This window comes from Pseudomonas sp. BW16M2, assembly GCF_014268865.1.
In the GTDB taxonomy this organism is placed as follows: Bacteria; Pseudomonadota; Gammaproteobacteria; order Pseudomonadales; family Pseudomonadaceae; genus Aquipseudomonas; species Aquipseudomonas peradeniyensis.
Genome location: NZ_JABWRI010000007.1, coordinates 1 through 55407, shown reverse-complemented (window position 1 = coordinate 55407; position 55407 = coordinate 1). Strand labels below are relative to the sequence as shown.

55 protein-coding genes and 1 riboswitch (1 of these 56 only partly in view) are annotated in these 55407 nt (G+C 65.3%); of the genes, 23 read left to right on the top strand and 32 right to left on the bottom strand.

All coding sequences use genetic code 11. The annotated features are described in order from the left end of the window. On the top strand, positions 1-137 hold the 3' portion of the coding sequence (locus tag HU735_RS08950; protein ID WP_186713201.1) for a DUF6036 family nucleotidyltransferase. The gene continues 502 nt to the left of window position 1, outside the view; the window shows 137 of its 639 coding nt (coding positions 503-639); its start codon lies beyond the left edge, outside the window; the stop codon is at positions 135-137. After that, positions 121-555 (top strand): hypothetical protein, encoded by a 435-nt coding sequence (locus tag HU735_RS08945; protein WP_186713200.1) that lies wholly within the window; start codon positions 121-123, stop codon positions 553-555. Before HU735_RS08950 ends, HU735_RS08945 begins: the two co-directional genes overlap by 17 nt. A 49-nt stretch (positions 556-604) precedes the next feature. On the opposite strand, the gene HU735_RS08940 is transcribed toward HU735_RS08945, so the two are convergent. From HU735_RS08940 to HU735_RS08925, 4 genes are all read right to left on the bottom strand, one after another. After that, complete coding sequence (locus tag HU735_RS08940) at positions 605-2617, bottom strand: methyl-accepting chemotaxis protein (RefSeq protein WP_186713199.1); 2013 nt, start codon at positions 2615-2617, stop codon at positions 605-607. A gap of 132 nt (positions 2618-2749) precedes the next feature. Further along, the gene (ampE, locus tag HU735_RS08935) at positions 2750-3580 is read right to left on the bottom strand and encodes a regulatory signaling modulator protein AmpE (protein WP_186713198.1); all 831 of its coding nucleotides are present in this window, start codon (positions 3578-3580) and stop codon (positions 2750-2752) included. After that, a complete protein-coding gene (gene ampD / locus HU735_RS08930; protein ID WP_050703776.1) occupies positions 3577-4143 on the bottom strand; it encodes a 1,6-anhydro-N-acetylmuramyl-L-alanine amidase AmpD in 567 nt (188 codons plus the stop codon). Before ampD ends, ampE begins: the two co-directional genes overlap by 4 nt. An 88-nt stretch (positions 4144-4231) precedes the next feature. Beyond that, positions 4232-6382, bottom strand: coding sequence for a DUF1631 domain-containing protein (locus tag HU735_RS08925; RefSeq protein WP_186713197.1), 2151 nt, complete (start codon positions 6380-6382; stop codon positions 4232-4234). A 244-nt stretch (positions 6383-6626) separates the two neighbouring features. Here HU735_RS08925 and nadC point away from each other — a divergent pair, with 244 nt between their 5' ends. Beyond that, on the top strand, positions 6627-7475 hold the full coding sequence (gene nadC / locus HU735_RS08920) for a carboxylating nicotinate-nucleotide diphosphorylase (protein WP_186713196.1): 849 nt from the start codon (positions 6627-6629) through the stop codon (positions 7473-7475). Positions 7476-7582: 107 nt separating this feature from the next. On the opposite strand, the gene trxB is transcribed toward nadC, so the two are convergent. Then, complete coding sequence (trxB, locus tag HU735_RS08915) at positions 7583-8545, bottom strand: thioredoxin-disulfide reductase (protein WP_110736861.1); 963 nt, start codon at positions 8543-8545, stop codon at positions 7583-7585. A 329-nt stretch (positions 8546-8874) separates the two neighbouring features. Between trxB and cysZ the strand changes: the two genes are divergently transcribed. Then, a complete protein-coding gene (gene cysZ / locus HU735_RS08910) occupies positions 8875-9603 on the top strand; it encodes a sulfate transporter CysZ (RefSeq protein WP_186713195.1) in 729 nt (242 codons plus the stop codon). Positions 9604-9681: 78 nt separating this feature from the next. Here cysZ and HU735_RS08905 read toward each other — a convergent pair whose 3' ends face one another. After that, entirely contained in the window at positions 9682-10998 is a 1317-nt protein-coding gene (locus tag HU735_RS08905; RefSeq protein WP_186713194.1) for a PAS domain-containing methyl-accepting chemotaxis protein, read from the bottom strand. Between the two features lie 179 nt (positions 10999-11177). Here HU735_RS08905 and HU735_RS08900 point away from each other — a divergent pair, with 179 nt between their 5' ends. Beyond that, on the top strand, positions 11178-12389 hold the full coding sequence (locus HU735_RS08900; RefSeq protein ID WP_186713193.1) for a glycosyltransferase family 1 protein: 1212 nt from the start codon (positions 11178-11180) through the stop codon (positions 12387-12389). Here HU735_RS08900 and HU735_RS08895 read toward each other — a convergent pair. Next, entirely contained in the window at positions 12358-13461 is a 1104-nt protein-coding gene (locus HU735_RS08895) for an NADH:flavin oxidoreductase (RefSeq protein WP_186713192.1), read from the bottom strand. The genes HU735_RS08900 and HU735_RS08895 overlap by 32 nt on opposite strands. 252 nt (positions 13462-13713) lie before the next feature. On the opposite strand from HU735_RS08895, the gene HU735_RS08890 reads away from it, so the two are divergent. Continuing rightward, positions 13714-14061, top strand: coding sequence for an HPF/RaiA family ribosome-associated protein (locus tag HU735_RS08890; RefSeq protein WP_186713191.1), 348 nt, complete (start codon positions 13714-13716; stop codon positions 14059-14061). Positions 14062-14190: 129 nt separating this feature from the next. After that, positions 14191-14490 (top strand): DUF3509 domain-containing protein, encoded by a 300-nt coding sequence (locus HU735_RS08885; RefSeq protein ID WP_186713190.1) that lies wholly within the window; start codon positions 14191-14193, stop codon positions 14488-14490. 3 nt (positions 14491-14493) lie between these two features. On the opposite strand, the gene HU735_RS08880 is transcribed toward HU735_RS08885, so the two are convergent. After that, positions 14494-14964 (bottom strand): phosphate-starvation-inducible PsiE family protein, encoded by a 471-nt coding sequence (locus HU735_RS08880; RefSeq protein ID WP_110736873.1) that lies wholly within the window; start codon positions 14962-14964, stop codon positions 14494-14496. Between the two features lie 222 nt (positions 14965-15186). Between HU735_RS08880 and HU735_RS08875 the strand changes: the two genes are divergently transcribed. Continuing rightward, positions 15187-15450 (top strand): YebG family protein, encoded by a 264-nt coding sequence (locus tag HU735_RS08875; RefSeq protein WP_186713189.1) that lies wholly within the window; start codon positions 15187-15189, stop codon positions 15448-15450. Positions 15451-15519: 69 nt separating this feature from the next. On the opposite strand, the gene HU735_RS08870 is transcribed toward HU735_RS08875, so the two are convergent. The 6 genes from HU735_RS08870 to HU735_RS08845 all read right to left on the bottom strand — a co-directional run bounded on the left by HU735_RS08870 (position 15520) and on the right by HU735_RS08845 (position 26230). Next, positions 15520-16212 (bottom strand): HAMP domain-containing sensor histidine kinase, encoded by a 693-nt coding sequence (locus tag HU735_RS08870; protein ID WP_186713188.1) that lies wholly within the window; start codon positions 16210-16212, stop codon positions 15520-15522. Further along, the gene (locus tag HU735_RS08865) at positions 16209-17816 is read right to left on the bottom strand and encodes a response regulator (protein ID WP_186713187.1); all 1608 of its coding nucleotides are present in this window, start codon (positions 17814-17816) and stop codon (positions 16209-16211) included. The genes HU735_RS08870 and HU735_RS08865 overlap by 4 nt, the downstream gene beginning before the upstream one ends. A 157-nt stretch (positions 17817-17973) precedes the next feature. Continuing rightward, complete coding sequence (locus tag HU735_RS08860) at positions 17974-20691, bottom strand: LuxR C-terminal-related transcriptional regulator (RefSeq protein ID WP_186713186.1); 2718 nt, start codon at positions 20689-20691, stop codon at positions 17974-17976. 212 nt (positions 20692-20903) lie between these two features. Next, positions 20904-22268 carry a DUF1329 domain-containing protein gene (locus tag HU735_RS08855; protein ID WP_186713185.1) on the bottom strand — a complete coding sequence of 455 codons (1365 nt, stop codon included), beginning with the start codon at positions 22266-22268 and terminating at the stop codon, positions 20904-20906. A gap of 25 nt (positions 22269-22293) precedes the next feature. Further along, a complete protein-coding gene (locus tag HU735_RS08850) occupies positions 22294-24216 on the bottom strand; it encodes a DUF1302 domain-containing protein (protein WP_186713184.1) in 1923 nt (640 codons plus the stop codon). Positions 24217-24547: 331 nt separating this feature from the next. Beyond that, positions 24548-26230: a fatty acid--CoA ligase gene (locus HU735_RS08845; protein ID WP_186713183.1), complete on the bottom strand. Its 1683-nt coding sequence runs from the start codon at positions 26228-26230 to the stop codon at positions 24548-24550. Positions 26231-26420: 190 nt separating this feature from the next. Between HU735_RS08845 and HU735_RS08840 the strand changes: the two genes are divergently transcribed. The 3 genes from HU735_RS08840 (at position 26421) to HU735_RS08830 (ending at position 29271) form a co-directional block, all read left to right on the top strand. Further along, positions 26421-27386: a 2-hydroxyacid dehydrogenase gene (locus HU735_RS08840; protein WP_186713182.1), complete on the top strand. Its 966-nt coding sequence runs from the start codon at positions 26421-26423 to the stop codon at positions 27384-27386. Positions 27387-27437: 51 nt separating this feature from the next. Continuing rightward, complete coding sequence (locus tag HU735_RS08835; RefSeq protein WP_186713181.1) at positions 27438-28436, top strand: class I SAM-dependent methyltransferase; 999 nt, start codon at positions 27438-27440, stop codon at positions 28434-28436. Positions 28437-28475: 39 nt separating this feature from the next. Next, positions 28476-28595: riboswitch (yybP-ykoY riboswitch) on the top strand. 91 nt (positions 28596-28686) lie between these two features. Next, on the top strand, positions 28687-29271 hold the full coding sequence (locus HU735_RS08830) for a TMEM165/GDT1 family protein (protein WP_186713265.1): 585 nt from the start codon (positions 28687-28689) through the stop codon (positions 29269-29271). A gap of 108 nt (positions 29272-29379) precedes the next feature. On the opposite strand, the gene HU735_RS08825 is transcribed toward HU735_RS08830, so the two are convergent. Continuing rightward, complete coding sequence (locus tag HU735_RS08825; protein WP_050703754.1) at positions 29380-30195, bottom strand: M48 family metallopeptidase; 816 nt, start codon at positions 30193-30195, stop codon at positions 29380-29382. A gap of 152 nt (positions 30196-30347) precedes the next feature. On the opposite strand from HU735_RS08825, the gene HU735_RS08820 reads away from it, so the two are divergent. Then, positions 30348-32489: a methyl-accepting chemotaxis protein gene (locus HU735_RS08820; protein ID WP_186713180.1), complete on the top strand. Its 2142-nt coding sequence runs from the start codon at positions 30348-30350 to the stop codon at positions 32487-32489. Here the strand turns inward: HU735_RS08820 and HU735_RS08815 are convergent. From HU735_RS08815 to HU735_RS08800, 4 genes are all read right to left on the bottom strand, one after another. Continuing rightward, positions 32474-32620 (bottom strand): hypothetical protein, encoded by a 147-nt coding sequence (locus HU735_RS08815; RefSeq protein WP_186713179.1) that lies wholly within the window; start codon positions 32618-32620, stop codon positions 32474-32476. The two genes, HU735_RS08820 and HU735_RS08815, sit on opposite strands and share 16 nt — an antisense overlap. A gap of 88 nt (positions 32621-32708) precedes the next feature. Continuing rightward, positions 32709-33329 (bottom strand): SOS response-associated peptidase, encoded by a 621-nt coding sequence (locus HU735_RS08810; protein WP_186713178.1) that lies wholly within the window; start codon positions 33327-33329, stop codon positions 32709-32711. Between the two features lie 15 nt (positions 33330-33344). Next, the gene (locus tag HU735_RS08805) at positions 33345-33605 is read right to left on the bottom strand and encodes a DUF2007 domain-containing protein (RefSeq protein WP_186713177.1); all 261 of its coding nucleotides are present in this window, start codon (positions 33603-33605) and stop codon (positions 33345-33347) included. Continuing rightward, positions 33605-33787 carry a CPXCG motif-containing cysteine-rich protein gene (locus tag HU735_RS08800; RefSeq protein WP_010225771.1) on the bottom strand — a complete coding sequence of 61 codons (183 nt, stop codon included), beginning with the start codon at positions 33785-33787 and terminating at the stop codon, positions 33605-33607. The genes HU735_RS08805 and HU735_RS08800 overlap by 1 nt, the downstream gene beginning before the upstream one ends. A 125-nt stretch (positions 33788-33912) precedes the next feature. Here HU735_RS08800 and HU735_RS08795 point away from each other — a divergent pair, with 125 nt between their 5' ends. Further along, complete coding sequence (locus tag HU735_RS08795) at positions 33913-35079, top strand: 1-acyl-sn-glycerol-3-phosphate acyltransferase (protein WP_186713176.1); 1167 nt, start codon at positions 33913-33915, stop codon at positions 35077-35079. A 116-nt stretch (positions 35080-35195) separates the two neighbouring features. Here HU735_RS08795 and HU735_RS08790 read toward each other — a convergent pair whose 3' ends face one another. Next, the gene (locus tag HU735_RS08790) at positions 35196-35456 is read right to left on the bottom strand and encodes a hypothetical protein (RefSeq protein ID WP_050703749.1); all 261 of its coding nucleotides are present in this window, start codon (positions 35454-35456) and stop codon (positions 35196-35198) included. A gap of 158 nt (positions 35457-35614) precedes the next feature. On the opposite strand from HU735_RS08790, the gene HU735_RS08785 reads away from it, so the two are divergent. Continuing rightward, a complete protein-coding gene (locus HU735_RS08785; RefSeq protein ID WP_050703748.1) occupies positions 35615-35821 on the top strand; it encodes a hypothetical protein in 207 nt (68 codons plus the stop codon). 80 nt (positions 35822-35901) lie between these two features. Here HU735_RS08785 and HU735_RS08780 read toward each other — a convergent pair whose 3' ends face one another. Continuing rightward, positions 35902-36486 carry a YajG family lipoprotein gene (locus tag HU735_RS08780; protein ID WP_011532230.1) on the bottom strand — a complete coding sequence of 195 codons (585 nt, stop codon included), beginning with the start codon at positions 36484-36486 and terminating at the stop codon, positions 35902-35904. 195 nt (positions 36487-36681) lie between these two features. Here HU735_RS08780 and HU735_RS08775 point away from each other — a divergent pair, with 195 nt between their 5' ends. Next, entirely contained in the window at positions 36682-36915 is a 234-nt protein-coding gene (locus tag HU735_RS08775) for a hypothetical protein (RefSeq protein WP_186713175.1), read from the top strand. A 605-nt stretch (positions 36916-37520) separates the two neighbouring features. Next, positions 37521-39026, top strand: a complete 1506-nt coding sequence (gene mqo, locus HU735_RS08770) for a malate dehydrogenase (quinone) (protein ID WP_186713174.1) — start codon at positions 37521-37523, stop codon at positions 39024-39026. Positions 39027-39184: 158 nt separating this feature from the next. Here mqo and HU735_RS08765 read toward each other — a convergent pair whose 3' ends face one another. From HU735_RS08765 to HU735_RS08750, 4 genes are all read right to left on the bottom strand, one after another. After that, positions 39185-39475 carry a PA4642 family protein gene (locus HU735_RS08765; protein WP_028689512.1) on the bottom strand — a complete coding sequence of 97 codons (291 nt, stop codon included), beginning with the start codon at positions 39473-39475 and terminating at the stop codon, positions 39185-39187. A 70-nt stretch (positions 39476-39545) separates the two neighbouring features. Beyond that, the gene (locus HU735_RS08760; protein WP_050703744.1) at positions 39546-40016 is read right to left on the bottom strand and encodes a hypothetical protein; all 471 of its coding nucleotides are present in this window, start codon (positions 40014-40016) and stop codon (positions 39546-39548) included. A 98-nt stretch (positions 40017-40114) separates the two neighbouring features. Continuing rightward, positions 40115-40588 (bottom strand): WbuC family cupin fold metalloprotein, encoded by a 474-nt coding sequence (locus HU735_RS08755; RefSeq protein ID WP_050703743.1) that lies wholly within the window; start codon positions 40586-40588, stop codon positions 40115-40117. Positions 40589-40590: 2 nt separating this feature from the next. Then, positions 40591-41148 carry a hypoxanthine-guanine phosphoribosyltransferase gene (locus HU735_RS08750; protein WP_050703742.1) on the bottom strand — a complete coding sequence of 186 codons (558 nt, stop codon included), beginning with the start codon at positions 41146-41148 and terminating at the stop codon, positions 40591-40593. Between the two features lie 165 nt (positions 41149-41313). Between HU735_RS08750 and upp the strand changes: the two genes are divergently transcribed. Together upp and HU735_RS08740 are read left to right on the top strand one after the other, a co-directional pair. After that, a complete protein-coding gene (gene upp / locus HU735_RS08745) occupies positions 41314-41952 on the top strand; it encodes a uracil phosphoribosyltransferase (RefSeq protein WP_028691132.1) in 639 nt (212 codons plus the stop codon). 2 nt (positions 41953-41954) lie between these two features. After that, complete coding sequence (locus HU735_RS08740) at positions 41955-43229, top strand: uracil-xanthine permease family protein (protein WP_186713173.1); 1275 nt, start codon at positions 41955-41957, stop codon at positions 43227-43229. A 60-nt stretch (positions 43230-43289) separates the two neighbouring features. Here the strand turns inward: HU735_RS08740 and hemH are convergent, their stop codons facing one another. Both hemH and HU735_RS08730 read right to left on the bottom strand, forming a co-directional pair. Further along, positions 43290-44303 carry a ferrochelatase gene (hemH, locus tag HU735_RS08735; RefSeq protein ID WP_186713172.1) on the bottom strand — a complete coding sequence of 338 codons (1014 nt, stop codon included), beginning with the start codon at positions 44301-44303 and terminating at the stop codon, positions 43290-43292. A 13-nt stretch (positions 44304-44316) separates the two neighbouring features. Beyond that, the gene (locus HU735_RS08730) at positions 44317-45222 is read right to left on the bottom strand and encodes a TIGR01777 family oxidoreductase (RefSeq protein WP_186713171.1); all 906 of its coding nucleotides are present in this window, start codon (positions 45220-45222) and stop codon (positions 44317-44319) included. A 186-nt stretch (positions 45223-45408) separates the two neighbouring features. On the opposite strand from HU735_RS08730, the gene HU735_RS08725 reads away from it, so the two are divergent. From HU735_RS08725 to HU735_RS08705, 5 genes are all read left to right on the top strand, one after another. Next, entirely contained in the window at positions 45409-46395 is a 987-nt protein-coding gene (locus HU735_RS08725; protein ID WP_050703738.1) for an NAD(P)/FAD-dependent oxidoreductase, read from the top strand. 106 nt (positions 46396-46501) lie between these two features. Further along, positions 46502-47470, top strand: coding sequence for a DUF523 and DUF1722 domain-containing protein (locus tag HU735_RS08720; RefSeq protein ID WP_186713170.1), 969 nt, complete (start codon positions 46502-46504; stop codon positions 47468-47470). After that, entirely contained in the window at positions 47460-48335 is an 876-nt protein-coding gene (locus HU735_RS08715) for a MerR family transcriptional regulator (RefSeq protein ID WP_186713169.1), read from the top strand. The genes HU735_RS08720 and HU735_RS08715 overlap by 11 nt, the downstream gene beginning before the upstream one ends. A gap of 11 nt (positions 48336-48346) precedes the next feature. Beyond that, the gene (phrB, locus tag HU735_RS08710; protein WP_186713168.1) at positions 48347-49783 is read left to right on the top strand and encodes a deoxyribodipyrimidine photo-lyase; all 1437 of its coding nucleotides are present in this window, start codon (positions 48347-48349) and stop codon (positions 49781-49783) included. A 3-nt stretch (positions 49784-49786) separates the two neighbouring features. Further along, positions 49787-50467 carry an SDR family NAD(P)-dependent oxidoreductase gene (locus HU735_RS08705; protein WP_186713167.1) on the top strand — a complete coding sequence of 227 codons (681 nt, stop codon included), beginning with the start codon at positions 49787-49789 and terminating at the stop codon, positions 50465-50467. 9 nt (positions 50468-50476) lie between these two features. Here HU735_RS08705 and murI read toward each other — a convergent pair whose 3' ends face one another. From murI to hemA, 5 genes are read right to left on the bottom strand one after another with little or no spacing between them, the layout of a single operon-like run. After that, on the bottom strand, positions 50477-51274 hold the full coding sequence (gene murI / locus HU735_RS08700) for a glutamate racemase (protein ID WP_186713166.1): 798 nt from the start codon (positions 51272-51274) through the stop codon (positions 50477-50479). Further along, the gene (locus HU735_RS08695) at positions 51267-52022 is read right to left on the bottom strand and encodes a molybdopterin-synthase adenylyltransferase MoeB (protein WP_186713165.1); all 756 of its coding nucleotides are present in this window, start codon (positions 52020-52022) and stop codon (positions 51267-51269) included. Before HU735_RS08695 ends, murI begins: the two co-directional genes overlap by 8 nt. Then, complete coding sequence (prmC, locus tag HU735_RS08690) at positions 52016-52846, bottom strand: peptide chain release factor N(5)-glutamine methyltransferase (RefSeq protein WP_186713164.1); 831 nt, start codon at positions 52844-52846, stop codon at positions 52016-52018. The genes HU735_RS08695 and prmC overlap by 7 nt, the downstream gene beginning before the upstream one ends. Continuing rightward, positions 52847-53929, bottom strand: a complete 1083-nt coding sequence (gene prfA, locus HU735_RS08685) for a peptide chain release factor 1 (protein ID WP_028691144.1) — start codon at positions 53927-53929, stop codon at positions 52847-52849. Continuing rightward, entirely contained in the window at positions 53926-55203 is a 1278-nt protein-coding gene (gene hemA, locus HU735_RS08680) for a glutamyl-tRNA reductase (RefSeq protein ID WP_186713163.1), read from the bottom strand. The genes prfA and hemA overlap by 4 nt, the downstream gene beginning before the upstream one ends. Positions 55204-55407 lie beyond the last annotated feature (204 nt).

Genomic DNA, 55407 nt, shown 5'->3' with positions numbered 1-55407 from the left:
TGATCCTGACCACTGAGCTACGGCGGCTGGCACTGGAGGCAATCGATGTGTATGTTGGTTCCAAGGAGCCACCGACTACCGTATTGACCCATCTCTTGCGAGACTTCCTGGAGCCCGAAGATGGCGAAGCGTCTTGACGACAACCTCTTCACATCCGCCTTGAACAAACTTGCCAGGTTCCCCCTGAGTCAAGCGGATGACTCTACCCTTGTCCATGTGGCACAGGCTGTCTGGTATTCGGATGTCGACCTGGTCGGCGCTGCCCGAGTATTTCTTAGCCGCCACCCCGATGAGCTTCAGGTCCGTCGAGTGGGTTACTTGCTGGAAAAGTTGACGCGTTTTTCCTGTGCGTCAGTTCACCGAGTCATGGATACCCGCCATGCACTTGAGCTGTTTCCCCACGCCATGCCCATTGCCCAGCCACCGAGTGCTGTACGCAAGCGTCGTGATGAATTGGCAGCATCCTGGGGACTTGATGAAGGGCTCGGTTTGAAAGCGCAAGCCCTGCTGCCTTACCAGACCCGTCATTACGAAGCCCGCCAATCCTCCCCCTGAGACACCCCAAACGAAAAACCGACTTGCGTCGGTTTTTCAATGCCACTGCTTAGACCCGAAACGCCCCGATCAACCGCTTGAGCTCCACCACCTGCGCCGACAACGCCCGGCTGGCGTCTTCGGTCTGGCAGGCGCCCTCGGTGGTGTCCTGTGCCGCGCGGTTGATCGCAACGATGTTCTGGTCGATGTCGTGGGCTACGGCGGTCTGCTGCTCGACGGCGGCGGCGATCTGCTGGTTCTGCTCGACGATACCGCCCACCGCGCCGAGGATATTGCCCAGGGCCTGTTGCACCTGGCGCGCCTCGTCCACGGTACCGGCGGCCATCTGGTGGCTGCTGCCCATCACCCGCACCGCCGCGCCCACGCCATCCTGCAGGCGCTGGATCATCTGCGCGATCTCTTCGGTGGAATCCTGGGTGCGCCTGGCCAGGGTCCGCACTTCGTCGGCGACCACGGCGAAGCCCCTGCCCTGCTCACCGGCCCGGGCTGCCTCGATGGCGGCGTTGAGGGCCAGCAGGTTGGTCTGCTCGGCAATGCTGCGGATCACTTCCAGCACCCGGCCGATGGCCTGGCTGTCGCCTGCCAGTTGGTTCACCGCCGCCACGCTCTGGTCGATCTCGCCCGCCAGGCGGGCGATGCTGCCCTGCTGGCTTTCCACCAGGTCGCGGCCCGAGGCGCTCTCGTGGTTGACCCGCTGCGCGCCTTCGGCGGCCAGGGCGGCACTGCGGGCAACCTCCTGCGCGGTGGCGCTCATCTGGTTCATCGCCGTGGCCACCTGCTCGATCTGCTCGCGCTGGCCACTGACCGCCTGGTTGCTGCGGCTCGACACCGACAGCACCTGCCCGGCCTGCTCCTCGACCGTGGTCACGGTCTTGCCGACCTGCTCGATCAGCCCGCGAATACGCCGCACCGTCTCGTTGAAGCCACGCCCCAGTTCGCCCAGTTCGTCCTGGCTGTTGGCCTTGAAGCTGATGGTCATGTCGCCGGCGGCCACCTTGTCCATGGCGTTGCCCAGGTTGCCGAGGGTTTCCCGGGTGGAGACGTAGAAGCCACCGTAGAGGTAGACGATCAGCGCGAACACCGTGACCAGGGCCGCGACCAGCGCGATCGTGCGCAGGCGGTGCTCGCCCAGGCGCTCTCCCAGCTGGCCGTGCAGGTGGGCGAGGACGGCGTCGTTGAAACGGTAGGTCTGCGCCATCAGGTCGCTGGTCTGCTGGTAGAAACCTGCCCAAGGCGCATCCAGGGTCTCGGCTACCACCACCTGGTCCTCGAACAGGGTCGCGGCCTGCTTGACCGTGGCCTGGCTGGCCTGGGCGTCGCTGTTCAGCGCGGCCTTGAGCCCGGCATCGCTGGCCAGGACGTCATCCAGGCGGATGGCATAGTCGGCGGACAGCCGCTCCAGACGCTGCAGCAAGTCTTCGAAGCGCGCGCTGCCCGAGGAATCCATGAAGCCGCGGCCGAGGGCCACCGCGCCCATCGCCCGGCCCTCGCCCAGGGCCTGGGTGACCTGCGCCGTGGCGTTGCCGACCAGCTCGCTCAGCTGACGCACCGAGGCCTGGCTGTCCTGGTTCAAGCCCGACTGGCTGGCGACTAGCTTGCCCAGCACCTGAGCCTGGGCCAGCAGCTTGTCGAACAGTGCCGCCTTGTTCTGCAGCGAGCTTTCGTCGCGGGCGCGGGCAAAGGCCTCGGCCAGCTCGGCACGCTTGGCCTCGAGCGCCGGATCACTGCCCTTGAGGCCGTCAAGCCGGGCCTGGACCTTGTCCTGCAGGGCACCGATGCGGCTTTCCACATCGCCGGCCTGGCCCGATTGGCCTAATACGGCGTTGATCTGCAGCAGGTTGCCCAGGGTCTCCAGGTCGCCGCGCAGGGCCAGGCTCTCGGACAGCGGCGCCAGCCCCTGCAGCTCGCCACGGGTGGCCTGCAGCTGGTTGTAGGCGTCGCGGACCAGGTAAAAGCTGGTGACCAGCATGGGCAGGAAGAACAGGACGCTGATCAGGCTGAACTTCATGCCGAAGCTCAGCCGGTTCATCAGTGCGATGGCCGGATAGAGCAGACGCTTCACAGGTCACCTCCTTGAATTCTTGTTGTTCTGCGGGGTAGCACAAGGCCATCTAGGGCCAGTGGCTTTGTATAGCGCAGATTGGAATCAAGGTTTGTAACTTATGGTTAAGCAACCAACGCGTTGATGAGCGGCTCAGACCAGCACAGTCCACAGGGCGAAGCAGGCATACCACAACACGGCGCAGCGCAGCAGCAGCTCCCACAGGCTGTCCAGGCGCTCCAGGCCACGCTGGCGGTCCTCCTCCTCGGGAATGTCGTCGGCCACCCGGCCGACCTTGGCCACCAGGTGCCCGGCGCTGACGTGCCAGTCGAGCAACTCGTGCAACATCACCCGGGTCACCGCGACGAAGTTGCCGACCAGGGCGAAGCTCACCGTCATCACCCGCACCGGCAGCCAGTCCATGGCATGACGCAATTGCCCGGCCAGGGTCTGCAGCGCCGGCTGGCGGCTGTGGTCCATGGTCAGCGCCAGCAGGCGGTAGGCCAGCGCCGCACCCGGGCCGAGCAGGAAATACCAGAAGATCACCGCGAAAAAGCCCTGGTAGGCCTGCCACAGCAGATGGCCCTGGACCCGCTTGATCAGGCTCTGGGCATCGTCGGCGGCCAGGCCCAGGTCGCGTTCGGCCACATGCAGCGCGGCCTGGTCGTCACCGCGGCGCCAGGCGTCGCGAAACGGCCCGAGCGCCGCCTTCACATCGCCACGGCCCAGGCTGTAGACCAGCACCAGCAGGTGCACCGGCAACGCCAGCAGGCCGTAGGCCACCGGCTCCAGCACATGCAGCAGCAGCGCGAGCAGCGCCACCGGCGCCAGGACCAGGATGCCCAGCGTCCACCAGGGATGGACCTTGCCGCTGCGCTCCAGGCGCACCAGCTCGCCCAGGTAGAAGCCGTCGCGCTGCAACCGCTGGCGCAGGGCCGAGAACTTCTCGACCCACAGCGCCAGCACCAACACCAGAAAACTCATGCCTTGTCCTCGTTGCGTTGCAGCGCGGCCCGATAGCGCGGCCAGTCGAATGCCGGCCCCGGATCGGTCTTGCGCTGCGGGGCGATATCGCTGTGGCCACAGATGCGCTGGGCGTCGATCACAGGCCATGCCGCGCGGATCTCGCGGGTCAGCCGCTCCAGGGTGGCGTACTGGGCATCGGTGTAGGGCAGCTCGTCGGTGCCTTCCAGTTCGATGCCGATGGAAAAATCGTTGCAGCCCTCACGCTCGCCGAAGCGCGACACGCCGGCATGCCAGGCACGGTCGAGCAACGAAACGAACTGGGTCACCGCGCCATCGCGCTCGACAAACAGGTGCGCCGAGACGGTCAGGTGGTTGATGGTGGCGAAGTAAGGGTGCTCGTTCGGGTCCAGGCGGTTCTGGAAGAACTGCTGCACCTTGCCGGTGCCGAAGCAGGCCGGTGGCAGGCTGATGTTGTGGATGACCAGCAGCGCGATGGCCTCGCCCTCGGGGCGGGCGTTGAAGTTCGGCGAGGGGCAGTGGCTGACGCCGGTGAACCAGCCGGTCGCACGGTCCAATTGCATGGTGCAGATCCTGAAATGACGCCCGAGACAGGTGCCCAGTATGCCGTGGGCGGGCGGTGCTTGCATGTAAATGATTGTGTAGGGAAATTCAGCTCTGTTGGACCTGCTGCCCGCGCAGCTGCTCCAACACCGCTTCCAGCGCCCGCTCGAACAGCAGGCCGTCGTCCAGCAGGCGCACTTCGCCACGGCGCAGTGCCAGGGCCAGGCCCATGCGGTTCCATTCGCGCACCTTCATGCCGGTGCGGTTGGTGAAGACCAGGCGATCATTGCTGTCGATGCGCGCCACCAGCTTGCAGCGCAGCGGCTCGTCGTCATCCATCACTTCGACCCAGTTGCCGACCTGCAGGCGCTGCACCTGGCGCAATGCCGGCTCCTGGTCATCGAGCGGCAGGCCAGGGGCAAGGGCGGACTCGTCGCTGACCGCCAGCACGATAGCCTCCTCCAGCCACACTTCATCCAATGCGGCGTCCGGCTCCGGCGTGCCACCGCAGGCACGCAGGTGCAGTTTCTCCAGTTGCAGGAAGAAATCACGCGTGGCGGCGGAGTCCAGCGCCACCCCCGCCAGGCCGTCGCGCAGCGCCTTGAGCAGGCCCGGCACCTGCTCCAGCAGGCGCTGTGGCTCACGGTACGGGGCAATGCTGACCAGCAGGTCGTCCACCGTCGCCAGGGCGTCGGCCCAGGCCGCCGAGCCCTCGCCCTGCTTCAGCCAGGCCAGCAGCAGCACCTGGCTCCAGGACTGCACCAGCATCTGCACCACCACCTGCGGCAGCACCCGGCCATGCAGGCGGTCGTTCAACTCCTGCTGCACCCGTTGGCGGGCCTGCAGGGTACGGGCACGGCCCTCCTCGGCATCGCGGGTGCGCTGCTCGAGCAGTTCGTTGCGTCGGCGTTCGTCCTGGCTGAAGGCGAGAAACTCATCGAGCAGCTCGTTGAACACCGCGCAGTCGTCGGAAAAGTCATTGAGCAGGCGCTGGACGATACGCTCGACCCGCAGGTGCAGGCTGTCGCGCAGCCCCTCGGCATCGCTCTCCCAGCCGATGGCCACGGCGGCGATCTCGTTGACCAGGCGGCGCGCCGGGTGGCTGGCACGGCTGAACATGCCCTTGTCGACCAGCGCGACCTTGAGCACCGGGATATGCAGGCGGGCAATCAGCGCCCGCAGGCTGGCCGGCAGGTTGTCGTCGCCCTGGATGTAGGCGAACAGCAGGTCGACCAGGTTGATCGTGTCCTCGTCGTCGGTGGCGATTCGCCGCCGCGTGCCGCTGCGCACGCTGACCCGCAGCAACAACTGCTCCAGTTGCTGGCCGAGGTTGAAGTCATCCGGCTCGCCGGGGGCCGGTACATAGTGCTGCAGGTGGGTGAGCAGGCGCAGCAGGTCGCCGGTGCTGGTCGGCTGCGCGGATCCGGCCGCCTGCAACCGTGGCGCGACACGCCCGCGCACCGGCGCCAGCAGCGTCTGCACCGAGGCGAAGAAGGCCTGGCCGGCGGAGTCGGACAAGCCGCCCAAGGCCGGGCTGGCCGGGACGCGCCGGGCGATGCTGCGCCGGTCCTCGGCACGACGCCGCGGGGCGGGCATCAGCTCCGGCAGCACACCGGCGCTGGCGAGCAACTGGCTGGCCTCGCCATACAAAAGGTCGAGGTCACGCAGCACGTAGCGCTCGAACAGCTTGAGCAGCACCATCTTGACGCTGGCGCCGACTCCCAGGTTGCGCCCGGCGTCCAGGAAGTAGCCACACAGGTTGCCGGGGCCCAGGGGATTGCCTGCGCTGGCCAGCGGCAGCTCCAGCAACGTGGTGAAGCGCAGGTTCAGTTGTTCCAGCAGGAAGCCGTCGCGGGACAGCACCCGGTCGACCATGGCCTGCACGGCTACCGAACGCTCCAGCGACGGCTTGTCCTGCGTCTGCGCCCTGACCAGGGACTCGAGCCCGTCGCCCTGGCCGATGCGGGCGAAGGCCTCATAGAAGGTGTCGAGGAAGCCCCGCTCGATGCTCTTGCGCTTGAGGCGCAGATCGCGCATGGCTTCGAAGTAGAGGTTCTGGTCAAGGCGACCACTGGCCTTGTCGGCCATTTCGAACAGGGTGTCGTCGGCATTGTCGAACAGCGCCTGCAAGCCCTGGCGCAATTGCAGCGCAGCCTTGTCGCGCACCTGCAGGAGCAGCACGGGAAGGCATGGCGAGGGCGCGCGCGCACCCCGGTCGATGGCAGCCGCCAGGGGCACCACCTTGCCTTCATCATGCATCCCGGACTCCTTGCTGGATGTTACGTTGTTCGACTGGAAGGGAATCGTCAAAGCTATGACGCCAAATACTGGGCGCTATTATCAGTGAAAACACTGATAGCTGCCAGCACGCCTTTCGCACGCCTCAACTGACAGTGTGTTCGCAAGAATGCTCAAACCGCCTGACCAAAGGTCATCGGCCCGGCAGCTGTACACGAAGCCCCCCTGCCCTATAATCGCCGGCACCTAGCTTGTGGAGCCGACCATGCCGAACCTACGCCTCGCCGACCTGACCGCCGAAATCGAAGCCAACGTGCGCCGCGCGCTGCTCGAGGACATCGGCAGCGGCGACATCACCGCCCAGCTGATCCCGGCCGAGCGCCTGGCCAAGGCGACCATCATCACCCGCGAGGATTGCGTGATCGCCGGCACCGCCTGGGTCGATACGGTATTCCGCCAGCTCGACCCACGGGTGGCGGTGCACTGGCAGGTGGCCGACGGCGAGCGGGCCACGGCCAACCAGGTGCTGTTCCACCTCGAAGGCCCGGCGCGCTCGCTGCTCAGCGGCGAGCGCACGGCGCTGAACTTCCTGCAGATGCTTTCGGGCGTGGCCACCCGCGCGCGCTTCCTGGCCGACCTGGTGGAAGGCACCCAGGTGCGCCTGCTCGACACCCGCAAGACCCTGCCCGGCCTGCGCCTGGCGCAGAAGTACGCGGTCACCTGCGGCGGCTGCCATAACCACCGCATCGGCCTGTACGACGCCTTCCTGATCAAGGAAAACCATATCGCCGCCAGCGGTGGCGTGGCCGAGGCCGTGGCGGCGGCGCACCGCATCGCCCCGGGCAAGCCGGTGGAGATCGAGGTGGAAAGCCTGGACGAACTGCGCCAGGCGCTGGCGGCCGGGGCCGATATCGTCATGCTCGACGAGCTGACCCTGGACGAGATGCGCGAAGCGGTGCGCATCACCGCCGGCAAGGCCAAGCTGGAGGCCAGCGGCGGCGTCAACGAGACCACCCTGCGGGTGATCGCCGAGACCGGCGTCGACTACATCTCCATCGGCGCGATGACCAAGGACGTGAAGGCGGTGGACCTGTCGATGCGCTTGAGCCTCTGAGGTTTTCGCAAGGCATGAAAAAACCGGCCAGATGGCCGGTTTTTTTATCGCGGGGCAAGCCCGCTCCCACGTTCAGAGGGGGAGCGGACCGGCCCGCAAAGGCTGGATCAGTGCGCGGCGTTGGCCAGACCGTCCAGGTAGCGCTCGACGTCCAGGGCCGCCATGCAACCGGCGCCGGCCGAGGTAATGGCCTGGCGGTAGACGTGGTCGGCCACGTCGCCGGCGGCGAACACGCCCTCGACGTTGGTGGCGGTGGCGTTGCCTTCACGGCCGCCGTGAACCACCAGGTAGCCGTCCTTCAGGGTCAGCTGGCCTTCGAACAGCGAGGTGTTCGGGGTGTGACCAATGGCGATGAACACGCCGTCGACCTTGATTTCGTCGAAGCTGCCGTCGTTGTTCTTCAGGCGCGCGCCGGTCACGCCCATGTTGTCACCCAGCACTTCGTCCAGGGTGGCGTTGAGCTTGAGCTCGATCTTGCCTTCGGCGACACGGGCGTGCAGCTTGTCGATCAGGATCTTCTCGGCGCGGAAGGTGTCGCGGCGGTGTACCAAGGTCACCTTGCTGGCGATGTTGGCCAGGTACAGTGCTTCTTCCACGGCGGTGTTGCCGCCACCGACCACGGCGACCGGCTTGTTGCGGTAGAAGAAACCGTCGCAGGTGGCGCAGGCCGACACGCCCTTGCCCATGAAGGTCTCTTCCGACGGCAGGCCCAGGTAGCGGGCGCTGGCGCCGGTGGCGACGATCAGCGCGTCGCAGGTGTAGGTGCCGCTGTCACCTTGCAGGGTGAACGGCTTGTTGGCCAGGTCGACGGCGTTGATGTGGTCGAAGACGATCTCGGTCTCGAAGCGCTCGGCGTGCTCCTGCATGCGCTGCATCAGAGCCGGGCCGGTCAGGCCATGGGGGTCGCCCGGCCAGTTGTCGACTTCGGTGGTGGTGGTCAGCTGGCCGCCGGCCTGCATGCCGGTGATCAGCAGCGGCTTGAGGTTGGCGCGGGCGGCGTACACCGCGGCGCTGTAACCGGCAGGGCCGGAACCGAGAATGATGACGCGCGAATGACGTACTTCAGACATGTCGAACTCCTGTGGAGCGGGCCGCACGGGACCGGCATCCAGGCTTAAAACCCTAGGTGCCGGTTGCGCCAGCTAGAATTAAAAGGGACCCACGCAGCACTTGGGGAAGGCTACAACGCGTTGGTCCAAAACCGAAAAAGTTGAGCGCACTGTAGCGAGGCCGCAGAGATTAAGGAAATATCCTTCGACAATCCACCTTATAGACAGTCTCTATCCGCCAGCCATTGTGCCAATGCTTTGTTACACGCCGTTTCCCAGAGGCGCGGTGCCTTTCGTCGGCGCGCCAAACTCGGTAAGGTCAGCGCGTTTTCCTCAAGCGGAGCATTCCGATGCAAGCCCCCGTCCTGTCCGGCCCCCAGTACCTGCGCGAGGGCCTGAAACTGGTCCTGAGCCCGAACCTGCGCCTGTTCGTGCTGCTGCCCCTGGCGGTCAACCTGCTGCTGTTCGGCGGCCTGATCTACTTCGCCGGCCATCAGTTCAGCCTATGGGTCGATGCGCTGATGCCCACCCTGCCCGACTGGCTGAGTTTCCTCACCTACATCCTATGGCCGCTGTTCGTCGCCCTGGTGCTGTTGATGGTGTTTTTCACCTTCACCCTGCTGGCCAACGTCATCGCCGCGCCGTTCAACGGTTTCCTGGCGGAAAAGGTCGAGGTGGTGGTGCGCGGCCAGGACACCTTCCCGCCCTTCAGCTGGGCCGAGCTGGTGGCCATGGTGCCACGCACCCTCAGCCGCGAGATGCGCAAGCTGGGCTACTTCCTGCCGCGGGCCATCGGCCTGTTCATCCTCTCGTTCATCCCGGTGGTGAACGTGATCGCCGCGCCGCTGTGGCTGGTGTTCGGTATCTGGATGATGGCCATCCAGTACATCGACTACCCGGCGGACAACAACAAGATGAGCTGGCAGGACATGCTCGCCTGGCTGCGGCAGAAGCGCTGGCAGTCGATGGGTTTTGGCGGGATCACTTATCTTGCGCTGATGATTCCGGGAGTCAACGTGCTGATGATGCCGGCGGCGGTGGCCGGGGCGACGCTGTTCTGGGTGCGTGAGCGCACCTGAATGAAGTCATCGCGGGGCAAGCCCGATCCCACGCATTGCGCGTGGGATCGGGCTTGCCCCGCGATGGCTTAAGTTCGATCAGTGGCTCAACTGACTGGAAAACTGCCCCACCGCATCCACCACCTTCTTCGCCCCTTCCTGGATCTCGACGATCACCCCGCCGGTATCGGCGGCCAGGGCCAGGCCCTGCTCGGCCTGGCGCTTGCTGGTGTCGATGATGTCCACCGCGGCCTGGGCCAACTGTTCGTTCTGCTGCACCACCTTGGCGATCTCCTCGGTGGCGCTGCTGGTGCGCGAGGCCAGCTGGCGCACTTCGTCGGCGACCACGGCAAAGCCACGCCCCTGCTCGCCGGCGCGGGCGGCCTCGATGGCGGCGTTGAGCGCCAGCAGGTTGGTCTGCCCGGCGATGTCGCTGATGGTCTTGATGATCGCGCCGATCACCTTCGACTGCTTGTCCAGCGCCTGGATGCCATCGGCGGCGTCCTGCATCGAGCCTTCCAGGCCACGCATCACCTCGACGGTCTGGGTCACCACATCGGTGGCCTTGCGCGCGCTGTCGTCGGTCTCCAGCGAGGTGGTGTAGGCGATGTCGGCGGCCTGGGCCACGGCCAGTTCCTGGTTGACCTGATCGGTGATCACGGTGGCGAACTTGACCACCTTGTACAGCACGTCATGGGCGTCGATGATCGGGTTGTACGAGGCTTCCAGCCAGACCACGCGGCCATGGGCGTCGATGCGCTTGAAACGCTCGGCGACGAACTCGCCACGGCGCAGCCGGTTCCAGAACTCCTGGTAGGCCGCCGAGTTGGCTTCCTCCGGCTCGCAGAATATGCGGTGGTACTTGCCGCGGACCTGCTCCAGGCTGTAGCCCATGGTCTGCAGGAAGCGGTCGTTGGCGGTCAGCACCTGGCCTTCGAGGTTGAACTCGATCACCGCGGTGGAGCGCATCAGCGCCTTGATCAGGCTCTCGTGCTCACGGGAGGTCTCGATGGTACGGGTCAGGTCGCTGGAGTGCAGGGAGAAGTACTTGATACGCCCCTGGCTGTCCTTGACCGGCTGCAGGATCGAACGTAGCCAGGCCTCGTCACCGTTGCCGCGCAGCAGACGGAAGGCGCCGTTGAGGTGCTCGCCACGGGTAATGGCGTGCTTCATGCGCTGGTAGAAATCGAGCTTCTTCACATGCGTCGGCACGATCTCTTCGATGTTGCGACCGATCAGTTGCTCGGCGCGGTAGCCCATCTCGGCCTCGAAGTTGCTGTTGACCGACTCGATGCGCCCCTGGGGGTCGAGCTGGAGCACCAGCATCTCGCTGTCGAGGCTGTTCTTGACCTGCTCGATGGACATCAGCTCTTCGCGCAGTTGCTGGATTTCTTTCTTCAGTTTGCTGTTGAACATGGCCGCTCTCCCGGAGCGAATTCCTGTAGTCGAATGCCTTTGCATCGGCTGCGTGGCGAGAGTTCTTGAGTACGTTGCAAGGAAATATTCAAACGGGTGCAAGTGCCGGAAATCAGGCGTCATGCGCACGTCACAAAGACGTCACATGGGCGCAACGGGGGCGGCCCAGACTTTTTCCCATGAGCACACCGTCCCTGCGTATCACCCTGGTCAGCGAAACCTTCCCACCCGAGATCAATGGCGTGGCCAACACCCTTGGCCGCCTCAGCGAAGGGCTGCGCCTGCGCGGCCACCAGGTGGAACTGATCCGCCCGCGCCAGGCCACCGACAACGGGGCCGGCAACGACGAGACCCTGCTGCTGTGCCGGGGTTGGCCATTGCCGGGCTACCCTGGCCTGCAATGGGGCGAGGTGTCGATGCACAAGCTGTGGCGCCGCTGGCGCCGGCGACGCCCGGACGTGCTGTACATCGCCACCGAAGGCCCGTTGGGCCTGAGCGCCCTGCGCGCCGCCCGACGCCTGGGCGTGGCGGTGGTCAGCGGCTTTCACACCAACTTCCCGCAGTATTCGGGGCAGTATGGCCTGGGCCTGCTGTCACGGCTGCTCACCCACTACCTGCGCTGGTTCCACCGGCGCACCGCCATCACCCTGGTGCCCAGCGCCAGCCAGCGCCTGGAACTGGAGCGCCGCGGCTTCGAACGGCTCGGCCTGATGGCCCGCGGGGTAGACGCCAGCCTGTTCAATCCGGCACGGCGCAGTCAGGCCCTGCGCGAGCAGTGGGGGCTGGGTGTGGATGACATTGCCGTGCTGCATGTCGGGCGCTTGGCCGCGGAGAAGAACCTGGCCCTGCTGCGCCCGTGCATGGAGGCGCTGGGCAAGGCCTATCCGCAGCGGCGGCTGCGCCTGGTGATCGTCGGCGATGGCCCGATGCGCGGCCAGCTCGAACAGCAACTGCCCGATGCCGTGTTCTGTGGCGCGCAACGCGGCGAGGTGCTGGCCGAGCACTACGCCAGCGGCGACCTGTTCCTGTTCCCGAGCCTGACCGAAACCTTCGGCAACGTCGTGCTCGAGGCGCTCGCCTCGGGACTGGCCGTGGTCGCCTACGACGAGGCCGCCGCCGCCCAGCATATCCGCCACGGCCACAGCGGCGCCCTGGCCATGCCGGGGGACCAGGCGGCGTTCATCGACGCCGCCTGCTGGTTGCTGGAAGAAGGCGAAACCCTACGCCGGGTGCGCCTCAATGCCCGCCAGCACGCCAGCCGACAGGGCTGGCCGGCGATCATCGAGCAGTTCGAGGGCTACCTGTACGGTGCCTGCCGCGAGCTGCAGGCCGCCCGCGAACAGGCCCCGTCGCTGGTGATCAAGCCAGGGTCGTCAGCGCCTCACGGCTGAACGGCAGCACGGCGTCCTCACGCCCGTCCCGCACTTTGCGCGCCCATTCGGCATCCACCAGCAGGGCGCGGCCCACGGCCACCAGGTCGAACTCCTGGTCCTGCAAGCGGCGCAGCAGCCCTTCGAGGCTGGCGGGCTTGGCCACCTTGTCGGTGGCGACCATGAACTGCAGGAACTCGCCGTCCAGGCCGACACTGCCCACGGTGATGGTCGGCTTGCCGGTGAGCTGGCGGGTCCAGCCGGCGAGGTTCAGTTCGCTGCCCTCGAACTCCGGCTCCCAGAAGCGCCGGGTGGAGCAGTGGAAGATATCCACGCCCGCCTCGGACAGGGGCTTGAGGAAGGCCGCCAGGGCCTCGGGGGTTTGCACCAGGCGCGCGCTGTAGTCCTGCTGCTTCCATTGCGAGAAACGCAGGATGATCGGGAAGTCCAGGCCGACGGCTGCGCGCACGGCCTGGATCAGTTCGATGGCGAAACGCGAGCGCCCGGCCAGGTCACCACCGTATTCGTCATCGCGACGGTTGCTGGTTTCCCAGAAGAACTGGTCGATCAGGTAGCCGTGGGCGCCATGGATCTCCACGCCGTCCATGCCGATGGCCTGGGCATCGCGCGCCGCCTGGGCGAAGGCGGCGATCACCTCGCGGATATCCTCCCGGCTCATGCCGTGGACCAGCACCTGGCCGTCCTTTTCCTTGCCGCTCGGGCCATAGCCCGAAACGCTGGCGTCCGGCTCGGTGCCCAGGCGGCGCACACTGCCCACATGCCACAGCTGCGGCACGATGCGCCCGCCCTCGGCATGCACGGCCTCGACCACGCGCTTCCAGCCGGCCAGGGCGTCCTCACCGTGAAAGCGCGGCACGTTAGGGTAGCCGTTGGCGGCCTTGTGCCCGACCGTGGTGCCCTCGGTGATGATCAGGCCGACACCGGCAGCGGCGCGGCGGCGGTAGTACTCGACCACGCCGTCGTGGGGCACGCCGCCGGGGCAGAAGGTACGGGTCATCGGCGCCATGACCACGCGGGTCGGCAGGTCGAGGGAGCCGAGGGTGAAGGGCTGGAACAGAGGGTTGCTGGACATGCGGCGCTCCCGAGGGATGAAATGGATGCGCCCGAGCTTAGGGGCCGCCAGGTGCGTGTCACAGCATCATTGATTGCAGTGATCGGCAGGTATCGCTGCGAGCGGGCCGATTTGCAACAGGAAATTTATTTTGCAAAAGGGCTTGAATTCGTCCGGCGGTTGCCTGACTTTAGAGTCAAGAGGCGCAGAAAACCCAACGCCCTCAGTGGCCTAGGCACGCCTCTCGCGAGCAAGCTGAATAAGGATTGAATCATGCAAATCCAGGTCAACAGCAGCAATCAGATCCAAGGCAACGTCCGCTTGAACGAGTGGGTCCGCAGCACACTGCAGAGCAGCCTCGAACGCTACGAGGACGACCTCACCCGCATCGAAGTCCACTTGCGCGACGACAATGGCGCCAAGCCCGGACCGCACGACAAACGCTGCCAGATGGAGGCTCGCCCCAAAGGCCACCAGCCGATTTCCGTGACCCATACCGCTACCTCGCTGGACCAGGCCGTCGATGGCGCCGCCAGCAAGCTGAACCACGCGCTGGAGCACTTCTACGGCAAGCTGCGCAGCAAGCGCGCTACCCTGGAGCAGAGCGATCCAGACGCCTGACACTCGAATGTGTCCAATGAAAACGCCCGGCCTTGCGCCGGGCGTTTTCATTGCGTGCCGATCAGCGGGCCTGAACCAACCCACCCTTGCCCCGGTCAACCCTGGCAGTCATTCAGTGTAGGACCGACCATGAACAACCCTTTCGATCACATCAGCGCCGCCTTCGCCCCCGAATACCGGGTCAACCTGAGCATCGAGCGCCTGGACGGCAGCATCATGCTGACCCTTTCCGACGACAGCGGCGTGGTCGCCAGGCGCCTGATCAGCCAGGCCCAGCGCAACGACCCGGTGCGCCTGCAGCGGGTCATCGACAGCATCCGCCTGGGCCTGGCCATCGAGCTGGGGCAGAACCCGCTGGAAGTACTGGCGGCCCTGACCCGCACGTGGCATGGCGAACAGCGCTTTCCCGCCGCCAGCATTGCCAACTGAGGGCTACTTGCCCTCGTCCACTTCCTTGCCGCTGGCATCCAGCGCCTTGGTCGACGGGTAGCGGTAGGAGGCGTAGCGCACCACCAGGATGGCGAAGGCCAGCAGCAGGATGCCGCCACACACGTACAGCAGCCCGACATCCGGCGCCTTGTGGTGCGAGACATCGCCGATCAGCAGGCGGGTCAATGCGGTGATCGCCACGTAGAGCAGGAAGCGGATCGGCATGTGGTTGGTCTTGAAGTAGATCCCCACCATCGCCCCCAGCTCCAGGTAGATGAACAGCAGCAGGATGTCATCGACGCTGACCCCGCCCTTGCCCAGCATGTCCAGGAAGGTCACCACCGCCGCATAGGCGGTGATCGCGCCGATGCCGAACAGCGCCAGGTAGTGGAAGGCTTCCACGCACAGGTTGCCCAGCGAGTCGGCGGAGCCGTGCAGGCCCTTGCGCAGTCTTTCTGCCCATTTGATGTTCACGATGTTCGATTCCTAGATACGGCTGAAGGTCTTATGCCATGCAGTTAAAGGGCCACGGCCCCTGTCTTGGAAGGCGGCCGATTGCCGCAGGGCACCTGTGGGCTACGCTGATTTTCAGTTTGCCGGGCCATCATTGCGGTTGCAGGATGATGGCCTGGCGATGTACTGTATAAAAATACAGTTATCCGCAACCCCATCAGCAAAAAGGCACAGAGGTGATGAATGGCCGTCGAAGTGGTGTACCGCAGCAGCCGCGACCCGGAGCGCTTGTTCATGGATAAGGCCGAAGCAGACCGTCACGACAAGATGCTCGAGCTGGCCGAACGCCTGGCCGAGGTACTGCACAAAGCCGTACCGTCGCTGAGCGAACAGCAAGTCGAGGAAGCCGGTATCTACATGGCCAAGAACCGCGACGTGTTCGCCCGGGCGTTCAAGAGCCAGCCGGATGCGCTGGCCGAACTGCTCGAAGGCGCGGCAGCCGAATGATGGCTGCTCCGGCCATTTCGCGGCCCCTTCGCGCCTGAGGCGGCACGGCGGCCAACGCCGTGCCGCTGCTCAAGGCAGGTACAAGCGGAACAAGCCGCCCCCCAGCGTACCGCCATTGGCGATCTCGATCCGCCCGCGCACGCCGTTGCGCTCATGCAGCGCGGCAATTCGCGCGGCAAAGTACAACCCCAACCCAGTACTGCCGCTCTGCGAATCGATGCCCTGCACGTAGTCGTGCTGGCGCTCGAGCATGCGCTGTGGATAACCGGCACCGTCGTCGTTGACGCTGATCACCAGTTGCTCGCCCTCCTCCTCGATGCTGATCAGCAGGGCGTGGCCGGCGTAACGGATGGCGTTGGTAAGCACGTTGGCCACCACCGAGGCGACCAGCTCACGGTCGAAGAAACCCAGCGGGCTTTCGGTCTCGATACGCCAGGTGGCAAGGATGTCGCGGTGCTTGATCACGTCTTCCTGGGCCGCCAGTTGGGCCTCGATGAAGTCGTCCAGTTCGTGGTAGTCGGGGCAAATGGGTAGCTGGTTGACGCCCAGCTTGTACAGCCCCAGCAACTGCACGAGCATGCCGTTCAAGTGGCTGAGCTCATGCTCCACCACGCCCTGCTCGATACCGCCGCGCAGCTCTTCGGGCAGGCGTGCCAGCCACTGGCTGTGAGCGTGGGTGAGCGCCGAAAGGGAGTTTTTCAGGTCGTGCACGGTGGAGGCGATCACCGTGGAGAAGTCCAGCCCCTGGTTGTCCTGGTTCATGCGCCGAAGACCCGGATGTGCAGTTTGCGGTAACGGTCATAGCGACTGTCGCTGGCGGGAATACCGGCCACGCTGGTGAGGCAGTCGCGACACTCCTGCATCAGCGCCGGCGGTGGTGTCTCGCCGCCGATGCGAAGCAGTGCCTGGGCGGTGTTCAGGGCGATGCTGATGTTCTTCGGCTGCAGCGACAACGCCTTGCGGAACATGCCCAGCGCTTCGTTGAGCTGGCCGCCCTGGTAGCTGCGCACGCCCTGGCGGTTGAGGTCCACGGCTTCGGTCACCGCCCCCAGCACCAGCGGGTCGTCGGTAAGCTTGGCGACGCTCTGCATGACCTTGGGGTCGTCGCCGTAGGTTTCCACGCAGCCCTTGAGAATCGAGGTACCCGCCGCGTCCTGGCCAAGTTGCTGCAACTGCTTGGCCACCGTCAGCGCCGCCTCCACGGAGAAGAACTGGTCCATCTTCTCCAGGCGCTGCATGGCCTGCTCGGTGAGCTTGGCGGCGGTCTCCGGATCGCCGGCCTGTTGCAGGCTGGCAGCCTTCATCAACCGCGCGCGTACTTGCAGGCCCTGGTCCTCGACGTTTTCCTTGGCCACCTCGCTGAGCACGGTGTTGATCTCGACCCGGGTGCGGGCATCGAGACCGTTGCCGCTGTTCTTGTTCATCAACGCCTGGACCAGCCCCAGGTTGCTCTCGGCATCCTTGTAGCGCGAACTCTGCCCCTGGTTCACCGCATGGCGAAAGGCCTTGGAGGCACTCTCGAAGTCGGCGTTGTCCAGCGCCAGCTTGCCCAGCGCGGCCTGACGGCGCACGGCGAGCGGCGACAGGCGCACCGCCTCCTCGAGCATGTGCTGGGCACGCCGGGTCTCGCCCTGGGCCACCAGCACCTCGGCCATGCCATCGTACAGGTTGGGCATGATTGGGAAGGCCTTGAGGGCCTGCTCGTAGACCCCCTGGGCCTGGGCATTCTGCCCGCGCTTGTGCAACAGGCTGCCGAGCGCGGCGTACACCCAGGGCTGCGGGCGGCTGGCGAGGATGTTCTTGAGGAACTTCTCCAGCTCCTCGAAACGGTTGAGGTCGCGCAGGGCGTCGGCGCGATAGCGCAGGCACAGCGGGGCGAAGCGCGGGTCCTTCTTGCACAGCTCGGCGCAAGCAGCGAGCACTTCGGCCTGGCGCCCGCGATCAAGGGCTTGGAGAATGGGCTTGAGCAGCGTCTTGCGCTGGGTCAGCTTCTCCAGGCGCTGGGCCAGGCCGACCCGGTTGAAGGGCTTGGTCAGGTAAGCATCGGGCTCGTGTTCGATGGCACTGAGCACGATCGACTGGCTGCTTTCGGCGGTAACCATGATGAACACGCATTCATGGCTGATCAGCTTGTCGAGGATCAGGTCCTCGAGCACCTGCTGGCCGTTCTTCTTGCCGTCGCCCAGGTGGAAGTCCTGGAGAATGAAGTCATAGCGCTTCTGCCCGCACATGCGCAGCGCCTGTTCGCCACTGTCGGCGGTGTCGACGTCGCGCACGCCCAGCTCGCGAAGCATCGAGCGGGTCGAGGTGCGGAAGTCGGTGAAGTCGTCGACGATCAGAAAGCTTTTTTGCCCATACTGCAGCATCAACACGACCTGTATTGAAAAAGTGGGGAAGTGGCGCGTGGCGATGCATACCGCCGAGGTCTGTATCGGCAGCGGTTCAGAAAAGATGAGCCCGGAAAGGTAACGCCGAATGATGGCCTAAAGCCGTTATCTTAACGATCGACCTCGCCCCAAGCCACTAGACCAGCAAGCCAAGGGACTTGGCCCTGGCCACCGCCTGGGTGCGGCGCTCGACACCGAGCTTGCTGTTGATATGGCTGGCGTGGGTCTTGACCGTGTGCAGGGAGATGAACAGGCGCTCGCTGATCTGCTGGTTTGAACAGCCTTGGGCGATCAGTTCCAGCACGGCGAACTCACGACTGCTCAGGGCCTCGGTGGCACCGCCGCCGATAGCCAGGGCCTGCGGCAGATGGGCCAGCAGATCGCTCTGCGCCGGGCAGGCCGCACGCCCCGTCAACTGCTCGCGCAGCCAGTGTGGCTGCTCTTCGATCAAGCGTTGGAAGGCCTGCAGGGCACCACCCTGCGCCGCCTGCAGAGCAGGTGTGAGCAACCTGGCCGCTTCGGCGTCACGCCCCTCGGCCAGCAGCAGGGCAATCAATTGACACTGCGCGCTGACCACCAGCGTCATGCCACCGCTGGCCTGGCCCCGCTCGACCAGCGTGCGCAACCGCGCTTCGGCATCGCCGGGACGGGTCAGCACCCGTTCCAGCAAGGCCTGCTGCAATTCGATGTGCAGCGGCAACAGCGGGTGGAACTCCGGCGCGGCCGCAGGCTGCTCGCCACCGTAGGTCTGCCCCAGGCGCAGCAGCCAGGACTCGGCCAGGTCCGTTCGGCCCTGGGCCAACCAGAGTTCGCACTTCACCAGGGTAATCATGGCCAGGTAGAAGATCGGCGGCACGTCCCAGATATGCATCAGCCGCTCCGCCTCGGCCAGTTCCGAGAACGCCTCGGCAAAACGCCCTTCGCGACCGTCCAGCGAGGCGATCACGCAATGCCCGATCAGGACGCTGATGTCGCGGCAGCTGCGCGCCTCGCTGAGCCCGGCGCGCAAGCGCGCACGGCCCTGGGCGCAGTGCAGTCGGGCCGCCAGCAAGTAGCCTTCGTACAGGGTCAGGCGCGCGCGCACGGCATACAGGCGCTGCCCCGAAAGGCCCTGCAACCGCTGCAATCCCTGGCGCACTTCGTCCAGGGCGCGCAGCACTTCGCCGCGGGCGTGCAGCACCCTCGCCCGATCGTAATGGGCCAGGGCCTCGAACAGCGGGTTGCCGACCCGTTGCGCCAGCTCGAGGGCCTCGCGGTTCCAGCCCCGCGCCCGCCAGAAATCGCCATCGGCGATGGCCAGGTTCGAGAGCGTCGACAGGCACACCAGACGCTGGCCGTAACGCTTGTTCGGCAAGCTCTGCAGCGCCTCGCCACAGTAGGCGAGTGTCCGCTCGCGATCGCCGCGGCCACGGGCGATGACCCCGCTCAGGGCCAGCCACTGGGCCAGCATCGACTTCTGCGCCGTGGCCGACGGTGCGGGCAGGAAGCGGCTCAGGTAGGCCGCAAGCTCCTCGGCGGCGTCCAGTTGGCAGGCCAACCCCAGGGCCCAGCTGTACAGGACGATCAGCCTGGGCGTGCTGATCAACAGGCTGTCGGGCAGGTCCATCTTCCAGCGCAGCAACATGCCGACATTCTGCTCCGCCAGCAGTTGCTCCTCGGACAGGCTCTGCACCAGGTCCGCCGCCACGTCCAGATGGCCCGCGCGCAGGGCCTGCTCCACCGCCTCGTCCAGCAGGCCCTGCCCTTCGAACCAACGGCAGGCGCGCAGGTGCAGCCCCGCCAGCGGCTCGCTGGCCTGCCGGCTGCGCAGCAGGTCGGAGAACAGGTGGTGATAGCGGAACCACAGTCCATGCTCGTCGAGCGGCACCAGGAACACCTGGTGGGCCTGCAGGTAGCTCAGGATTTCGCCGCTGTCATGGCGCTCGCGCAGGGCGTCGCATAATTCGGCGCAGAAACGCTCCTGACAGGCAGTCTCGTAGAGAAACGCCTGCACGGGGGCCGGCAGGATGTCGATGACTTCCTCCAGCAGGTAATCGCGGATAAGCCCTTCACCGCCATGCAGCGCCTGGGGCAAGGCGTGGTCCTCGCCGGACTCGCTGGCCGCCAGCTGCCAGAAGCGCAGCCCGGCCACCCAGCCGTCGCTGCGCTGGATCAGGTTGTCCAGGGCCTGGCCACGCAGACCGGTGGGCTGACGGCCGATCACCGCCAGCGCTTCATCAGCAGTCAGGCGCAAGTCCTGTTCGTTGAGCTCGACCAGCTGGCGCGACAGGCGCAGGCGTGCCAAATGCCAGTCGGGACGCTGACGGCTGGTGACCAGCAGGACCAGCCCGGCAGGCAGGTGATTGAGGAAGAACTGCAGGCATCGATCGAGCACCGGGCCCTGGGCCAGATGGTAGTCATCTAGGACCAGCAGCAGGGGAGTGTCCGGTTGCAGATAGAGCGCGAGCTCATCAAGGAGCCCATCGAGCCATTCCTCGAAGGCGAAGGGCTGATGACGCTGGCGCATCTTCAACAGGCCCATGGCCTGCCCGCCGAGCGCCGGGCAGAACTGCTGCAGCCCTTCGAGCAGGCGCTCGAGAAAGCGGCCCGGGTCGGCATCGCGCTGGCTCAACCCAAGCCAGAGGCTGCGCCAATGGCTGGGCAGCTCCTGGCAGAACTCGATGGCGAGCGAGCTCTTGCCGAACCCGGCCGGGGCGTTCACCAACAGCAGACGCCCGCCCAGCCCGCCTTGCAAGCGCTGGCACAAGCGCGCTCGGGGGACGTGAGCCTCCGGCAGGGGTGGACGGAAGAAACGCCCGTCCAGCAGGCCCAAGGCCTGGCTGGCGACTCCATGCGTACGGGACAAATCTGTCATGGCCGGCTCGTTCTGATTGGAGTAATGCGGCAGTACGGATGGTTGCGAGACTAGCGGCAAACGCGGCGCATTTGAAGATGATGGAAACGCATCGAGCGAAAAAGACTACAACAAAAAGAAACAATGCTGATGGACGGGCGCCTCTGGAACAGAAACGCCCCGGCAAGCCGGGGCGTTCTGGGAGATCAAACGGAGTTGTAACGACTGTCAGCTCAACGCACACCTGCCTGACGCAGGGCTGCCGGCTGGAAGTCGGCCTTGCTGGCGCTGAAGCCGAAGTTGTAGGCACTCTTCTCTTCGTTCTTCATGCCCAGGGCCAGGTAGCGGCCCGACTGCAGGTCGTAGATGGCCTCAAGGGTGTACCACGGCACCTGCACGTTGTAGTACGGCTGGGCGTGGGCCTCGGAAATACGCCACAGCTGGTTGCGACCGTCGTACTGGTCGATCACCGCGGCTTGCCAGGTGTCCTCGTCGATGTAGAAGTCACGCTTGGCATAGATGTGGCGCTGGCCCGGCTTGAGGGTGGCGACCACGTGCCAGACGCGGCGCAGCTCGTAGCGCGACAGGTCCTGGTTGATGTGCCCGGCCTTGATGATGTCGCTGTACTTGAGCTTAGGATCGTCCAGCTTGTAGGCGTTGGAGGCGATATACATCTCCTTCTTGCCTTCGAGCTTCCAGTCGTAACGGTCCGGCGCGCCGTTGTACATGTCCAGGTTGTCGGAGGTGCGCAGGCCGTCGGCGGCGGTACCCGGGCCGTCGTACGACACTTGCGGCGCCTGGCGCACGCGGCGCTGGCCGGCGTTGTAGATCCACGCCTTGCGCGGTTCCTTGACCTGGTCGAGGGTCTCGTGGACCAGCAGCACGGTCCCGGCCAGTCGCGCCGGGGCGGTCACTTCCTGCTTGAAGTAGAACAGGATGTTACCCGGGTTGGCCGGATCGTAGTCCTTCATCTTGTCGCGGAACACGAACTGGTCCTGGAAGTACACCAGGCTGTACGAGCCGTTCTGCTGCGGGGTGGCCTGGGTGACCAGGCGGGTCACGCTGCCGCCACGGTAGCGGGTGATGTGGTTCCAGATCACCTCCAGGCCGTCCTTGGGAATCGGGAACGGCACGGCGGTGCGGAAGTTTTCCAGGCCGTTGCCGCCCGCGACCAGGGTGGTCTTGGTGGCGTTTTCCTTGATCGCGGCGAACACATCGTCCGGTACCGTGGAGCCGCGGTGGGTCTTGTACACCGGGATCTTGTAGCTGTCCGGATAGCGCTTGAGCATCGCCAGTTGGCCAGGCGAGAGCTTGTCCTTGTACTGGTCGGCGTTCTGCGCGGTGATGGTGAACAGCGGTTTCTCACTGGCGAAGGGGTCGGACAGGAAGCCCTTGGCGTCGGCACTGCCGGCGCTCTTGGACAGCGGCTCCCACGGGCCGATCGAGCCATCGGCGTTACCGGCCTTCTCCGCGCCCATCGGGGTCAGCGTGGAACCCAGCTTGGCCGCTTCGGTGGCGGAAACCGCAGCCATGACGCTGGTTGCCAGCAGGGACATGCCCAGTACACCGGCTTGCAGCAGACGTGTGGTCATTTTCATTGTGTGTCGTCCTGGATCAGATTTCTTAGAAGTTCACGCCGAAGCTGAGGGCGACGAAGTCGCGATCATCCACGGTGGTGTACTTGCCATCGAAGAAGTTGGTGTACGACAGGCTCGCCGTGTAGGTGTTCTGGTACTCGGCGTCCAGGCCAAGGCTGACCGCCTTGCGGCCTTCCTCGAAGTTGCCGCCTGGGCCTGGGGAGTAACCGTCGACGTCATGGGACCAGGCCACGCTCGGACGCAGGTTCACACCGGCGAAGACGTTGTTGTAGTCCCAGATGGCGCGGACGCGATAACCCCAGGAGTCGGAGGTGGTGAAGCCGTCGTTTTCGCAGTAGCGCGACAGGTTGTTCTGCTCGACGCCAGCCAGCGTGGTGGCGTTGAGGCTCTGGCAGCGGCCATTGGGCAGCGGGCCTGGCCCGTAGACCGGGTCGCGGCCGTAGCGCATCTTCGAGGTGCTTTCCAGGCCACCGACATGCGTCCAGCCAACTTCGCCCACCATGGTCAGACGCTCGGCGCCCATGACCTGGTCGAAGAAGTGGGTGAACGTGGTCTGCAGCTGGGTGATCTCCTTGCGGCGATAGCCTGGCTGATCGGTATCCGGCGTGCCTCGCAGGACCGAGGCATTGGGGTCAAGCGGCGTCAGCCCCGAGTACAGGATATCGGTGGTGTTCAACTGCACCGGCGCATTCGGGCGGTAGCTGATCTCACCGCTCCAGGCCGTGCCGGTAGGCAAGGTGGTGGAGAAGCTCAGGCCGTAGAGACGGATGTCCTCGGGGTACTCCACGTAGTAGCTGGAATTGCCCGCCACATACAGCGGCATGAGTTGCTGGAGCAAGGCAGGGCTGATCGCGCCGCCCGGTACGCCAGCCCCCACCAGTGCGGCGGCCAGGTTGTTCGGGTTGTAGAAACGGGCATTGGCCCCACGGCCGCTGAAGATCGGCGCACGGCTGTGGTAGTTCATGAAGTAGCCACCGAACTCGGTGTTCAACGGCTCGTACATGTAGCGCAGTGCCAGGCCGAACTGACCGCCGTCACGGGCGTCGCGATCGGGGCCGCGGCGCACGATCACACCTTCATCAGGCGAGCCCCAGGAGACGCCCTGGGCGGCAAGGGCACGCATGGTCGGCGCGGCAATCGGCCCCAACCGCCCCGCCACGTTGGCCTGCTTGGCCAGCACCGCCAGGTTGTTGTTGCAACCATCGGCGATCACGTCGGGCTGGGAGAAGAAGGTGCCGCAGTTGTCGACGACGGTCTGGTCCCACTCGATCTGGTAGAAGCCTTCGGCGGTCAGGTTGTCGGTCACGCTCTGCGACAGGTAGAACATGTTGACCGGGATCAGGCCTTCCTTAATTTCCGCACCCGGGCGGCGGAACGCCGAGACGTCGATGGGGTTGATGGCATTGATGCCCCCCCCGATGAAGGTACTCTCACCCCAGCTCACCACCTGCTTGCCCAGGCGCACGGTGCCCGGCAGGTCGGCGATGCTGTAGTTGTGGTAGACGAAGGCGTCGAGCAGCTCCGCGCCCGAGGACTTGGCGCCCTCCTTGCGGTTGGAATCGCTGATGTCCTTGAACTCGCGGTTTTCATCCTTGAGCTCGAAGTCGTACCAGTACTTGCCGCGGACGAACACGCCGGTGTCGCCGTACTTGAGCTCCAGGTCGTGGATACCCTTGAAGATCTTCGAGAAGGTCTCGCCTTTCTTGAAGTTCAGGTGGCCATCGTCGGAGGTCTGCGACAGCCCCCTGCCGCCGTTGTTGGCCCCGATGAGGTTCTTGTTGGGGTTGGCAGTCGACCAGCTGGCGCCAACGGAGAGCGAGGAGTCGAACTGGCCTTCGATTTCACCGATGTTGAAGCTGACAGCGAAAGCAGGACTTGCGAGCGTGGAAGCGAGGCTGACGGCCAGGGGCAGTTTCGCCCGGCGCCAGAACAGGTTTGCAGATGTCATCGACGCTACTCCATGTACTTTTTTGTTATGGCAGTGAGTCCTTTCAGAAACGGCTCGAGCGCCTGGTGAAGCAGGCTCCTGCCCGTGGCGCCGCGCGTTGCCGCGTGGTGCCCTCCCCCATTCCTGAAAATCCCCTGACCCGACTATAGCCAGCGGTCACAGGTGCTTGATCCCTCTAAAGTGTGATTTGCGCGTCCTGCTTGCGGCCCACCCCGATCGGCCGGCCTGCGCGCTGGCAGTGCTCAAGCATGGCTCAATTCTGCCGTTTGACAAGGCGGGATCCTGTCTAGCCTGCGGGGTCGCGCTTGAAAAAGCGCGACCCGCGCCCGGGTTACAGGGTGGAAAGGAAAGCACTGTTACTGGCCTGCCACTGGCTGATGTCCACGCGGATGCGCTTCTTGTCGAGCTTGCCAACGCTGGTCTTGGGAATTTCAGTAACAAGGGCGATCTGGCTGGGAATCGCCCACTTGTTGATGTGCCCTTGCTCGACGAAAGGCTTGAGGTGTTCCTTGAGCGCACGCGCATCGATACTTTGCCCCTCGCGCACCACCAGCAATGCGAACGGGCGCTCGCCCCACTGCGGATCGGGCACCCCGACCACCGCGACCTCGCGCACCGCCGGATGGCGGCTGACCAGGTCTTCGAGGTCGAGCGAGGAGATCCATTCGCCACCGGTCTTGATCACATCCTTGATGCGGTCGCGGATGTCGATGAAGCCCATGCCGTCCAGCGTGGCGACATCGCCGGTATGCAGCCAGCCGCCCTGCCAGAGTTCCTCGCCTTTCTCCGGTTCACGGAAGTAGCCCATGGTCAGCCAGGGCGCGCGCAGCACCAGTTCGCCCTGGGTTTCGCCATCGGCGGGCAGGAAGTTGCCATTGCCATCGACGATGGCGGCCTCGACCAATGGCACCGGCACGCCGGCCTTGATCCGGTAGCTGGTGCGCTCATCCTCGCTGCCGGCCTGCAACTCGTCGTTCAGGTGCGCCGCGCTGATCAGCGGGCAAGTCTCGGACATGCCGTAGGCGGCGGTGAGCTGGATGCCGCGAGCCAGCGCCGCCTGGTACAGGGCCCGGTTGAGCGCGCTGCCGCCGATGATGATCTTCCAGCCGCCGAAATCCTGCCCGGCCGCCGACGGGCAGTTGAGCAGCATCTGCAGGATGGTCGGCACGCAGTGGGAGAAGGTGACCTTTTCCTCGCGCCACAGCCTGATCAGCATGTCCGGCTCGTAGCGCCCCGGGTAGACCTGCTTGATGCCCATCATGGTCGCCGCGTAGGGGATGCCCCAGGCGTGCACGTGAAACATGGGCGTGATCGGCATGTAGACGTCGTTGCTGCTCAGCAGCCTCACGCTGTCCAGGCTGCCCAGTACCGAGGTTTCGGCCAGGGTGTGCAGCACCAGCTGGCGATGGGTGAAGTACACCCCCTTGGGGTTGCCGGTGGTGCCGGTGGTATAGAAGGTGGTGGCCACCGAGTTCTCGTCGAAATCGGGGAAGTCGTACTGCGGGCTGGCCGCGGCCAGCAGTTGCTCGTACTCGCCCATCAGGTTCGGCAGGTCGGCAGTCTTGTCCGGGCCGTCGGTCAGCAGCAGGGTCTTGTCGACCGTGGTCAGCTGCCCGGCAATGGCCTGGTAGAGGCCGATGAAATCGCTGTTGACCAGCACGAAGCGGTCTTCGGCGTGGTTCATGGTGTAGAGGATCTGCTCGGGCGACAGGCGCACGTTGATGGTGTGCACCACCGCGCCGATCATCGGGATGGCGAACATGCACTCCAGGTAACGGTGGCTGTCCCAGTCCATCACCGCCACGGTGTCACCGGCCTTCACACCGGCTGCGGTCAACACGTTGGCCAGGCGGGCGATGCGCTCGTTGAGCTGCGGGTAGGTGAGGCGGATCTGGTCGCGGTAGACGATCTCGCGGGTCTTCTCGTAGCGGCTGCCGGACATCAGCAGGCGCTTGATCAGCAACGGGTATTCGTAGGCGCCCTCGGCGGGCTTGATGATGCGAGTCTGCAACATGGGTATCCCTTTTCTTCAATACGGGCAGAACGGTTCAGTAATCCACTGTAGTTCGGTGACGCACCGGTCAAATCAGCCGAAGGAATGATTTGCGCCCTCGAGGTATGAGTGCGGACCGCACCGTTGACGAATGGCGCCGGCGGACCAGACACTGCGTCGATGCCCTGCCGCCCAACCACCGGAGCCCCTGATGCCCAGCCCACGTCGCGCCGTGTTTCTCGATCACCAGTCACTGGACCTGGGTGACCTCGACCTTTCACCGCTGCAGGCGCAGTTCGATGAACTGCAGCTGCACGCCGCCACCGCTGCCGATCAAGTCGCCGAACGCCTGCAAGGCGCCACAGCGGTGATCAGCAACAAGGTGATGCTCGATGCCGCCACGCTGGCCGCCGCCACCGACCTCAAGCTGATCCTGGTGGCCGCCACCGGCACCAACAATGTCGACCTGGCCGCCGCCCGCGCCCAGGGCATCACCGTGTGCAACTGCCAAGGTTACGGCACGCCGTCGGTGGCCCAGCACACCCTGGCCCTGCTGCTGGCCCTGGCCACGCGCCTGTGCGACTACAACCAGGCGGTGAAGGCCGGACAATGGGCCAAGGCCAGCCAGTTCTGCCTGCTGGACTTCCCCATCGTCGAGCTGGAAGGCAAGACCCTCGGCCTGCTCGGTCACGGCGAGCTGGGTGGCGCGGTGGCGCACCTGGCCGAGGCGTTCGGCATGCGCGTGCTGAGCGGGCAGATCCCCGGCCGGCCGCCGCGGGCCGATCGCCTGCCGCTGGACGAGCTGCTGCCGCAGGTCGATGCCCTGACCCTGCACTGCCCGCTCAACGAGCAGACCCGGCACATGATCGGCGCCAACGAGCTGGCCCTGCTCAAGCCGGGGGCGCTGGTGGTCAACACCGCCCGCGGCGGACTGATCGACGAACAGGCCCTGGCCGACGCCCTGCGCAGTGGCCACCTGGGCGGCGCCGCCACCGATGTGCTGAGCATCGAGCCGCCGGTCAACGGTAATTCGCTGCTGGCCGCGGACATCCCGCGCCTGATCATCACTCCGCACAGCGCCTGGGGCGCGGTGGAGTCGCGCCAGCGCATCGTCGGCCAACTGGCCGAAAACGCCCAGGCCTACTTCGCCGGCCAGCCGCGGCGAGTGGTCGGCTGATCCGCCGACGCCTCTGCTACACTGCGCCACTTTTTTCAGGAGGCGTCGTCCATGGACCCGCGCAGTGAAGTGTTGCTCCGCCAGGCGGAACTGTTCCAAGGCCCACTGCTGATCGCCGGCGCCCAGGCCGACGGCCTGCTCGGCCAACTGCCCGGCGCCCACGCCTGGACCTGGCATGCCGGCGACCAGGCGCTGCTCGAGAGCCGTTTCGCCGGACGCAGCCACTACGGTGTCGAGGTGCCCGAGGTGGACTTCGACGCCGCCGTGCTGTTTTTGCCCAAGTCCCGCGAGCTGGCTGCCTACCTGCTCAACGCCCTGGCCTCGCGCCTGGGCGGTCGCGAGCTGTACCTGGTGGGGGAAAAGCGCGGCGGCATCGAAGGCGCGGCCAAGCTTCTGCAGGCGTTCGGCAAACCGCGCAAGCTCGACAGCGCCAGGCACTGCCAGCTGTGGCAGGTGACCGTGGACAACGCCCCCGTGGCCACGCCGCTGGAAAGCCTGGCCGAACGCTTCGAACTGCCGCTGGAAGATGGTCCGTTGCAGGTCATCAGCCTGCCCGGAGTATTCAGCCATGGGCGCCTGGACAAGGGCACCGCACTGCTGCTGGAACACCTCGACGGCCTGCCCGGCGGCCATGTCCTGGACTTCGGCTGCGGCGCAGGCGTGCTCGGCGCCACGATCAAGCGACGTTATCCGCAGAGCCGGGTCACCTTGCTTGATGTCGATGCCTTCGCGGTCGCGGCCAGCCGCCTGACCCTGGCGGCCAACGGCCTGGAAGGCGAGGTGATCAGCGGCGACGGCATCGATGCCGCGCCGTCCGATCTTGACCTGATCCTGAGCAATCCGCCGTTCCACACCGGTGTGCACACCGACTACCAGGCATCGGAAAACCTGCTGAAAAAATCAGGCGAACATCTGCGAAAAGGTGGCGAAATGCGGCTGGTTGCCAACAGCTTCCTGCGCTACCAACCGCTGATCGAAGGCGCCCTGGGCAACTGCGAAATCCGCGCCGAGGCACAAGGCTTTCGCATCTACCGGGCGACCCGCGGCTAAAAACAGGGCTTGCCGAAAGCGTTTCGCCTAGGCAGAATCCGCTCCGTCCTAGGGGAGTAGTCTCCCGCGAGCGCCCTGCTCGCCCGGCACGCGTCAACACACTTGGCCCACAGGCCATGGCGCGTGCGACCCACGATCTGCGCAGACAGGTCCAGGGTTTGACAAGACCTATGACACGCACACCTTACCCGGGGCGGGAAGGCTGTACGTGTCATAGCCGTGTCGACCCGCCCCCGTAGGAATCCTGATGCTGGAATCGTTACTCGTCCCCACCGCCATCGTTGCCCTCGCCGAAATCGGCGACAAGACGCAATTGCTTGCGCTCATCCTCGCGGCACGCTTTCGCAAGCCCTGGCCGATCATTGCCGGGATCGTCGCCGCGACCCTGGCCAACCATGCCGCCGCCGGCGCCGTGGGCGCCTGGGTCAGCGGTTTCTTCAGCGAGTCGGTGCTGCACTGGATTCTTGCCGCGAGCTTTACCGCCACCGCGCTGTGGACGCTGGTACCGGACAAGATGGACGATGATGAAACCAGCAATGCGCGCCGCTTCGGGCCGTTCGTCACCACGCTGATCGCGTTCTTCCTCGCCGAGATCGGCGACAAGACCCAGGTGGCCACGGTGATGCTGGCCGCCCAGTATCCGCACCTGGTCATGGTCATCATCGGCACTACCCTGGGCATGCTGATCGCCAACGTGCCGGTGGTCCTGGCGGGCAACTTCGCGGCGGAGAAACTGCCGCTGACGCTGATCCGTCGCCTGGCGGCGACCGCGTTCATCGTGCTGGCCATCGTCGCGGTGTATTCGGCGATGAAGACCAGTGGCTGGATAGGGTGAAGCAGCGGCAAGTGGCAAGCTACAAGCGGCAAGAAAGAGCAGATGCGTCCTTACTTGCCGCTTGAAGCTTGAAGCTTGAAGCTTGAAGCTTGAAGCTTGAAGCTGCTTTTACTTCTTGGCCGCCTGATACAACGGCATCACCTTCGGAATTGCCGCCTGCAACGAAGCGATCCGGCTGCTCGACGCCGGGTGGGTGCTCATGAACTCCGGCGGCGCGCCTTCGGACGCCTGGCTCATCTTGTTCCACAGGGTGATCGCGGCGTTCGGGTCGTAGCCGGCGCGGGCCGACAGTTCGAGGCCGATCAGGTCGGCTTCGTTCTCGTTGGCCCGGCTGTTGGGCAGGGTCATGGCGTAGTTCACCACGGTGTCGGCCATGGCCATGCTGTCCTGGCCCAGGCCGAAGATCGCGCCGGCGCCCTGGCGGGCCATTTCCACGCCATAGGCCTTGGACATCGCTTCTCGGCTGTGCTCGCGCAGGGCGTGGGCGATCTCGTGACCCACCACCGCGGCGATCTCGGCGTCGGTCAGCTTGAGCTGATCGATCAGGCCGGTATAAACGATGATCTTGCCGCCCGGGCCGCAGTTGGCGTTGAGCTCGTCGCTCTTGATCACGTTGACTTCCCAATTCCACTGCGCGGCATCCGGCCGGAACTGTGGTGCCTGGGCAATCAGGCGCTTGGCGATGGCCTGCACGCGCTTGGCATCATTGCTGCTCTTGTCCAGCACGCCCTTGCTCGACGCCTCGCCGAGGGTCTGCTGGTAGGACTGGGCGTACATCTGGTTGACCTCATCGGTCGAGAGCATGCTGAACATGTACTGCTGGCGCTGGACGCCCACGGCACCACCACTGGTGGTATTGACCGCCTGGCAGCCGCCGAGCAGGACGCTGGCCGTCAGCATGCTGACAACGAATGACTTACGCATGAAAACACTCCCTATTTACGTGCCGCGTATCCTAGGCCCTGACGCCCGTGCCTGCCAGAGCCACAGGTAAGATTTCTGACAAGCCCCTCATGCTTTGGTATTAGCCCGCCGATAACCCTCGGTAACGACCTCCTTGCGCGCGGAGCTTTGCCATGAAGTTCAAGTCGATCCAGTTTTCCGTGGCCGCCCTGGCCGGTGCCATCGTGCTGAGTATTGTCGCGGCCCTGGTGCTGTACGCCGTGTATTCCGGGCAGCGGACCCAGACGCTGGTGCAACAGCGCACGCAACAGCAGTTCGAGACCGTCATCGAGCAGCGCCTCTCGGCCCTGGCCCGCACCCAGGTCAGCGAGATCCAGCGTGGCCTGGAAGCGCCCCTGGCGATCGCCCGTGGCCTGGCCACCGGCAACGCCATGCTCGGCATGCAGGGCGCCGACGGCCAGCCACTGATGCGCGTCGATCGCGAACACCTGATCAACCAGCTCAAGCGCACCGTGGAGGTCAATCCGAGCGTGCTGGGCGCCTACCTGGGCTGGGAGCCGAACGCCCTCGACCATGCCGATGGCCGTTACGTCGGCAGCCACCTGGTGGGCATCGACAGCGCCAGCGGGCGCTTCCTGCCCTGGTGGTTCCGCAATGGCGACGGCAGCCTCGGCCAGGACAAGCTGGCCGATGTCGACGACCGCACGGTGCTCGCCACCGGTGTGCGCGCCAGCGAGTACTACCTGTGCCCCAAGGAGTCGAAGAAGGCCTGCGTGATCGATCCCGCGCCATATAAGGTGGGCGACAAGATGGTCATGCTCGCCTCGTTCGTCGAACCGATCATGGTCGACGGCCAGTTCCAGGGCATGGCCGGTGCCGACCTGTCGGTGAACTTCATCCAGGACCTGCTCAATGCCGCCGACCGCCAGCTCTACGACGGCGCCGGCGAACTGGCGCTGGTCTCCAGCAACGGCCGCCTGGTGGCCTACACCCGCGATCCGGCCAAGTTCGGCGAAAAGGCCGGCGACGTGCTGGACAGCGACGAAGCCAACACCCTCAAGAACCTGAGCGGCGAGGCCCTGCACTATGAAGTGGACGCCGCCAAGGACCGCATCGAGCTGTACCTGCCGTTCAAGATCGCCGGCACCGACGCACGCTGGACCTTGCTGCTGGAACTGCCGCTGAGCACGGTCATGGCCGACGTCAACCGCCTGCAGCAGGACCTGGCCGAACAGCGCCGCACCGATATCGCCGGCATGACCGTGGTCGGCCTGGGCATCGCCGCCCTCGGCCTGCTGGTGATCTGGCTGCTGGCCCTGGGCATCGCCCGCCCGCTCAAGCAGATGGTGAGCATGCTCGACGACATCGCCCAGGGCGAAGGCGACCTGACCCGGCGCCTGCAGAGCGACCGGGCCGACGAGCTGGGCGCCATCGCCAAGGGCTTCAACACCTTCCTGGCCAAGTTGCAGGCGATGATCAGCCAGGTGGTCAGCTCGGTACAGAAAGTCAGTGACTCGTCCGAGCACACCGCCGACATCGCCATCCGCACCAACCAGGGCGTGCACAAGCAGATGGCCGAGATCGACCAGGTGGCCACCGCCGTGCATGAAATGACCGCCACCGCCCAGGATGTGGCGCGCAACGCCACGCAAGCGGCCCAGGCCGCCAGTGAAGCCGACCGCGCCGCCAACCAGGGCCTGGACATCGTCCGCGATACGTCGCACTCGATCAGCGAGCTGGCCGCCGAGATCGGTCGCGCCGTGACCGTGGTCCAGGACCTGGCCCGCGACAGCGAGAACATCAACGCCATCCTGGTGACCATCCGCGCCATTGCCGAGCAGACCAACCTGCTGGCGCTCAACGCCGCCATCGAGGCGGCCCGGGCCGGCGAGCAGGGCCGCGGTTTCGCGGTGGTCGCCGACGAGGTGCGCAACCTGGCGCAGAAGACCCAGCAGGCCACCCAGGAAATCCAGCAGATGATCCAGCAACTGCAGCTGGGCACCCGCGAGGTGGTCAAGGTGATGGAAGACAGCCAGGGCAAGACCGATATCAGTGTGCAGCAGGCCAGCCGCGCGGCCGAGTCGCTGGCGAGCATCACCCAGGCAGTGTCGGTGATCAACGACATGAACACGCAGATCGCCAGCGCCGCCGAGGAGCAGAGCGCGGTGGCCGAGGACATCAACCGCAACGTGATCAACATCGGCCAGGTGGCCGGCGAGGTGGCCGGTGGCGCCGACGAGTCGAGCCAGGCCAGCGCCGAGCTGACCAAGCTGGCCGAGCAGCAGCGGCGGTTGATCAATCAGTTCAGGGTGTAGGCCAGGTCGATCTCATGGAACAAAACATAATTCTTTGATTTGACTGGGTCAGCGTGGGAGCGGGCTTGCCCCGCGATGCGGCGTTTGGCACCGGTTTTGCCGGTGATCCGGGCGGTGCGGCGTTCCGACAAGCCCGCTCCCACGCTGGAATTCTGTTACCTGCGCGACAGCGTAGCCCGAAGGGCTGGGCGATCTCCTACAGGGAGTCGCATGCGCCACCTAGGCGGGCGTCAGGCACTCCGGCCCATTGAGCTTCGGATCGTTGACGAAGTTCGCCAGCGCCCGCTCACGCAATGCCGCCGGCGGCTTGGCCAACAACTCGTGCAATCTGGCCATCGGTGTTTCAGGATCCAGCCACAGCGCCTGCTCGGCCTCGTCGAGGATCAGCGGCCGACGCTGGTTCATCGCCGCTTGCGTCACCACCGCGCAACTCAGCCATTGCTGTTCCTGCACCGGGTAGACCTCCCACAGCGCGGCGAAGAACAGCGACGCGCCCTCCCCCGGCGTCACCCAGTACGGGCGCTTGCGCGCCGTGCCGCGCCATTCGTAGAAGCCGTTGGCCGGCATCAGGCAGCGCCGCTGGCGCAAGGGCTCGCGGAACATCGGCTGCTCGGCGAGGGTCTCGGCGCGAGCCTGGGCCGGGGTGCGGGACAGGTCGGTGAGCCAGGCCGGGGTCAGCCCCCAGCGTGCAGCGGCGAGCTGCAGCTGGCCGTCGAGCTGGCGCTGGATCAGCACCGTGGCACCGGGCGAGATGTTCCATTGGGCCTGCTGGCCCGGGGGGAAGCCCGGCAGGCCGGCGAAGCTCTGGGACCAGCGAAACAGGGCGTAGCGTCCACACATGGGCGAAATCAAAACCTAGCAGATCAGGGTTCCGGGATAACTTTCCGGTTCGTCGCCGGCAAGCGGCTGGGCAGCATTGTACGCATCGATCAACTGCCGTGCGTACCCAGCCTGCTCGTCCGGTACCGCCAGGCCGAGCAACCCGTGCATCGGCAACTCGCCCACGGCGCCCATCAGGTCACGCCCGACCAGGTGCACCTCGATGCCCTCGCTGGCCAGCATGCCCACCAGCATCTGCGCCTCCAGCAGGCTTTCCGGCTCATAGATCCGTTGCATCAATCGTTCTCGCCGTAGACATCGAGCATCCACTCCTCGCCATGCACCTGCAGCACGAAGCGGATAGGCTTGCAGCACACCTGGCAGTCCTCGATGTACTCCTGGTCGCCGCCGGACAGGTCCACCGTGGTTTCGACTTCTTCGCCACAATAGGGGCAATCGTAGATCGCAGTTTCCAGCATCGCGGCCTCCGGAGTGACTTGTGCGTATAATTGCCGGTCTGTTTACAGGGCCTGAGTGCGTCCGAGCCGTTTTTCGGAGCCCGCCCCTACCTAATTACCCTAGCCGTTTCCAACAAGAGAGCATGATGGGCGAATTCGATGCCATCCGACCGTACGACGACGCTGAGGTCCCTGCCGTTCTGGCACGCCTGCTCAGCGACCCGGCATTCCTCGATATCCTCACCCACTTCCGCTTCCCGCGCGCGGCTGGCGCCTTCGGCTGGCTGCTCAAACCGCTGATCGCCCGGCGCCTGCGCAAGGAATTCGCCGGCGTGAGCTGCGTGTCCACGCTGCAGGACAAGGTCGAGTACTACGTCGACCGCACCATCGACCGCGCCACCGACGGCGTCACCTATACCGGCGTCGAACAGCTCAAGTCGGGTACCGCCTACCTGTTCCTGGCCAACCACCGCGATATCGTGATGGACCCGGCCTTCGTCAACTACGCGGTGTACCACGCCGGCCTGCCGACGCCACGCATCGCCATCGGCGACAACCTGCTGCAAAAGCCGTTCGTCAGCGACATGATGCGCCTGAACAAGAGCTTCATCGTGCACCGCTCGATCAGCGGCCGCCGCGAGAAGCTGGCCGCCTACCAGTTGCTCTCGGCCTACATCAACCACTCGATCCGCAACGATTGCGTGTCGATCTGGATCGCCCAGGCCGAAGGCCGCGCCAAGGACGGTGACGACCGTACCGACTCGGCAATCCTCAAGATGTTCCACATGAGCCGCAAGGACGAGCCGTTCGGCGCGGTGGTCCAGAGCCTGAACCTGACCCCGGTGTCGATCAGCTACGAATATGACCCTTGCGACCAGGCCAAGGCCCGCGAGCTGTACATCCGCGCCACCACCGGCAGCTACACCAAGGCTCCAGGCGAGGACGACAACAGCATCGCCCAGGGCATCACCGGCTACAAAGGGCGGGTGCACATCAACTTCGCGCCACCGGTGACCGACTACCACGAGGACACCAAGCAACTGGCGCAGGCCATCGATCGGCAGATCCTCGGCGGCTACCGGCTGTTCCCGGTGCACTACCTGGCCTATGCGATGTGGGCGGAAAAAGACGCGGCGCTCGAGGTGCCAAGCGCGGAGAAACTGTTCCCGGCCGACGAGCTGGCCAAGGCGAAGGAAGAGTGGCAGCGCCGCCTGGACGCGTGCCCGGTCGAGCATCAGCCGTACCTGGTGCAGCAGTATGCGACGCCGGTGCGTAACCAGTATCAGGTCAAGCGTCAGCCGGCATCGGCCTGACAATACGTTTCGTGGGAGCGGGCTTGCCCCGCGATGGGCTCAGTTCAGGCGGCAGCGTCGCCCGAAAAGATGCAATCGCGGGTCAAGCCCGCTCCCACGCAGCAGGCAAAACACCTTCAGATCCAGGTACTGAACCAGGACAGCAGCAAGGCCATAGCCAGGCAGCAGAAGCCCAGGATGTAGTAATAGCGCGGTATCCGCTGCTCCAGCGCATCCACCACGCCTTCATCCACCGCCAGGCTTTCCCGCCTCAGCGCCTCGCGACGCCGGGCGCTGTGCAGCAGCAGCCCGCCAGGGCAGGTAATGAGCAGGGCCAGCAGGTTGATCAGCTTGGCCGGATGGGCGGCCAGGAAGCCCCAGAACACTTGCAACGACATTGCGCGACCTCGGTATCACGTGCGGCAAAGCCCGGCATTCTACCCAAGCTCGGGGTTGGTACCGCCACTTTGCGACCAGCTGTCATTTAATTTCATCTGTCACACGCTCGTCATCCAGGCAGGCCACCCTGTCGGCCTCTACCGAACCGGAGCTTGTCATGCTGCACGCCGAAAACCAGGACCGCCTCTACCTTGTTGCCCAGAGCGACGAGCAGCAGGCGCTGATCGATGGCTTCGCGATCAATGTCCAGGACCGCCAGTGGCTGGTGTACTGCGCGCTGGGTGGGCATGCCCACCAGGACCTGCCGGAAGTCGACCCGCACACCGGGATCAGCCTGCTGGACTTCAATGTGCAGGCTGCCTGATCCGCGAATACGTCCGCGCAGACAATAAAAAACCCGCCGCCTGGCTGACCAGGCGGCGGGTTTTCTTCATCGCAAACGCCTTACTCGCCCAGCACCTGACCGACGGTCGGGTCCTTGAACAGACGGGTCAAGGCATCGCTGAGCACATCGCTCACCAGCTTGGTGTTGGTTTCCTGGTTCGGCGCCATGCCGAAGCGCTGGTCCAGCGAGGCGCCGTAGCGGCCGCTGTAGCGGCGGTTGGCATTGGACACGTCGGCACGGAAGGTGGCGCCGATGGTCGCCTCGGTCACGTACATCTTGTCCTTGGGCGACTGGTACTTGAGCTCGGCCAGGGTCACGGTCAGCTGCGGCGCGTTGTAGGCGTTGGGCGTCGGGGTGAAGCCGAGCAGGCGCACCGCCGCCTCGGCCTGGGCCTGCAGCTTGGGCACGACATCGTTGCCATTGACGGTGATGGTGCTGGTCTCGGGGTACATGCCACCGCGGGTACCGAGCGATTGCGAGGCGCGCCCGTCGACGACCTTGACCACCACCGGCTGGCCGTGGCCGACCGGGGCCAGTTGCTGGGTAAGCTTGGGTTGCGGGCTGAGTTGCTGCGGGCTGTGGGCACAACCGGCCAGGCTCAGGCTGGCCACCGCGAACAAACCGACCAACAGACGTTGCAACATGCGCGTTTCTCCAGAAAAAGCGGCAAAGGCCCACAGTATACCTAGCGGCAAGCTTCCAGCGGCAAGCTGCAAGCAAAAGCACTTACGCTTTTCCTTGCCGCTTGCCGCTGGAAGCTTGCAACTGCCCTTCTGTCACAATCGTTTCATGCCCCCCGGCTATTCTGGCGCCAGCCCTCACACACAGGACTGACCACCATGGCCTCGCTCTGGACCCTGCTCTTCCACCGCCCGCGCCACGCCACCTACGCCCGCCTCGACAGCGACGGCATCTGCCTCGGTTTCAAGCACTGCGCCACGCCGCCAGGCAACGGCGCCTGGGTGCAGGTGAACGAGGCGCAACTGGCCTGGCTCGGTCGCCCGCTGCCGGCCAGCGCCCGGATTTGCGCCCGTGCAACGCAGCGTTGGCAGCAACGCACCCTGTCCGCCTGACAAACGCTGCAATAAAAACCCAACAAGTACGCCCTTTCCGCCCGCGACATCGTTATAATCTCCCCCCGATTATAAGGACGTCTCCTGATCGGGCCCCGCATTCGCCGCTTCACCCCGGCACCCTCGACGCTTCGCCCACAGAGAGCCTTCCACTCAGGTCTTGCATTGGCTGTCGTGCCTGCTGTTTCCGGCCTTCTGCTTCGCATGAACCTGCGGGTTGCCATCGCGCAGTCCACTTTTGAGGTTCACGACTCCAAAAGAGCGTGAAAAAACGGTTTTTCACAACTTCACGAGAGTGTGGCGAGCAAATGAACAGTCTGGCATGTGCAAGAGCGGCAGATGTGTCCCGAACAGCCCTGAACAGACGGCAAAAGCGCTCATCCCCGATGAGCCTCTGAGGCCGGTCCATAACGCACGACGGAGCACTTGACCATAAGTCGAATTGCCGCACCCGTGGCAAAGGGCGTTCAATAGCCGAACACCCAAGACTGATTGGCGGTATCCGCGGAAGTTGCAAGAACTGCGAAGAGTCGGACATGGCGATCCGGGCCACCCCACGGATCCTATGCTGTCAATTAGGTGCTGTAGATTGTGGAGACGCGTTAATGGCGCAGAACGAATCGGTTGATGTGGTACTGGTAGGCGCGGGCATCATGAGTGCCACCCTGGCCGTACTGCTCAAGGAGCTCGACCCGACCCTGAAGCTTGAGGTCGTCGAGGCGATGGACTCCGGAGCCGCGGAGAGTTCCAACCCCTGGAACAACGCCGGTACCGGCCATGCTGGCCTGTGCGAGCTCAATTACACCCCGCAGGCCGCCGATGGCAGCATCGACATCAAGAAGGCCGTGCACATCAACACCCAGTTCGAGGTCTCGCGCCAGTTCTGGGCCTACCTGAGCCGCAAGAGCGGCTTCGGCTCGCCGCGCGCCTTCATCAACCCGGTACCGCACCTGAGCTACGTCGAGGGTGACAAGGGTATTGCCTTCCTCAAGAAGCGCTTCGAGCTGCTCAAGCAGCACCACGCCTTCGCCGAGATGGAATACACCGAAGACCAGGCGGTGATGAAGGAGTGGATGCCGCTGATGATGCCAGGCCGTCCGGCCGACCAGCGCATCGCCGCCACCCGAGTGATGAAGGGCACCGACGTCAACTTCGGCGCCCTGACCAACAAGCTGCTCAAGCAACTGGGCAACAGCCCGGACGCCCAGGTCAAGTACAGCAAGAAGGTCGTCGGCCTGCGTCGCAACGGCAGCGGCTGGACCGTGAGCATCAAGGACGTCAACAGCGGCGGCAGCCGTGAAGTCGACGCCCGCTTCGTCTTCCTCGGCGCCGGCGGGGCGGCCCTGCCGTTGCTGCAGATGTCCGGCATCCCGGAGAGCAAGGGCTTCGGCGGCTTCCCGGTCAGCGGCCAGTGGCTGCGCTGCGACAACCCGGAAATCGTCAAGCAGCATCAGGCCAAGGTCTACAGCCAGGCCGCGGTCGGTGCCCCACCGATGTCGGTACCGCACCTGGACACCCGCGTGGTCGATGGCAAGACGTCGCTGCTGTTCGGCCCGTACGCCGGCTTCACCACCAAGTTCCTCAAGCACGGCTCGCTCATGGATCTGCCGCTGTCGGTGCGCATGGGCAACCTCGGCCCAATGCTGGCCGTGGCCCGTGACAACATGGACCTGACCAAGTACCTGGTCAGCGAAGTGATGCAGTCGATGGAACAGCGCCTGGAATCGCTGCGCCGCTTCTACCCCGAGGCGAAAGCCGAGGACTGGCGCCTGGAAGTGGCCGGTCAGCGCGTGCAGATCATCAAGAAGGATCCGAAGAAAGGCGGCATCCTGCAGTTCGGCACCGAGCTGGTCTCGGCCCAGGACGGCAGCCTCGCCGCGCTGCTCGGCGCCTCGCCGGGCGCCTCGGTGACCGTGTCGATCATGCTCGAGCTGATCGAGCGCTGCTTCCCCGAGCAGGCCAAGGGCGCCTGGGCCGCCAAGCTCAAGGAGATCTTCCCGGCTCGCGAGAAGGTCCTGGCTACCGATGCCGCGCTGTACCACAAGATCAGCGCCGACAACGATGTGGCGCTGGAGCTGGTGGAAAGCAGCCCGGCCAAGCATTACGCCTGATCCGGCCGAAACGAAAAAACGCCCCTCGGGGCGTTTTTTTGTGCCTGTCTCTTTGCCAGCCTGTACTGGCCTCTTCGCGGGTAAACCCGCTCCCACAGGTATTGGGTAGCTCCTGTGGGAGCGGGTTTACCCGCGAAGAGGCCAGTACAGGTCGTGGATCAGCCTCGGGCGTTGTCGATGATCTCGATGTACTCCGGCGCATTGCGCTGGTCGGCGATCACCTCGACGAAGGTCTTGCCGTGCTCGTCCTTGCCATCGAGGTCGTAGCCGGCCGCGACAAAGAAGCCCACATAGCGTTCGAAATCATCGATGCGCAGGCCGCGGTAGCCCTTGATCAGCTTGTGATGGGACGGCGAGGTCAGGCCATCGGCCGGCTCGAACTGCAGGAACGTCTTGATGTACTCGTCGCTGATCTCGTCACCAATCACTTGTTTCTTGTCTTTACGCATCGCCGACTCCAACTGGACCATCACGGGCATTTTCGAAGGCCGGCAGTTTACCCCCCGAAACCCACGGCCCTCAACGCGTACGTACGGTACCGGTGTGCAGGTCGGCCCAGATGTGGCCATTGGCGTAGGTGAGGAACTGCACGTACAGGGTTTCGTTGCGCAGCAAGTCCATGATCACCCGGTAGTCGGCCATCGGGTAGTTGAGAGTCAGGGTCCGGCTCTTGTCGTCATAGGCCGGCTTTTTCAAGCTCTTGCCGCCCTCGCCATCGAAGTTGAGCAGCACCTGGGCGATGGTCGAGCCCTTGCTCAACGGCTTGCCCTTAAGGCGCATCTGCAGGGACGAGGTGATCGGAATCGGTTGCTGGTCGGACTGGCGCTGGGTGCCCACCACCACACTGTAGTCGGTGACCTGCAGCAACTGCTGGCTGGCCGGTGCCTCCTGGCGCAGGGACAGGTCGTCAGGCGGGAGGAACTGGCTGTGCAGCGGGGCGGCCGAGAGTGGCAGGCTCACCGCCAGCAGGAGGGGGACGATCGCACGCATGTGGGGCTCCTTGGCATGAGCTGGCACTCTACGCACAGGCCCTGTCGCGGGGCAAGTCGCAGCGGCGAACCGCCACCCCCACGACAAGGGGCGCAGGCTCAATCGAACTGCGCGCGCATCCAGGCGTGATACTCGGCAACGCCCGCTTCACCCTCGCGTGGCGCCCACTCGGCCAGCTCACCCTCGCCCACCGCACGGTACGGCCCGGCCTTGCACTCGAACATGATGCTGTCGTCCTCCAGCACCACCAGGCCATGGTAGACCCCCGGCACCAGGTCGACGCCCAGGCAGTCGCCACCGGCCTCGAGCACACGCTTGTCGGTCAGCGCGCCCTGGTCATCGAAAATCAGCAGGCCAAGGCGCCCCTTGAGCACGATCAGCGTTTCGGCCTTGTCGTCGCTCAGATGACGGTGCGGCTGGATGTAGGTCCGCGGCTGCAGCCCCACGGCCATGCGGTGGCACGGCTCCTCCATCTCGTGGAAGTTGTGGTTCTGCCGACCGCGCGGGCTGGCGGTGGCCCGCTCTGCCAGCCCGGCGAACAACGACTGATCGAGGAATCCGGGCTGGCGCATGATTACAGCCCCTTGACCGCGAAGATGCCGTTGGCGTTGCGCCAGTAGCCCTTGTAGTCCATGCCGTAGCCGAAGATGTAGCGGTCGATGCATGGCAGGCCGGTGTAGGTGGCCTTCAGGTCCGGGCTGGCCTTGCGGTCGTGGTCCTTGTCGATCAGCACGGCGGTGTGCACCGCGCGGGCGCCGGCGTGCTTGCAGAACTCGATGATGGCGCTGAGGGTGTGGCCCTCGTCGAGGATGTCGTCGACGATCAGCACGTCACGGTCGATGAACGACACTTCCGGCTTGGCCTTCCAGAACAGCTCGCCGCCGCTGGTGGTATTGCGGTAGCGGGTGGCGTGCAGGTACGAAGCCTCCAGCGGGAACTGCAGGTGGGTGAGCAGCTTGCCGGAGAAGATCAGGCCGCCGTTCATCACGCAGAAGACCACCGGGTTCTTGTCGTGCAGGTCCTGGCAGATCTGTTTGCCGACCTCGGCGATGGCGGCCTCGACCTCGGCTTCGTTGTACAGGCAATCAGCCTCGTGCATCACTTGACGGATATGCTCGAGATCGGCGGACATGGCGCTCTCCAGGGGGTGCGTTTTGGAAAAGCGGGCAAAGGTACGCATCCGCTCGTCCCAGATCAAGCCTTTATGGACTAACGTGCACAATGACTGCACGACATCAAGGACTGAATAGATTAATCTAGCGCGGTTTTTTTGCCCGCCTCCCGGAGCCCTCCCCCTATGCCTACTCGTGAGATCCGCCATCCGCTGATCCGCCACAAGCTCGGCCTGATGCGCCGTGCCGATATCAGCACCAAGAATTTTCGCGAACTCGCCCAGGAAGTCGGTGCACTGCTGACCTATGAAGCCACCCAGGACCTGCCGCTCGAAACCTACGAGATCGACGGCTGGTGCGGCAAGGTGCAAGTCGAGAAGATCGCCGGCAAGAAGATCACCGTCGTGCCGATCCTGCGCGCCGGCATCGGCATGCTCGACGGCGTGCTCAGCCTGGTCCCCGGGGCCAAGGTGAGTGCCGTGGGCGTTGCCCGCAACGAGGAAACCCTCGAGGCCCACACCTACCTCGAGAAACTCGCGCCGGACATCAACCAGCGCCTGGCCCTGATCATCGACCCGATGCTGGCCACCGGCGGCTCGATGGTCGCCACCATCGACCTGCTGAAAAAGGCCGGCTGCAAGGAAATCCGCGCCATGGTCCTGGTCGCGGCGCCCGAAGGCATCGCCGTGGTGGAGAAAGCCCACCCCGACGTGCAGATCTACACCGCCTCGATCGACCAACGCCTGAACGAACACGGCTACATCGTCCCAGGCCTGGGTGATGCCGGCGACAAGATCTTCGGCACCAAGCAGAAGGACGCCTGATCATGCAGGACGGCTTCAACGACCCGCTCTGGCGCCAGGTCGTCTCGGGCGCGCAGATGCTCTTCGTGGCATTCGGCGCGCTGGTGCTGATGCCGCTGATCACCGGCCTCGATCCGAACGTGGCGCTGTTCACCGCCGGCATCGGCACCCTGCTGTTCCAGCTGGTCACGGGCCGTCAGGTCCCGGTATTCCTGGCTTCGAGCTTCGCCTTCATCACCCCGATCATCCTCGCCAAGGGCCAGTTCGGCCTAGCCGAGACCATGGGCGGCGTGATGGCCGCAGGCTTCGTGTACACCTTCATGGGCCTGATGGTGAAGATCAAGGGCACCGGTTTCATCGACCGCATGCTGCCGCCGGTGGTGATCGGCCCGGTGATCATCTCCATCGGCCTGGCCATGGCGCCGATCGCCGCCAACATGGCGATGGGCAAGGGTGGTGATGGTGCCGCGCTGATGCCGTACAAGACCGCCATGCTGATCTCCATGCCGGCACTGCTGACCACGCTGATCGTCGCCGTGTTCGGCAAGGGCATCTTCCGCCTGGTGCCGATCATCGCCGGCGTGCTGGTGGGCTTCGCCCTGTCGTTCGCCTTTGGCGTGGTCGACACCGCCAAGATCGCCGCGGCCCCTTGGCTGGAACTGCCGAACTTCACCGCGCCGGCCTTCAACTGGCAGGCCATTCTGTTCATCGTGCCGGTGGCCCTGGCCCCGGCGATCGAACACATCGGCGGGGTGATTGCGGTGGGCAGCGTGACCGGCCGCGACTACCTGAAAAAGCCCGGCCTGCACCGCACGCTGCTGGGTGATGGCCTGGCCACCACCGCCGCCGGCCTGTTCGGCGGCCCGCCCAACACCACCTACGCCGAAGTGACCGGCGCGGTGATGCTGACCAAGAACTACAACCCGAAGATCATGACCTGGGCGGCGGTATTCGCCATCACCCTGGCCTTCATCGGCAAGTTCGGCGCGCTGCTGCAGAGCATTCCGGTACCGGTGATGGGCGGTATTCTCTGCCTGCTGTTCGGCTCGATCGCGGCGGTGGGCATGAACACCATGATCCGCCACAAGATCGACCTGGCCGAGGCGCGCAACCTGGTGATCGTTTCGGTAACCCTGGTGTTCGGCATCGGCGGCGTGCTGATCGGCAGCGGTGACGGCCCGGACGACTGGGGCCTGAAGGGCATTGCCCTGTGCGCCGTGGTGGCCATTGCCCTGAACCTGATCCTGCCGGGCAACGATGGCTGGAAGAACAAGAAGCTGGATGATCAGTTGCCTTGAGTCTTTCTTGAAATCCTGGGGCCGCCTTGCGGCCCCTAGATTCAAAGCCAGGCGAGTTTCTCAAGCCTTCTCGCACATCCCCGCCAACACCCTCACCCACTCCGGGTGATCATTCAGGCACGGCACCAACACCAACTCCTTCCCGCCGGCCTCGACGAACTGCTCGCTGCCGCGCATGCCGATCTCCTCCAGCGTCTCGATGCAATCGGCGACGAACGCCGGGCACATCACCAGCAGCTTCTTCACCCCCGCCTTGCCCAGCTCGTCCAGGCGTGTCTCAGTGTAGGGCTCGATCCATTTGGCCCGGCCCAGACGCGACTGGAACGACACCGACCACTTGCCGTCCGGGATGCCCATCTTCTCGGCGAATGCCCTGGCCGTGGCCAGGCACTGGCCGCGATAGCACACCGCAAGCATCTCGGCGCTGGCGTCCTTGCAACAGTCGGCGGCCTGGAAGTCGTGGTTGCCGGTGGGGTCGAGCTTCTTCAGGTGCCGCTCGGGCAAACCATGGAAGCTCAGCAGCAGGTGATCGTAATCCTGCTCCAGGTACGGGCGGGCGCTGGCCACCAATGCATCGATGTACTCAGGGTGATCGTAGAACGGCTGCAGAATGCGGGTCTGCAAGGGCAGCTTGCGCTCGGTGATCGTCTGTTTCGCCAACTCCACGACCGTGGTCACGGTGCTGTCGGCGAACTGTGGATAAAGCGGCGCCAGCGTCACCTTGCGCACCCCTTGCGCGGCCAGGCGCTCCAGGACCTCAGGCAAAGCCGGCTCGCCATAGCGCATGGCGATCTCCACCGGTCCATGGGGCCAATGGGCGGCCATCGCCTGCTGCAGACGGCGGGTCAGCACCACCAGCGGCGAGCCTTCGTCCCACCAGATCGAGGCGTAGGCATGGGCCGACTGCTCGGGGCGCTTGATCAGGATCAGCGACACCAGCAACCGCCGCACCGGCCAGGGCAGATCGATCACGTACGGGTCCATGAGGAACTGGTTGAGGTAACGGCGCACGTCGGCAACCGAGGTGGAGGCCGGCGAACCCAGGTTGACCAGCAGCAGGGCGTGATCGGTCATGCAGCGTCCTATGTCAGAGGCGGCTGGACAGGTTGTCCAGGGCCGATTGCAGATCGTTGAAGCGGAACGTGAAGCCCGCCGCCAGCAGGCGCACCGGGCGCGCGCGCTGGCCGCCGAGCAGCAACGTCGACAGCTCGCCGAGCCCGGCCTTGAGCAACAGCGCCGGCATCGGCATGAACGCCGGGCGATGCAGGGCGCGGCCCAGGCGCTTGGCGAACTCGCGGTTGCGCACCGGCTCCGGCGCGCAGGCATTATAGGGACCGCTGGCTTCGTTGTGCCGCAAGAGAAAATCAATCAGGGCAATTTGGTCGTCGATATGCACCCAGGGCATCCACTGCCGACCATCGCCCAACGGCCCACCCAGGCCCAGCTTGTACGGCAGGCGCAGGCGCGACAAAAAACCGCCATCGGCGGCCAGTACCAGGCCGGTGCGCACCAGCACCACGCGGATCCCCAGGGCCTCGGCACGCTGGGCGGTTTCCTCCCAGGCGATGCACAGCTGGCTGGCGAAGTCCTCCTTCACCGGCTGCGAAGCCTCGGTGAGCTCACGCTCGCCACCGTCGCCGTACCAGCCAACCGCCGAGCCGGAAATCAGCACTTGCGGGCGGCGCTCAAGGCGCTCCAGCCAGGCCAGCAACTGCTCGGTGAGGGTCACCCGGCTGGCCCAGAGCAGGTTGCGCCGCGCCGCGGTCCAGGGCCGGTCGGCGATCGGCGCACCGGCCAGGTTGACCACCGCGTCGACCTCGTCGTCATCGGCAATGTCCTCCAGCCGGGCCACGCCCCGCACGCCGGTACCGCAGATTTTCGCCACCTGTTCGGGGCGGCGGCTCCAGACCGTCAGGCGATGCCCTTGCTGGCGCCACATCTGGCAGAGGTGTTGGCCGATCAGGCCGGTACCGCCGGTCAGCAATATATGCATGGCTGTGTCCTCACACTGGGCGACCGTGGTCTATTTTTAAGATCAAGGCACTTTTTTGACCGAACGCTCTCGGATAAACATAGGCCAACCTGCCTATCGAGCGGAATAACCTTATACAAACATTGTGCATTGTACAGGTTTGCCTGGCAGCGTAGGCTGCGTATAGCTAGGTTCGAAGAGGCCATCATGACAGTACCTATTGCCATCATCGGTGCCGGAATCGCCGGCCTGTCCGCCGCCCAGGCCTTGCAGAAGGCCGGGCAGACCGTCCACCTGTTCGACAAGGGCCACGGCAGCGGCGGACGCATGGCCAGCAAGCGCAGCGATGCCGGCGCCCTAGACCTCGGCGCCCAGTACTTCACCGCCCGCGACCGGCGCTTCGTCGAGCAGGTTCAGCACTGGGTGGCCAACGGCTGGGCCGCACAGTGGAAGCCGCAGCTGTACAACTACCGCGATGGCGAACTGACCCCCTCCCCCGACGAACAGACCCGCTGGGTCGGCGTGCCGCGCATGAGTGCCATCACCCGCGGCCTGCTCAAGGATGTCACGGTGAACTTCGGCTGTCGCATCACCGAGGTATTCCGCGGCAAGCAGTACTGGCACCTGCAGGACACCGAAGGCTGCAGCCATGGGCCGTTCAGCCAGGTGGTGATCGCCGTGCCGGCGCCCCAGGCCACCCCGTTGCTGGCCGCCGCGCCCAAGCTCGCGGCGGTCGCCGCCGGGGTGCAGATGGAACCGACCTGGGCCATTGCCCTGGGCTTCCAGGCACCGCTGGAAACCCCGATGCAGGGCTGCTTCGTGCAGGACAACCCGCTCGACTGGCTGGCCCGCAACCGCAGCAAGCCGGGCCGCGACGAACACCTCGACACCTGGGTGCTGCATGCCACCTCCAGCTGGAGCAAACAGCACATCGACCTGCCCAAGGAGGAAGTGATCGAGCAGCTGTGGGGGGAATTTGCCGAACTGGTCGGCTGCGTCGTTCCCGCACCGACCTTCGCCCTCGCCCACCGCTGGCTGTACGCGCGCCCTGCCGTCAATCACGAGTGGGGCACGCTGGCCGATGCCGACCTGGGCCTGTACGCCTGCGGCGACTGGTGCCTGTCTGGCCGGGTCGAAGGGGCCTGGCTCAGCGGCCAGGAAGCCGCCCGGCGCCTGCTGGAGCATCTGGAATAATCGACGGAAAACTTATACAAAAAAATATTATTGTATAAGTTTTCATCTGTGCTGGAATAGACTTGTACAAACCGTGCAGCCTGTACAAGTCATTCCGGAGACCGCGATGAACGCTTCCCCGCCCAGTGGCAAGCCACGCCTGGCCATCAGCGCCTGCCTGACCGGCCGCAATGTGCGCTACAACGCCGGCCACAAAGCCTCCAGCCTGTGCCTCGAGCTGCTCGGCAAGCATTTCGACTGGGTCCCCCTGTGCCCCGAGGTCGCCATCGGCCTGGGCACGCCCCGTGAACCCATCCGCCTGGTAGGCGACCCCGAGCATCCGGCCGTCACCGGCACACGCAACAGCGCCACCGATTTCGCCGGCCCGCTGCGTGCCTACGGCGCACAGATGGCCGACGAACTCGACGATATCTGCGGCTACATCTTCATGCAGAAGTCACCGTCCTGCGGCCTCGAACGGGTCAAGGTCTACCAGGAAGACGGCCACCCGGCCCACCAGGGTGGCCGGGGCGCCTACGCCGCAGCGTTCTGCGAGCGACGCCCGGACCTGCCGGTCGAGGAGGAAGGCCGCCTGCACGATCCGGTGCTGCGGGAAAACTTCATCGCCCGCGTCTACGCCTACGCCGACTGGCGACAACTGCTGCGCCAGGGCCTGAGCCGCGGCGCGCTGATCCGCTTCCATGCCCGCTACAAGTACCTGCTGATGGCTCACAACCCCCAGGCCTATCGCAGCCTTGGCCGCCTGCTCGGCAACATGAGCCGCGACGACGACCCGATGCAACTCGGCCCGCGCTACTTCAGCCAGCTGATGCAGGCCCTGCGCCGCTGCGCCAGCCGCGGCACCCACGGCAACGTGCTGCAGCACCTGAGCGGCTACCTGCGCAACGACCTGGGCCAGGCGGACAAGGCCGAGTTGCAGCAGGTCATCGGCCAGTACCAGAAAGGCGTGGTGCCACTGGTGGTGCCCTTGACCCTGCTCAAGCACCACCTGCGCCGCCATCCCGATCCCTACCTGCTGCAACAGGCCTACCTGCAACCCCATCCGGAAGACCTCGGACTGCGCAATGCCATCTGACCCATTGCTGCCCATCGGCGAAGTCGCCCGCCTGACCGGTGTCAACCCAGTCACCCTGCGCGCCTGGGAACGCCGCTACGGGCTTATCAAGCCGCAACGCACACCCAAGGGCCATCGCCTTTATCCACAGGACCAGGTGCAGCGGGTCCAGGCCGTGCTGCGCTGGCTGGAGCGTGGCGCCGCAGTGAGCCAGGTGCGCGAACTGCTGGACAATACCGCGCACGCCACGGTGCCGATCCAGGGCGAATGGGGTGAACGCATCGAACAGCTGATCGCGGCCATCGCCCGCCTTGCTCAACGCCCGCTGGACCAACTGATCAACCAGGTGATGGCCCTCTACCCCGCCGTGACCGTCTGCGAACGCCTGCTACTGCCGTTGCTCGAGGCCCTCGAACAGCGCTGGCAAACGCATTTCGACGCCCGACTGGAACAGGTGTTCTTTCAGGGCTGGCTGCGCAGCAAGCTGGGGGCGCGGGTCTATCACGACAGCCACTCGCTCGGCGGCCCCTGCGTATTGCTTGCCCGCATCGACGATGCACCTTTCGACCCGGAGTTCTGGCTCTGCGCCTGGCTGCTGAGCAGCAACGGCTACCCACTGGAGATCCTCGAGTGGTCGGTCGAGCCCCGTCAACTGCGCCTGGCCGTGGAGCACCTGCAGCCACGCGCGCTGTTGCTGCAGCTCGGTCGTCGCCCTGACCTCCCTGTGCTGGGACGAACCTTAAAGGACGTAAACACAATGAAACTCCTGGGTGGTAGCACAGTCAGTCTCCATGAGACGGAATTGCACGCACTGTCGCTACCTGACCTGCACCTGTTCGACAGCCCGCAAGCCGCCTTGCGCTGCCTTCAGCAACCCCGACCTTGAGCCTGCAACCCATGCAACTGATCTGGCTGCGCAGCGACCTGCGCATTGACGACAACACCGCCCTCACGGCCGCCTGCCAGCGCGGCCCGACCGTGGCCCTGTGGATTGCCAGCCCCGGCCAGTGGCAGGCCCACGACGATGCGCCCTGCAAGGTCGACTTCTGGCTGCGCAACCTGCGACTGTTGCAACAGTCGCTGGCGGCATTGAACATTCCGCTGCTGATTCGCACCACCGACACCTGGGCCGACGTCCCTGAATGCATGCTCGAGGTCTGCCGCCAACACCGCATCGAAGCCGTGCACTGGAACGATGAATACGGCATCAACGAGGCCCGGCGGGACCAAGCAACTCGCGAATCACTGCAACAAGCCGGGATCACCGCCACCAGCCATCTCGACCAGCTGCTGTTCAGGCCCGGTAGCGTACTGACCCGCACCGGCCAGTACTTTCAAGTATTCAGCCAGTTCAAGCGGGTCTGCCTGGAGCACCTGCACCGCAGCCTCCCGTCGCTGGCTCAACCGGTACAGGCCCAACAGACCCTCCGGATCGGCAGCGACGCCGTCCCCCAGCAGATCGAAGGCTTCGAGCCCCCTTCCGATACCCTGCGCCAGCACTGGCCGGCAGGCGAGGACGAAGGCCGGCGGCGGCTACAGCGCTTCGTCGACGAAACCATCGACGACTATGCACAACTGCGCGACCTGCCTGCCAGGGCCGGCACCAGCCAGCTCTCTCCCTACCTCGCCGCCGGCGTGGTCTCGCCGCGCCAGTGCCTGCACGCGGCACTGGCCAGCAACCGCGGCGAGCTCGACAGTGGCAGCGTCGGCGTGCAGACCTGGATCAACGAGCTGTTGTGGCGCGAGTTTTACAAGCACACGCTGGTGGGCTACCCCCGGGTCTCCCGGCACCGCGCCTTCCGCCCGCAGACCGAAGCGCTGCCCTGGCGCGACGCGCCCGCCGACCTGCAGGCCTGGAAGGAGGGCCGCACCGGATTCCCCCTCATCGATGCCGCCATGCGCCAACTGCTGCACACCGGCTGGATGCATAACCGCCTGCGCATGATCGTCGCCATGTTCCTCAGCAAGAACCTGCTGATCGACTGGCGGCACGGCGAACGGCATTTCATGCGTCACCTGATAGACGGTGACCTGGCCGCCAACAACGGTGGCTGGCAATGGAGCGCTTCGACCGGTACCGATGCGGTGCCCTATTTTCGGATCTTCAATCCCATCACTCAGTCGCAGCGCTTCGATCCGAACGGGGTGTTCATCCGCCAGTGGTTGCCGGAACTGGAGGGAAAAGACGATAAATCGATTCACTACCCGGTGAAATCCGCCGACCTATTTGCTACTAATAATTACTCGGGCCCGATAGTCGATCTCGATAGTAGTCGCCAACGCGCATTGGAAGCCTTCAAAAGCTTGACCAGCTGGCAGGATCAGGGGGCATAGAGCATGACACGTCGTTTCTGGGTTACAGGAGCCAGCCACGGACTCGGCCTGACCTTGGTGGAACAGTTGCTCGCACAAGGGCACACGGTGGCCGCCAGTGGCAGGGATAGCCAGGAACTCGACACCCTGGGGGAATTTCATGGAGCACGCTTGCTGCAGCTTTTCGGTCCCCTGCAGGATGCCGGCCAGCGGCTTCAGGCCGCCTGGGGGACGCTGGATTGTCTGCTGGTAAATGCCGGGAGCTGCGACTATCTGCCGGACAATTTGGCAAACGCAGACCTGTTCGAACAGATCGTCAGCAGCAACCTTCAAGCCACGTACCAGAGTCTGAACGCCGCGCTGCCGTTATTGGCCAAGGGCCAGAGGCCGCAGGTCATGGCCATTCTCAGCCGCTACTCGGCATTGCAGCTGTTCGAGCCGAACCAGCCGCTCAATGGCGGCAACAGCCTGCCGACGTGGCTGCAAGAGCAGCGCAATGTCCTGCACACGCTGGGTATCGATCTGACGGTGGTGGCGCCTCAATCGCTGAAGGCCCCGGTGACCTCGGTGCAGGCCATTCCGGAGCCCTGGACGGCGCAAAGCGCGGCGCAGGAGTTGCTGGCGCGCCTGGAGGAGCGCCAAGCCGATCTGGTGCTGGAGGTGCTCAACCCAAGCGAACTGTGGCCGCTGCCAAAGAACAGCTGACCCTACGTTTCAAGGCAGGAAGCGCTGCACGCTGCCGGATTGGTTCCACAACAGCGGCAGCACCTTGCGCAAGCACTCCGGCTCGCCACTGCTCCAGAACGCCGTTGGCTGCGCCGGTCCGTCACTGAGCAGCCCACGGGCGCCCAGCAGACGTTGCAGTTGGCGCGCCACGGCAGCGCCGGTGTCGATGATCGCCACATCCGCCGGCACCATTTCGGCCAGCATGGGCCGCAGGAACGGGTAGTGGGTGCAGCCCAGGATCAGGGTGTCGCAACCGGCCGCGAGCAGCGGCTTGACATAGCCCGACAGCAACTGGCGCAGTTGCTCGCTGACCAGGTCACCCGCCTCGATACGCTCGACCAGCCCAGGACACGGCTGGGTGATCACCCGCACATCACTGGCGAAGCGGTCGAGCAAGGCAGCGAACTTGGCGCTCTGCAGGGTACCGGTGGTGGCCAGCACGCCGACCACGCCGGAGCGGGTTGCCGCAGCCGCTGGCTTGACCGCAGGCTCCATCCCCACCAGCGGCCAGTCCGGGTAGAGCACGCGCAAGTCGGCCACCGCGGCCACCGTGGCCGTGTTGCAGGCCAGGACCAATGCCTTGGCGCCCTGGTCATGGTAGAACCTGGCGATCAGCCGCAGACGCTGGCGAATGTAGTCCGGGGACTTCTCGCCATAGGGCACATGGCCGCTGTCGGCCAGGTAGAGCAAGGATTCGTTGGGCAGCAGGCGCTGGATCTCGGCCAGCACCGACAACCCGCCGACGCCGGAATCCATCACGCCCACTGGCGCCGAACGCTCAGCCATGGCGATTGCCACACACGGTGCAGGCAGGGTCGCGCTTGACCCGCAGCTCGCGCATGCGGGTGCCCAGGGCGTCGATCAGCAGCAGGCGGCCGACCAGCGGCTCGCCGAAACCGGCCAGCAACTTCAGCGCTTCCAGCGCCTGCAGGCTGCCGACCAGCCCCACCAGCGGGCCGATCACCCCGGCCTCGCTGCAGGTCAGCTCGGCCTCGCTGCCATGGCCATACAGGCAGTGGTAGCAGGGGCTGGTGTCGCGGCGGGTGTCGAACACCGACAACTGACCTTCGAGGCGGATCGCCGCGCCGCTGACCAACGGTTTGCCCGCAGCCACGCAAGCGGCATTGACCGCCTCGCGGGTACCGAAGTTGTCGGAGCAGTCGAGCACCACATCGACCGCCGCCACCGCCGCGGCCAGCGAGTCCTCGTCCAGCGCCTGGCGATGGGCAACCAGGCCGATTTCCGGGTTGATCGCCCGCAAACGCTTGATGGCCGAATCAACCTTGCTCAGGCCGACGCTGTCGCTGTCATGGATCACCTGGCGTTGCAGATTGGTCAGGTCGACGGTGTCGAAATCGGCCAAGTGCAGCTCACCGACACCCGCCGCGGCGAGGTACAGCGCCACTGGCGAGCCCAGCCCGCCGAGGCCGATGACCAGGGCCTTGCCGTGTTTCAAGCGCAACTGGCCGTCGATATCCACCTGCGGCAGGAGGATCTGCCGGCTGTAGCGCAACAGCTCCTGGTCGCTCAGCATGGCAGGCGCCCCAGGCTGATACGTTCGTGGCCGCCCAGGTCGACGCGGCTGGCGACGTCGATGAAGCCGGCCGCCGTCAGCAGGTCGCGTACGGCGGGCGCCTGGTCATAGCCGTGCTCGAGCAGCAGCCAACCTCCGGGCAGCAGGTGTGCCGGGGCCTGGGCGACGATCACCCGCAGGTCGTCCAGCCCGTCCTCGCCGGCCACCAGGGCGCTGCTGGGTTCGAAGCGCACGTCACCGACCACCAGGTGCGGATCGGCGGCGCGGATATAGGGCGGGTTGCTGAGAATCAGGTTGAAACGCTCACCCACAAGGGCATCGAACCAGTGGCTGGCGCGCACCTGGACATTGCCCAGGCCCAGGCGCTGGCGGTTGCGCTCGGCCAGGGCCACGGCCTCGTCGATGCGGTCCACCGCCGTGACCTGCCACCCCGGGCACTCATTGGCCAGGGCCAGGGCAATGGCCCCGGTGCCGGTGCCCAGGTCGAGGACCCGGGCAGGCGTGGGCGACACGAGCTCGAGCGCGGTTTCCACCAGCAGCTCGGTGTCCGGGCGCGGAATCAACGTATGTGGCGCGACTTCCAGGTCCAGCTTCCAGAACCCCTGCTGGCCGAGGATATAGGCCACCGGCTCACCGGCGCGACGCCGTTCGAGGTAATCGGCGAACACCTGCGCCGCCTCGCTGCTGACGATGCGCTCGGGCCAGGTGTGCAGGAAGCTGCGCGACTTGCCCAGGGCCGCGGCCAGGAGCAGCTCGGCGTCCAGCCGCTCGGTCGGCGAGTCCGGCAACTGCGCGTTGCGCAGCAGGCTGGCGATGATGGTCATTCAATCCCCCAGGGCGGCCAGCTGATCGGCCTGGTATTCGGCCAGCAACGGCTCGATCACGGCCTCCACGCCACCGGCGAGGATATCGTCCAGGGAGTAGAGGGTGAGGTTGATACGGTGGTCGGTGACCCGGCCCTGTGGATAGTTGTAGGTGCGGATGCGCTCGGAGCGGTCGCCCGAGCCCACCAGCAGCTTGCGCTCGCTGGCGATGGCGTTCTGCGCGGCGCTGGTCTGCATGTCGTTGAGCTTGGCCGACAGCCAGGACATGGCGCGGGCACGGTTCTTGTGCTGCGAACGCTCTTCCTGGCACTCGACCACGATGCCGGTGGGCAAGTGGGTGATGCGGATCGCCGAATCGGTCTTGTTGACGTGCTGGCCGCCGGCGCCGGAGGCGCGATAGGTGTCCACGCGCAAGTCGGCCGGGTTGATCTCGATCGCCACCTGCTCGTCGGGCTCGGGCAATACCGCCACGGTGCAGGCCGAGGTGTGGATGCGGCCCTGGGATTCGGTTTCCGGGACCCGCTGCACACGGTGCGCGCCGGACTCGAACTTCAGCTTGCCGTACACGCTGTCGCCTTCGACCCGGGCGATGATTTCCTTGTAGCCGCCGTGCTCGCCTTCGTTCTCGGAGAGGATCTCCAGGCGCCAGCCGCGTTTCTCGGCGTAGCGCGAGTACATGCGGAACAGGTCGCCGGAGAAGATCGCCGCCTCGTCGCCACCGGTGCCGGCGCGGATTTCGAGGAACACGTTGCGCCCGTCGTTGGGGTCCTTGGGCAGCAGCATGCGCTGCAGTTGCGACTCCAGGCCCACCAGCTGCTCTTTCGCTTCGCGCACTTCCTCGACCGCCATCTCGCGCAGGTCGGGGTCGGCGTCCTTGAGCAGCGCCTGGGCGCCCTCGAGGTCGTCCTGGACCTTGCGCCAGCCTTGATAGCAAGCGATCACCGGCTCGACTTCGGCGTACTCGCGGGAGTAGGCGCGAAAACGCGTCTGGTCGGAAATGACTTCGGCGTCACCGAGCAGCGCGGTGAGTTCCTCGAAGCGATCCTGGAGCGTGTCCAGTTTGTTCAGCAGCGACGCTTTCATTGCGGGGATTTGTCCGTCGAGCCCTCGTGGAGGGCGAAGAGTTCCTGGGCCATGGCCAGCGCATCGAGGCGGCCTTCGGCGGAGAGCTTTTTCAGTTGCACGCTGGGGGCGTGCAGGAGTTTGTTGGTCAAGCCCCGGGCCAGTTGCATCAGCACGTCCTCGGGGTTGCCGCCGTTGCCGAGCAGGCGCAGGGCCTTTTGCAATTCTTCGTCGCGCAGGCGCTCGCTCTGCTGGCGGTAGGCCTTGAGCACATCCACCGCCGCCAGCTCGCGCAGGCGCACCATGAAATCGTCGGCGCCGGCCGAGACCAGCTCTTCGGCGGCCTGGGCCGCGCCCTGACGGCTCTTGAGGTTTTCCGCAACCACTTCGTGCAGGTCGTCGACGGTATAGAGGTAGACGTCGTCCAACTCGCCCACCTGCGGCTCGATGTCACGCGGCACGGCGATGTCGACCATGAAGATCGGCTTGTGCCGGCGCTGCTTCAACGCGCTTTCCACCGCGCCCTTGCCGAGGATCGGCAACTGGCTGGCGGTGGAGCTGATGACGATGTCGCTGTTAGCCAGTTCCTGCGGGATGTCCGCGAGCAGCACGGCATGGGCGCCGAACTGCTCGGCGAGGATGCTGGCGCGCTCGAGGGTGCGGTTGGCCACGACGATGCGGCGCACGCCCTGCTCGTGCAGGTGGCGGGCGACCAGGGTGATGGTCTCGCCGGCGCCGATCAGCAGCGCCTGGCTGCGGCCCAGGTCGGAAAAAATCTGCCGGGCCAGGCTGACTGCGGCAAACGCCACCGAGACCGGGTTCTCGCCGATGGCGGTGTCGGTGCGCACCTGCTTGGCGGCGCTGAAGGTGGCCTGGAACAGGCGCCCGAGCAGCGGCCCGACGGTGCCGGCCTCGCGGGCCACGGCGTAGGCCGACTTCATCTGGCCGAGGATCTGCGGTTCGCCGAGCACCAGCGAGTCGAGGCCCGAGGCCACGCGCATCATGTGCCGGACCGCGTCGTGCTCTTCGTGGACGTAGGCGCTGGCGCGCAGTTCGTCGAGGCTCAGCTGGTGGTAGTCGGCCAGCCATTGCAGCACGGCGTCGGCGGCGAGGTGGTCCTGCTCTATATACAGTTCGCTGCGGTTGCAGGTGGACAGGATCGCCGCCTCGCGGCTGGCGGTCAGTCGGCAGAGCTGCTGCAGGGCATCGACCAGCTGCTCGGGCGTAAACGCCACGCGCTCGCGTACGTCTACCGAGGCAGTCTTATGGTTGATACCAAGTGCAAGAAAGGCCATGCAAGGTCGCTGGTTGGGACGTGAAGCCGATAATTGTCCTACTTCGCAGGTTTTAGAACAACCACCGTTCGCTATTGTGGCGATGCGGCGTGCCTATCGCCCCGCACCGCCCTCATCCCATCCCTGCCGTTGCCGTTGCCGTTGCCGTTGCCGTTGCCGTTGCCGTTGCCGTTGCCGTTGCCGTTGCCGTTGCCGTTGCCGATC

Bases quoted from the DNA above. Each gene is read 5' to 3' on its own strand.
- HU735_RS08945 (WP_186713200.1), top strand. From the start codon at position 121: ATGGCGAAGCGTCTTGACGACAACCTCTTCACATCCGCCTTGAACAAA.
- ampE (WP_186713198.1), bottom strand. From the start codon at position 3,580: ATGAGTTTTCTGGTGTTGGTGCTGGCGCTGTGGGTCGAGAAGTTCTCG.
- ampD (WP_050703776.1), bottom strand. From the start codon at position 4,143: ATGCAATTGGACCGTGCGACCGGCTGGTTCACCGGCGTCAGCCACTGC.
- HU735_RS08925 (WP_186713197.1), bottom strand. From the start codon at position 6,382: ATGCATGATGAAGGCAAGGTGGTGCCCCTGGCGGCTGCCATCGACCGG.
- nadC (WP_186713196.1), top strand. From the start codon at position 6,627: ATGCCGAACCTACGCCTCGCCGACCTGACCGCCGAAATCGAAGCCAAC.
- trxB (WP_110736861.1), bottom strand. From the start codon at position 8,545: ATGTCTGAAGTACGTCATTCGCGCGTCATCATTCTCGGTTCCGGCCCT.
- cysZ (WP_186713195.1), top strand. From the start codon at position 8,875: ATGCAAGCCCCCGTCCTGTCCGGCCCCCAGTACCTGCGCGAGGGCCTG.
- HU735_RS08905 (WP_186713194.1), bottom strand. From the start codon at position 10,998: ATGTTCAACAGCAAACTGAAGAAAGAAATCCAGCAACTGCGCGAAGAG.
- HU735_RS08900 (WP_186713193.1), top strand. From the start codon at position 11,178: ATGAGCACACCGTCCCTGCGTATCACCCTGGTCAGCGAAACCTTCCCA.
- HU735_RS08895 (WP_186713192.1), bottom strand. From the start codon at position 13,461: ATGTCCAGCAACCCTCTGTTCCAGCCCTTCACCCTCGGCTCCCTCGAC.
- HU735_RS08890 (WP_186713191.1), top strand. From the start codon at position 13,714: ATGCAAATCCAGGTCAACAGCAGCAATCAGATCCAAGGCAACGTCCGC.
- HU735_RS08885 (WP_186713190.1), top strand. From the start codon at position 14,191: ATGAACAACCCTTTCGATCACATCAGCGCCGCCTTCGCCCCCGAATAC.
- HU735_RS08875 (WP_186713189.1), top strand. From the start codon at position 15,187: ATGGCCGTCGAAGTGGTGTACCGCAGCAGCCGCGACCCGGAGCGCTTG.
- HU735_RS08870 (WP_186713188.1), bottom strand. From the start codon at position 16,212: ATGAACCAGGACAACCAGGGGCTGGACTTCTCCACGGTGATCGCCTCC.
- HU735_RS08865 (WP_186713187.1), bottom strand. From the start codon at position 17,816: ATGCTGCAGTATGGGCAAAAAAGCTTTCTGATCGTCGACGACTTCACC.
- HU735_RS08860 (WP_186713186.1), bottom strand. From the start codon at position 20,691: ATGACAGATTTGTCCCGTACGCATGGAGTCGCCAGCCAGGCCTTGGGC.
- HU735_RS08855 (WP_186713185.1), bottom strand. From the start codon at position 22,268: ATGAAAATGACCACACGTCTGCTGCAAGCCGGTGTACTGGGCATGTCC.
- HU735_RS08850 (WP_186713184.1), bottom strand. From the start codon at position 24,216: ATGACATCTGCAAACCTGTTCTGGCGCCGGGCGAAACTGCCCCTGGCC.
- HU735_RS08845 (WP_186713183.1), bottom strand. From the start codon at position 26,230: ATGTTGCAGACTCGCATCATCAAGCCCGCCGAGGGCGCCTACGAATAC.
- HU735_RS08840 (WP_186713182.1), top strand. From the start codon at position 26,421: ATGCCCAGCCCACGTCGCGCCGTGTTTCTCGATCACCAGTCACTGGAC.
- HU735_RS08835 (WP_186713181.1), top strand. From the start codon at position 27,438: ATGGACCCGCGCAGTGAAGTGTTGCTCCGCCAGGCGGAACTGTTCCAA.
- HU735_RS08825 (WP_050703754.1), bottom strand. From the start codon at position 30,195: ATGCGTAAGTCATTCGTTGTCAGCATGCTGACGGCCAGCGTCCTGCTC.
- HU735_RS08820 (WP_186713180.1), top strand. From the start codon at position 30,348: ATGAAGTTCAAGTCGATCCAGTTTTCCGTGGCCGCCCTGGCCGGTGCC.
- HU735_RS08810 (WP_186713178.1), bottom strand. From the start codon at position 33,329: ATGTGTGGACGCTACGCCCTGTTTCGCTGGTCCCAGAGCTTCGCCGGC.
- HU735_RS08805 (WP_186713177.1), bottom strand. From the start codon at position 33,605: ATGCAACGGATCTATGAGCCGGAAAGCCTGCTGGAGGCGCAGATGCTG.
- HU735_RS08800 (WP_010225771.1), bottom strand. From the start codon at position 33,787: ATGCTGGAAACTGCGATCTACGATTGCCCCTATTGTGGCGAAGAAGTC.
- HU735_RS08795 (WP_186713176.1), top strand. From the start codon at position 33,913: ATGGGCGAATTCGATGCCATCCGACCGTACGACGACGCTGAGGTCCCT.
- HU735_RS08790 (WP_050703749.1), bottom strand. From the start codon at position 35,456: ATGTCGTTGCAAGTGTTCTGGGGCTTCCTGGCCGCCCATCCGGCCAAG.
- HU735_RS08785 (WP_050703748.1), top strand. From the start codon at position 35,615: ATGCTGCACGCCGAAAACCAGGACCGCCTCTACCTTGTTGCCCAGAGC.
- HU735_RS08780 (WP_011532230.1), bottom strand. From the start codon at position 36,486: ATGTTGCAACGTCTGTTGGTCGGTTTGTTCGCGGTGGCCAGCCTGAGC.
- HU735_RS08775 (WP_186713175.1), top strand. From the start codon at position 36,682: ATGGCCTCGCTCTGGACCCTGCTCTTCCACCGCCCGCGCCACGCCACC.
- mqo (WP_186713174.1), top strand. From the start codon at position 37,521: ATGGCGCAGAACGAATCGGTTGATGTGGTACTGGTAGGCGCGGGCATC.
- HU735_RS08765 (WP_028689512.1), bottom strand. From the start codon at position 39,475: ATGCGTAAAGACAAGAAACAAGTGATTGGTGACGAGATCAGCGACGAG.
- HU735_RS08760 (WP_050703744.1), bottom strand. From the start codon at position 40,016: ATGCGTGCGATCGTCCCCCTCCTGCTGGCGGTGAGCCTGCCACTCTCG.
- HU735_RS08755 (WP_050703743.1), bottom strand. From the start codon at position 40,588: ATGCGCCAGCCCGGATTCCTCGATCAGTCGTTGTTCGCCGGGCTGGCA.
- HU735_RS08750 (WP_050703742.1), bottom strand. From the start codon at position 41,148: ATGTCCGCCGATCTCGAGCATATCCGTCAAGTGATGCACGAGGCTGAT.
- upp (WP_028691132.1), top strand. From the start codon at position 41,314: ATGCCTACTCGTGAGATCCGCCATCCGCTGATCCGCCACAAGCTCGGC.
- HU735_RS08740 (WP_186713173.1), top strand. From the start codon at position 41,955: ATGCAGGACGGCTTCAACGACCCGCTCTGGCGCCAGGTCGTCTCGGGC.
- hemH (WP_186713172.1), bottom strand. From the start codon at position 44,303: ATGACCGATCACGCCCTGCTGCTGGTCAACCTGGGTTCGCCGGCCTCC.
- HU735_RS08730 (WP_186713171.1), bottom strand. From the start codon at position 45,222: ATGCATATATTGCTGACCGGCGGTACCGGCCTGATCGGCCAACACCTC.
- HU735_RS08725 (WP_050703738.1), top strand. From the start codon at position 45,409: ATGACAGTACCTATTGCCATCATCGGTGCCGGAATCGCCGGCCTGTCC.
- HU735_RS08720 (WP_186713170.1), top strand. From the start codon at position 46,502: ATGAACGCTTCCCCGCCCAGTGGCAAGCCACGCCTGGCCATCAGCGCC.
- HU735_RS08715 (WP_186713169.1), top strand. From the start codon at position 47,460: ATGCCATCTGACCCATTGCTGCCCATCGGCGAAGTCGCCCGCCTGACC.
- phrB (WP_186713168.1), top strand. From the start codon at position 48,347: ATGCAACTGATCTGGCTGCGCAGCGACCTGCGCATTGACGACAACACC.
- HU735_RS08705 (WP_186713167.1), top strand. From the start codon at position 49,787: ATGACACGTCGTTTCTGGGTTACAGGAGCCAGCCACGGACTCGGCCTG.
- murI (WP_186713166.1), bottom strand. From the start codon at position 51,274: ATGGCTGAGCGTTCGGCGCCAGTGGGCGTGATGGATTCCGGCGTCGGC.
- HU735_RS08695 (WP_186713165.1), bottom strand. From the start codon at position 52,022: ATGCTGAGCGACCAGGAGCTGTTGCGCTACAGCCGGCAGATCCTCCTG.
- prmC (WP_186713164.1), bottom strand. From the start codon at position 52,846: ATGACCATCATCGCCAGCCTGCTGCGCAACGCGCAGTTGCCGGACTCG.
- prfA (WP_028691144.1), bottom strand. From the start codon at position 53,929: ATGAAAGCGTCGCTGCTGAACAAACTGGACACGCTCCAGGATCGCTTC.
- hemA (WP_186713163.1), bottom strand. From the start codon at position 55,203: ATGGCCTTTCTTGCACTTGGTATCAACCATAAGACTGCCTCGGTAGAC.